The 57,671-nt window shown below is 42.2% G+C and carries 51 protein-coding genes (1 of these 51 running past the window's edge); 25 read left to right on the forward strand and 26 right to left on the reverse strand.

What is annotated here, in order from left to right; translation table 11 throughout:
- The first annotated feature begins 393 nt into the window (after positions 1 to 393).
- The gene (locus AC6UD8_RS00005; RefSeq protein ID WP_500698847.1) at positions 394 to 4,398 is read left to right on the forward strand and encodes a mucin-binding protein; all 4,005 of its coding nucleotides are present in this window, start codon (positions 394 to 396) and stop codon (positions 4,396 to 4,398) included.
- Positions 4,399 to 4,975: 577 nt separating this feature from the next.
- The gene (locus AC6UD8_RS00010) at positions 4,976 to 7,885 is read left to right on the forward strand and encodes a bacterial Ig-like domain-containing protein (RefSeq protein WP_500698848.1); all 2,910 of its coding nucleotides are present in this window, start codon (positions 4,976 to 4,978) and stop codon (positions 7,883 to 7,885) included.
- Between the two features lie 99 nt (positions 7,886 to 7,984).
- On the opposite strand, the gene AC6UD8_RS00015 is transcribed toward AC6UD8_RS00010, so the two are convergent.
- Positions 7,985 to 8,674, reverse strand: coding sequence for a hypothetical protein (locus AC6UD8_RS00015; RefSeq protein ID WP_500698849.1), 690 nt, complete (start codon positions 8,672 to 8,674; stop codon positions 7,985 to 7,987).
- Positions 8,667 to 9,296, reverse strand: a complete 630-nt coding sequence (locus AC6UD8_RS00020; RefSeq protein WP_500696321.1) for a hypothetical protein — start codon at positions 9,294 to 9,296, stop codon at positions 8,667 to 8,669. The genes AC6UD8_RS00015 and AC6UD8_RS00020 overlap by 8 nt, the downstream gene beginning before the upstream one ends.
- 178 nt (positions 9,297 to 9,474) lie before the next feature.
- Between AC6UD8_RS00020 and AC6UD8_RS00025 the strand changes: the two genes are divergently transcribed.
- Positions 9,475 to 9,981 (forward strand): type 1 glutamine amidotransferase domain-containing protein, encoded by a 507-nt coding sequence (locus AC6UD8_RS00025; RefSeq protein WP_500695500.1) that lies wholly within the window; start codon positions 9,475 to 9,477, stop codon positions 9,979 to 9,981.
- Positions 9,982 to 10,035: 54 nt separating this feature from the next.
- On the opposite strand, the gene pyrC is transcribed toward AC6UD8_RS00025, so the two are convergent.
- Entirely contained in the window at positions 10,036 to 11,310 is a 1,275-nt protein-coding gene (gene pyrC, locus AC6UD8_RS00030) for a dihydroorotase (RefSeq protein ID WP_500698850.1), read from the reverse strand.
- Positions 11,307 to 12,257, reverse strand: a complete 951-nt coding sequence (locus tag AC6UD8_RS00035) for an aspartate carbamoyltransferase catalytic subunit (protein WP_500698851.1) — start codon at positions 12,255 to 12,257, stop codon at positions 11,307 to 11,309. Before AC6UD8_RS00035 ends, pyrC begins: the two co-directional genes overlap by 4 nt.
- Positions 12,258 to 12,637: 380 nt before the next feature.
- Here AC6UD8_RS00035 and AC6UD8_RS00040 point away from each other — a divergent pair, with 380 nt between their 5' ends.
- Positions 12,638 to 13,579 carry a dihydroorotate oxidase gene (locus AC6UD8_RS00040; protein WP_500698852.1) on the forward strand — a complete coding sequence of 314 codons (942 nt, stop codon included), beginning with the start codon at positions 12,638 to 12,640 and terminating at the stop codon, positions 13,577 to 13,579.
- A gap of 88 nt (positions 13,580 to 13,667) precedes the next feature.
- Here AC6UD8_RS00040 and AC6UD8_RS00045 read toward each other — a convergent pair whose 3' ends face one another.
- Both AC6UD8_RS00045 and AC6UD8_RS00050 read right to left on the reverse strand, forming a co-directional pair.
- Positions 13,668 to 13,790 (reverse strand): hypothetical protein, encoded by a 123-nt coding sequence (locus AC6UD8_RS00045; protein ID WP_500693256.1) that lies wholly within the window; start codon positions 13,788 to 13,790, stop codon positions 13,668 to 13,670.
- A gap of 10 nt (positions 13,791 to 13,800) precedes the next feature.
- On the reverse strand, positions 13,801 to 14,376 hold the full coding sequence (locus tag AC6UD8_RS00050; protein WP_500693257.1) for a hypothetical protein: 576 nt from the start codon (positions 14,374 to 14,376) through the stop codon (positions 13,801 to 13,803).
- 122 nt (positions 14,377 to 14,498) lie between these two features.
- Here AC6UD8_RS00050 and AC6UD8_RS00055 point away from each other — a divergent pair, with 122 nt between their 5' ends.
- Positions 14,499 to 15,347, forward strand: coding sequence for a hypothetical protein (locus AC6UD8_RS00055; RefSeq protein WP_500698853.1), 849 nt, complete (start codon positions 14,499 to 14,501; stop codon positions 15,345 to 15,347).
- Positions 15,348 to 15,409: 62 nt separating this feature from the next.
- Here AC6UD8_RS00055 and AC6UD8_RS00060 read toward each other — a convergent pair whose 3' ends face one another.
- Together AC6UD8_RS00060 and AC6UD8_RS00065 are read right to left on the reverse strand one after the other, a co-directional pair.
- Entirely contained in the window at positions 15,410 to 15,562 is a 153-nt protein-coding gene (locus AC6UD8_RS00060; protein WP_500698854.1) for a hypothetical protein, read from the reverse strand.
- Positions 15,563 to 15,589: 27 nt separating this feature from the next.
- Positions 15,590 to 16,117, reverse strand: a complete 528-nt coding sequence (locus AC6UD8_RS00065; protein WP_500695492.1) for a DUF308 domain-containing protein — start codon at positions 16,115 to 16,117, stop codon at positions 15,590 to 15,592.
- Positions 16,118 to 16,364: 247 nt separating this feature from the next.
- Between AC6UD8_RS00065 and AC6UD8_RS00070 the strand changes: the two genes are divergently transcribed.
- Genes AC6UD8_RS00070 through AC6UD8_RS00085 form a run of 4 tightly spaced genes read left to right on the forward strand, consistent with a single transcriptional unit; the run spans position 16,365 to position 19,187 of the window.
- Positions 16,365 to 16,742, forward strand: coding sequence for a helix-turn-helix transcriptional regulator (locus AC6UD8_RS00070; RefSeq protein ID WP_500698855.1), 378 nt, complete (start codon positions 16,365 to 16,367; stop codon positions 16,740 to 16,742).
- Positions 16,743 to 16,762: 20 nt separating this feature from the next.
- A complete protein-coding gene (locus AC6UD8_RS00075; RefSeq protein ID WP_500698856.1) occupies positions 16,763 to 17,638 on the forward strand; it encodes an ABC transporter ATP-binding protein in 876 nt (291 codons plus the stop codon).
- A 1-nt stretch (position 17,639) separates the two neighbouring features.
- Positions 17,640 to 18,398: an ABC transporter permease gene (locus AC6UD8_RS00080; protein ID WP_500698857.1), complete on the forward strand. Its 759-nt coding sequence runs from the start codon at positions 17,640 to 17,642 to the stop codon at positions 18,396 to 18,398.
- 18 nt (positions 18,399 to 18,416) lie between these two features.
- Entirely contained in the window at positions 18,417 to 19,187 is a 771-nt protein-coding gene (locus AC6UD8_RS00085; protein ID WP_500698858.1) for an ABC transporter permease, read from the forward strand.
- An 82-nt stretch (positions 19,188 to 19,269) separates the two neighbouring features.
- Here the strand turns inward: AC6UD8_RS00085 and AC6UD8_RS00090 are convergent, their stop codons facing one another.
- Positions 19,270 to 19,911 carry an NAD(P)H-binding protein gene (locus AC6UD8_RS00090; protein WP_500698859.1) on the reverse strand — a complete coding sequence of 214 codons (642 nt, stop codon included), beginning with the start codon at positions 19,909 to 19,911 and terminating at the stop codon, positions 19,270 to 19,272.
- Between the two features lie 17 nt (positions 19,912 to 19,928).
- Complete coding sequence (locus tag AC6UD8_RS00095; RefSeq protein WP_500698860.1) at positions 19,929 to 21,128, reverse strand: MFS transporter; 1,200 nt, start codon at positions 21,126 to 21,128, stop codon at positions 19,929 to 19,931.
- Positions 21,129 to 21,355: 227 nt separating this feature from the next.
- On the opposite strand from AC6UD8_RS00095, the gene AC6UD8_RS00100 reads away from it, so the two are divergent.
- On the forward strand, positions 21,356 to 22,591 hold the full coding sequence (locus tag AC6UD8_RS00100) for an aminopeptidase (protein ID WP_500698861.1): 1,236 nt from the start codon (positions 21,356 to 21,358) through the stop codon (positions 22,589 to 22,591).
- Positions 22,591 to 23,472 carry a glycosyltransferase family 8 protein gene (locus AC6UD8_RS00105; protein WP_500698862.1) on the forward strand — a complete coding sequence of 294 codons (882 nt, stop codon included), beginning with the start codon at positions 22,591 to 22,593 and terminating at the stop codon, positions 23,470 to 23,472. Before AC6UD8_RS00100 ends, AC6UD8_RS00105 begins: the two co-directional genes overlap by 1 nt.
- Positions 23,473 to 23,542: 70 nt before the next feature.
- Here AC6UD8_RS00105 and AC6UD8_RS00110 read toward each other — a convergent pair whose 3' ends face one another.
- Together AC6UD8_RS00110 and AC6UD8_RS00115 are read right to left on the reverse strand one after the other, a co-directional pair.
- Complete coding sequence (locus tag AC6UD8_RS00110; RefSeq protein ID WP_500698863.1) at positions 23,543 to 24,463, reverse strand: prenyltransferase; 921 nt, start codon at positions 24,461 to 24,463, stop codon at positions 23,543 to 23,545.
- Positions 24,464 to 24,486: 23 nt separating this feature from the next.
- The gene (locus AC6UD8_RS00115) at positions 24,487 to 25,401 is read right to left on the reverse strand and encodes a prenyltransferase (RefSeq protein ID WP_500698864.1); all 915 of its coding nucleotides are present in this window, start codon (positions 25,399 to 25,401) and stop codon (positions 24,487 to 24,489) included.
- A 105-nt stretch (positions 25,402 to 25,506) separates the two neighbouring features.
- Between AC6UD8_RS00115 and AC6UD8_RS00120 the strand changes: the two genes are divergently transcribed.
- Positions 25,507 to 26,484, forward strand: coding sequence for a polyprenyl synthetase family protein (locus tag AC6UD8_RS00120; protein WP_500698865.1), 978 nt, complete (start codon positions 25,507 to 25,509; stop codon positions 26,482 to 26,484).
- Between the two features lie 8 nt (positions 26,485 to 26,492).
- Here the strand turns inward: AC6UD8_RS00120 and cydC are convergent, their stop codons facing one another.
- The 5 genes from cydC to AC6UD8_RS00145 are packed head-to-tail and all read right to left on the reverse strand — an operon-like array spanning position 26,493 to position 33,654.
- Entirely contained in the window at positions 26,493 to 28,232 is a 1,740-nt protein-coding gene (gene cydC / locus AC6UD8_RS00125) for a thiol reductant ABC exporter subunit CydC (protein WP_500698866.1), read from the reverse strand.
- On the reverse strand, positions 28,225 to 29,967 hold the full coding sequence (gene cydD / locus AC6UD8_RS00130) for a thiol reductant ABC exporter subunit CydD (RefSeq protein WP_500698867.1): 1,743 nt from the start codon (positions 29,965 to 29,967) through the stop codon (positions 28,225 to 28,227). Before cydD ends, cydC begins: the two co-directional genes overlap by 8 nt.
- Positions 29,968 to 29,987: 20 nt before the next feature.
- Complete coding sequence (gene cydB / locus AC6UD8_RS00135; protein WP_500693274.1) at positions 29,988 to 31,013, reverse strand: cytochrome d ubiquinol oxidase subunit II; 1,026 nt, start codon at positions 31,011 to 31,013, stop codon at positions 29,988 to 29,990.
- Entirely contained in the window at positions 31,010 to 32,449 is a 1,440-nt protein-coding gene (locus tag AC6UD8_RS00140) for a cytochrome ubiquinol oxidase subunit I (protein WP_500693275.1), read from the reverse strand. The genes cydB and AC6UD8_RS00140 overlap by 4 nt, the downstream gene beginning before the upstream one ends.
- A gap of 26 nt (positions 32,450 to 32,475) precedes the next feature.
- Positions 32,476 to 33,654 carry an NAD(P)/FAD-dependent oxidoreductase gene (locus tag AC6UD8_RS00145; RefSeq protein ID WP_500696342.1) on the reverse strand — a complete coding sequence of 393 codons (1,179 nt, stop codon included), beginning with the start codon at positions 33,652 to 33,654 and terminating at the stop codon, positions 32,476 to 32,478.
- Positions 33,655 to 33,915: 261 nt separating this feature from the next.
- On the opposite strand from AC6UD8_RS00145, the gene hdcA reads away from it, so the two are divergent.
- Complete coding sequence (hdcA, locus tag AC6UD8_RS00150) at positions 33,916 to 34,851, forward strand: histidine decarboxylase, pyruvoyl type (protein ID WP_500695478.1); 936 nt, start codon at positions 33,916 to 33,918, stop codon at positions 34,849 to 34,851.
- Between the two features lie 8 nt (positions 34,852 to 34,859).
- Here hdcA and AC6UD8_RS00155 read toward each other — a convergent pair whose 3' ends face one another.
- The gene (locus AC6UD8_RS00155; protein WP_500698868.1) at positions 34,860 to 35,528 is read right to left on the reverse strand and encodes an MmcQ protein; all 669 of its coding nucleotides are present in this window, start codon (positions 35,526 to 35,528) and stop codon (positions 34,860 to 34,862) included.
- A 46-nt stretch (positions 35,529 to 35,574) separates the two neighbouring features.
- On the opposite strand from AC6UD8_RS00155, the gene hdcB reads away from it, so the two are divergent.
- The 3 genes from hdcB to AC6UD8_RS00170 all read left to right on the forward strand — a co-directional run bounded on the left by hdcB (position 35,575) and on the right by AC6UD8_RS00170 (position 37,979).
- Positions 35,575 to 36,096, forward strand: a complete 522-nt coding sequence (gene hdcB / locus AC6UD8_RS00160) for a histidine decarboxylase maturation protein HdcB (RefSeq protein ID WP_500698869.1) — start codon at positions 35,575 to 35,577, stop codon at positions 36,094 to 36,096.
- An 11-nt stretch (positions 36,097 to 36,107) separates the two neighbouring features.
- On the forward strand, positions 36,108 to 36,653 hold the full coding sequence (locus AC6UD8_RS00165; protein ID WP_500698870.1) for a GNAT family N-acetyltransferase: 546 nt from the start codon (positions 36,108 to 36,110) through the stop codon (positions 36,651 to 36,653).
- 141 nt (positions 36,654 to 36,794) lie between these two features.
- Entirely contained in the window at positions 36,795 to 37,979 is a 1,185-nt protein-coding gene (locus AC6UD8_RS00170; RefSeq protein WP_500696346.1) for an aminotransferase-like domain-containing protein, read from the forward strand.
- Between the two features lie 43 nt (positions 37,980 to 38,022).
- Here AC6UD8_RS00170 and AC6UD8_RS00175 read toward each other — a convergent pair whose 3' ends face one another.
- Both AC6UD8_RS00175 and AC6UD8_RS00180 read right to left on the reverse strand, forming a co-directional pair.
- Complete coding sequence (locus tag AC6UD8_RS00175; RefSeq protein WP_500698872.1) at positions 38,023 to 40,071, reverse strand: LTA synthase family protein; 2,049 nt, start codon at positions 40,069 to 40,071, stop codon at positions 38,023 to 38,025.
- 134 nt (positions 40,072 to 40,205) lie between these two features.
- Positions 40,206 to 41,153 carry an NAD(P)H-dependent flavin oxidoreductase gene (locus AC6UD8_RS00180; RefSeq protein ID WP_500698875.1) on the reverse strand — a complete coding sequence of 316 codons (948 nt, stop codon included), beginning with the start codon at positions 41,151 to 41,153 and terminating at the stop codon, positions 40,206 to 40,208.
- Between the two features lie 226 nt (positions 41,154 to 41,379).
- On the opposite strand from AC6UD8_RS00180, the gene AC6UD8_RS00185 reads away from it, so the two are divergent.
- The gene (locus tag AC6UD8_RS00185; protein WP_500698877.1) at positions 41,380 to 42,291 is read left to right on the forward strand and encodes an alpha/beta hydrolase; all 912 of its coding nucleotides are present in this window, start codon (positions 41,380 to 41,382) and stop codon (positions 42,289 to 42,291) included.
- An 877-nt stretch (positions 42,292 to 43,168) separates the two neighbouring features.
- On the opposite strand, the gene AC6UD8_RS00190 is transcribed toward AC6UD8_RS00185, so the two are convergent.
- The 3 genes from AC6UD8_RS00190 to AC6UD8_RS00200 all read right to left on the reverse strand — a co-directional run bounded on the left by AC6UD8_RS00190 (position 43,169) and on the right by AC6UD8_RS00200 (position 46,809).
- Positions 43,169 to 44,167 carry a LacI family DNA-binding transcriptional regulator gene (locus tag AC6UD8_RS00190; RefSeq protein ID WP_500698879.1) on the reverse strand — a complete coding sequence of 333 codons (999 nt, stop codon included), beginning with the start codon at positions 44,165 to 44,167 and terminating at the stop codon, positions 43,169 to 43,171.
- A 1,144-nt stretch (positions 44,168 to 45,311) separates the two neighbouring features.
- Entirely contained in the window at positions 45,312 to 46,094 is a 783-nt protein-coding gene (locus AC6UD8_RS00195) for a hypothetical protein (protein WP_500698881.1), read from the reverse strand.
- Between the two features lie 145 nt (positions 46,095 to 46,239).
- A complete protein-coding gene (locus tag AC6UD8_RS00200; protein WP_500723536.1) occupies positions 46,240 to 46,809 on the reverse strand; it encodes a TetR/AcrR family transcriptional regulator in 570 nt (189 codons plus the stop codon).
- 400 nt (positions 46,810 to 47,209) lie between these two features.
- Here AC6UD8_RS00200 and AC6UD8_RS00205 point away from each other — a divergent pair, with 400 nt between their 5' ends.
- From AC6UD8_RS00205 to AC6UD8_RS00225, 5 genes are read left to right on the forward strand one after another with little or no spacing between them, the layout of a single operon-like run.
- Positions 47,210 to 48,457 carry a LysM peptidoglycan-binding domain-containing protein gene (locus tag AC6UD8_RS00205; protein ID WP_500698886.1) on the forward strand — a complete coding sequence of 416 codons (1,248 nt, stop codon included), beginning with the start codon at positions 47,210 to 47,212 and terminating at the stop codon, positions 48,455 to 48,457.
- 57 nt (positions 48,458 to 48,514) lie between these two features.
- Positions 48,515 to 49,084 carry a hypothetical protein gene (locus tag AC6UD8_RS00210; protein WP_500698887.1) on the forward strand — a complete coding sequence of 190 codons (570 nt, stop codon included), beginning with the start codon at positions 48,515 to 48,517 and terminating at the stop codon, positions 49,082 to 49,084.
- Positions 49,074 to 49,430, forward strand: a complete 357-nt coding sequence (locus tag AC6UD8_RS00215; protein WP_500698890.1) for a hypothetical protein — start codon at positions 49,074 to 49,076, stop codon at positions 49,428 to 49,430. The genes AC6UD8_RS00210 and AC6UD8_RS00215 overlap by 11 nt, the downstream gene beginning before the upstream one ends.
- Positions 49,420 to 50,043 carry a hypothetical protein gene (locus AC6UD8_RS00220; RefSeq protein ID WP_500698892.1) on the forward strand — a complete coding sequence of 208 codons (624 nt, stop codon included), beginning with the start codon at positions 49,420 to 49,422 and terminating at the stop codon, positions 50,041 to 50,043. The genes AC6UD8_RS00215 and AC6UD8_RS00220 overlap by 11 nt, the downstream gene beginning before the upstream one ends.
- A gap of 11 nt (positions 50,044 to 50,054) precedes the next feature.
- A complete protein-coding gene (locus AC6UD8_RS00225; protein WP_500698894.1) occupies positions 50,055 to 50,813 on the forward strand; it encodes a hypothetical protein in 759 nt (252 codons plus the stop codon).
- 52 nt (positions 50,814 to 50,865) lie between these two features.
- On the opposite strand, the gene guaA is transcribed toward AC6UD8_RS00225, so the two are convergent.
- Entirely contained in the window at positions 50,866 to 52,425 is a 1,560-nt protein-coding gene (gene guaA / locus AC6UD8_RS00230; protein ID WP_500696355.1) for a glutamine-hydrolyzing GMP synthase, read from the reverse strand.
- Between the two features lie 10 nt (positions 52,426 to 52,435).
- Positions 52,436 to 53,578, reverse strand: a complete 1,143-nt coding sequence (guaB, locus tag AC6UD8_RS00235; protein WP_500693290.1) for an IMP dehydrogenase — start codon at positions 53,576 to 53,578, stop codon at positions 52,436 to 52,438.
- Between the two features lie 234 nt (positions 53,579 to 53,812).
- On the opposite strand from guaB, the gene hisS reads away from it, so the two are divergent.
- From hisS to AC6UD8_RS00250, 3 genes are all read left to right on the forward strand, one after another.
- Positions 53,813 to 55,003, forward strand: a complete 1,191-nt coding sequence (gene hisS, locus AC6UD8_RS00240) for a histidine--tRNA ligase (protein WP_500698896.1) — start codon at positions 53,813 to 53,815, stop codon at positions 55,001 to 55,003.
- Positions 55,004 to 55,067: 64 nt separating this feature from the next.
- Positions 55,068 to 56,528: an amino acid permease gene (locus AC6UD8_RS00245; protein WP_500698899.1), complete on the forward strand. Its 1,461-nt coding sequence runs from the start codon at positions 55,068 to 55,070 to the stop codon at positions 56,526 to 56,528.
- A 170-nt stretch (positions 56,529 to 56,698) separates the two neighbouring features.
- Positions 56,699 to 57,352 (forward strand): VTT domain-containing protein, encoded by a 654-nt coding sequence (locus tag AC6UD8_RS00250; protein WP_500693293.1) that lies wholly within the window; start codon positions 56,699 to 56,701, stop codon positions 57,350 to 57,352.
- 28 nt (positions 57,353 to 57,380) lie between these two features.
- Here AC6UD8_RS00250 and xylB read toward each other — a convergent pair whose 3' ends face one another.
- On the reverse strand, positions 57,381 to 57,671 hold the 3' portion of the coding sequence (gene xylB / locus AC6UD8_RS00255) for a xylulokinase (protein WP_500699317.1). It continues 1,206 nt past the right edge of the window; 291 of the gene's 1,497 nt are visible here — the last part of the coding sequence; its start codon lies off the right edge, out of view; it ends in the stop codon at positions 57,381 to 57,383.

A 57,671-nucleotide genomic window follows, 5' to 3' on the forward strand; every position in this document is an offset into this window, starting at 1 on the left:
CTGTCACTTCTCAGTTTCTTTGGCTTAGGGAAATGGTTTAAAGACCGAAAAGAAACCAAGTAAGTTTGTGATTTAAAAATTAAGCGAGATTAATAAGTTTAAAGGCTAACATCCATTTTGGGTGTTAGCCTTTTTTATATATTTTTAATAATTAAAAAATTCAGCAATTTATTAAGAAATGAATAAATTGCTGAGAACGTGTTGGTACTAGCATAGGGTGATTTATATTTGAAAATTCACAACCTGAATTACCTAATTAATTGACGAGTTTGATAAACAGAATGATTGAGTTATCGTATTTTTTATGTATAATAAGTCTCCGTAATAATGAATAATAAGTATAGTTTGTGATTTATTATTTTGTAACCGCTAGGTACTAAGGAGTGTTTATTTATGTTTAGGGATTCAAAGAAACGTTTTAAGATGTATAAGTCTGGGAAACGTTGGATGGTTGCCGCTCTTGTCACCACTTTCACAATCGGTGGAATGACACTGGGAGCAAGCGCTGACACCACTTCAACGCAGGCCAATGAAGGAACTGTTCCGTCTGAACAAAAAGCAGACCAGACGAGTACGGCGACACAATCGGGAACCACATCATTTAATCAAAATGATGCAAACCCAAGTAGTTCAGACCAAGCTGTCAGTGCAACAGATGGTCAGACAAAGGATAACCAGAGTCAAACAGCTGATTCACAAAAGCAGGCGGATCAAGCAACTCAACCAGCGACTGATTCACAAACACAGGCTCAAAATGACCAGTCAAAACAGGATGATAGTAATCAAGAATCACAATCATCCACGAGTAATTCTAATCAAGCGAGTCAGGAGCAAAAAACTGAGCAATCATCACAAGATAGTAAAACTGACCAATCGAAGACTTACCAGTCAAGTGATGTAAAGAAGCAGGCTGATAATCAACCAAGTGCTACTTCTGATAATCAAAATCAGACCCAGGATTCATCAAATAAAAATGATGCAACAGCTAAGCTCGATTCACAAGCTGACCAGACAAAAACTGATGACCAGAAGAATCAAGGAACTGATACCCAAGCCAAACCGGATGATACTAATCGGACTAAAAACGATGACGCCAAAAATACCAATCAGCCTAATCCTGATGTTGTAAGAAATAATCAACAAATGAATGCCGATACCACTAGTGACAGTAGTACTTTACCAAAGGGCATCAACATCACGAGTGACGCATCTCCAGACAATACTAATTTTAACCAATTTGGGAGTATGTCAGTTCGAACCGACATTAATATTACCGATGCGGATGCTACCATCAAAGCTGGTGATAGAATCATCTTTAACATTGCCAACAGTACTGATCCTGGCAGTGATGGCATGATGAAAAAAGTTATTAATTGGAATAAAATTTCAATGACTGGTGGTTCAGAATATGGACACTTAGAGTTTGATGCCGCAAATGGTCAAGTTTATTACATTTTCGATAAAAACATTGAGTTTACTACTGGTTCGTTCTCATTTACTTTGAACATTCCCTTTCAAACGAGTCCAGATGTTCCCAATAATGTTGGAGTTGATTTCTCAACTGAATTTCAGCAGGGTAATTCCACTTATTTGATAAACAAATTTTACTATGGATACGTTGCTTCTAATAATGACCAACCATCACCTAACCGAGTTCAGGCGCCTAACCTAGGATCTGGAATCGGAAATAACTATGCTGGAGTTGCAGCACCATACGGGGGGCCAACTGCTAATAATCCGGTTTCAACTCCTACTTATGGTGATTCAATTTATGATCCGGCTAAGGGTGATCAACCTAGTTTTGCTAACGTGCTTTACCCAAATCAAGATCCTGACCCTAATCTAAATAATTTGACTGGCAGAACCTGGACCGTTGACATTCAGGGTGACGGAGCTTCTTTTGATTTAAATGGACTTCGTTTTGGAATTCCTAGTCCTGGAGTTTATTCACCTGGATGGGCCGGACAGTATGCTGGCCAGTGGATTACGTTAGATCAGTTAAGACAGGTTTTGCCTGGCGTTCAGGTTCAAGTTGACCAAATTGATGCAAACCATGCTAGATTATCAATTACTTTCCCAGATGGGGTAACCATTCAATACTTACAGTTTACTGGTAATTTTATTGCTCCAAATACTGGTGGCAGATATTCCGTTAACTTTGGTTATCATGATGATCAGGGAACTTCGAGAAATAATAGTATTCCCATGGGTTTTGTTTACCAAACTAATGACCAACAAGGTTTCTTCCCATCCATCACGGCCAGTGATAAGTCATTAAATGCTGACACCTTCAACATTGATAATTTGGACAGTTACCTGTTAGATGGTGTAAGTTCAAGTGATGTTCAAGACGGAACCAGCGATAAAGTTGAAATCTCCGATGATGCCGCTTTAAGAGAAGCCATTGCTAACAAGCAGGCTGGTGTCTATAACGTGACTTATAAGACAACCAATTCGAAAGGATTGACGAGTTATAAGACGGTGAGTGTCACAGTCGTTCTTAGTCAAGAAGTTACAGACTCAACCACTGGAACATTTACCATTCATTACGTTGATCAAAATGGTAATACCCTCCAACCAGATAAGGTCATTACCGCGCACTTCACCCGGACTGGTCAAAGAGACCCATTGACAAATAAGACTAGCTGGAATAAGTGGACAAGTACCGATAACACTTATGACATTCTATCACCAAGTGTTCCTAACAGAACTCCTAGTCAGGATTCAGTCAGTGGAACCATCAATCCTGACGAAAATGGTTCAACAAAAGTGGTTTACACTGATAATACTGAAGATTTAAAGGATAAAGCCACTGGGCAAGTAACCATTAACTATGTTGATCAAAATGGCAATCAGGTTGCCCCATCGAAGACAGTTACTGCCCACTTTACTCGGACTGGAACTAAGAATTTGGTAACTGGTAAAGTTACTTGGAACGATTGGACAAGTACTGATAACACTTACGACGTTGCATCGCCAAATGTTCCTAACAGAACTCCTAGTCAGAAATCAGTCAGCGGAACGATTAACCCAAATGATAACAGTGAAATAAATATTACTTATGCTGACGACACTACGGAAGTAAGTGAGCAAGCTACTGGTCAAACAACCATCAATTACATTGACAAAACTGGTGGCAACCAAGTGGCACCATCAAAGGTTATTACTGGTCATTTCACCCGGACTGGGACTAAGAATTTAGTAACGAATGATGTTACTTGGAATGATTGGACGAGTGATGATGCTCATTACAATGTTGATTCACCTAAGGTTTACAACATGGTACCCGATAAATATCAAGTTATTGGAAACGTTGTTCGTGGGGAAAATAATACAATTAATGTTTACTACACCCATGACACGGCTTCAGTAACTGGTAATGCAATTGGTCAAAGAACCATTCACTATGTTGATCAAAATGGTAACCAAGTGGCACCTTCAAAGACTATTTCCGTTAACTTCACTCGAAATGGGACGAAGGACTTTGCAACGGGTGAACTTACCTGGGGACCATGGATGAGCGATGGCAGTGATACTTACAACGTTGCCTCACCAGAAATTGCTAACATGACTCCTGATAAGGACTCAGTTAGCGGAACTATTACTCCAAATGAGTATGATTCAGTAAATGTTGTTTACACGCATAACACTGAAGCAGTATCAGATCAGACAACTGGTCAGGTTACCATTCACTATGTTGATAAGGATGGTAACCAAGTAGCTCCATCAAAGACGATTACGGCTAACTTCACTCGAACTGGAACCAAAGATTTGGCAACGGGTGAAGTCACATGGAACGATTGGACGAGTGATGACAATACTTATAGTGTTAAATCACCAAGTGTTGCTGACATGACTCCCGATCAAGCGGTCGTCAATGGAACCATCGGTCCAGATGAGATGGGAACAGAAAAAGTTATCTATTCTAAGGAACAGACAGGTGAAACTAGCCCAACGCCAAATCATCCGGAGGACCACAATGGTGGAAACCCAACGAAACCAGAGAATCCAACTAATGGAAACAATGGTGAAAGTGGGAACAACGTTGAACCAAACACACCAAACAACAATGGTGGAAATGGTATAATGACACCAAATGATCACAATGGCAATGCGGTTCCTGAAAGTAATGGAAGTTCAAATAAGAACAACTCGAATTCTTCAGAAACAACCGCCCCAGAATCCTCTACTTCAGAAAATAATACCCATGTTAAGTCACAAAAACATGGGACTAATGAAGCTAAGGAAAATGCAACCAACACTAATAAGAAGGGTGAGTTGCCACAAACTGGTCAAGAAGATAACGGTGTCCTAAGTGTCATTGGAATTATGTTACTTTCAATTCTTGGCATCTTTGGACTAGGAAAATGGTTTAAAGATAAAAAAGAAACCAAATAAGCTTTAAATTAAATTGAATGGTCGACATCTATGAAATGGATGTTGGCCATTTTTTTATGGCTAATTTATGAAAAGTTATTTAACAAAAGCCAGATTTAATCAAACTTTTAAAATTAATTTGGTGCGGGAATAAAAAAATTTTTGCAAATATTTTTGTGAATTTTACTCCCACAAAATCGGTCAAAAAAAGAATTGACAGTAGATAAATTGTGAACGATTGGATAAGACTCGTGTTATTTTAATCAATTAATTAAATAAGAAACGCTTTTTGGCAAGATTAGCTATAATTACCGGCAAATCAATGATAAATTGACTAATCATTCGTAAGAGGAAATTTAAATATCGGAAATTCGATAAAAATTACGGGTTGCTAGATTTCGCACGCTATTTTTACGTAGTAATTATTATTTTATAACCCCTCTCTGCTAGTACGTTTTACAAACATTGTGAAGCATATTAAAAGGTTGATTGCTGACATCATCGTGTTTACAATGTCAATTGTGAATATATAAACAGCAGTTTTACTATATATTCTGATAATTCACAAGATGTATTTTAGAACGAGAGGGGAAACCTTATGCAGAACAATACCAAGAAACATTACAAGATGTATAAAGCCGGAAAGCGGTGGATGGTCGCAGCCATTGTGACCGTCGCTACCGTCGGAGGATTGACGGTTGGCGCAAGCGCCGATACTAACGGTCAATCTAATAATAATAATCATAATATACAAATTATTAAAAAAGCAGCGTCCAGTCAACCAGTAAAGGGTGACCTAGTCACGACGTCTGCTCAATCGCAACCAGAAAATCAAAGTAAGTCGAATCGAGCCGTAACTCAAACGCAGGATAATGCGGCTCAAGCTAATACCAGTCAGACCACTGGTACAGCTCCAATGGTCAGTGCTCAACCAGGACAAACTGATTCATTTAAACCGACGACTAACACTGCGCAGGTGGACCAATCGTCATCGAAGAAAGGTAACGGTCAAACCGAAAGAGCAGCTCAAACAAATTCACAACCGACTAACAACCAAGCCACTGCTAGTCAGAACGATGCGCAAAGCAAAAATCAATCGACTCAACCAGAGCCAAATAACGGCCAACAAAACGCAACTGACCAAAAGACTGCCCCAGCACCCGCTAATCAAGCTAGTCAAAAAACTGATAATCAAGGTGCCAATTTTAATAAACAAGTAGTTGCTCCAGAAAAGCAAGCACCGAAAACCACTAATAACGTTCAGTTAAGTGACAAGGTTTATAACATAACGGCGGGTGCCATTGATGTTATGAAAGGTCAGCCAGTTCCGACTGATCCCGCTGACTACAGTATTACTGCTAGTGTAAATGGCACTCCATTAACGGTTACTTCCATCGATGTTTCAGATGTTAATAATGAGGTTCCTGGAACATACAAATATGGTTTCACCCTTTCTGATGGAAGTGTTTGGACCACTGGAATTGTCCAAGTGGTTAATTTTACCGCTAATAATCTTGTCGTCTATCAAGGAAATCCAACTAATATTGATTTTTCCGATCCAGATAGTTATGACGCAATTATGGGAAACCCAACATGGCCTAGCATGGCCATTTGGGGTGTCTATGGTGGTGTAGATGCCAACAAGCCAGGGACTTATCACGTCATAATAATGGGTACTAGTGATCCTAATGGTCCGCAACTCAATAGAACCGTCACCGTTGTTCCCATTCCCGCTGACGCGGTTACCGGTCACGATATCAGTATTCGAATTGGGCAAGCCGTTCCAGACGACGCTAAATCCTATGGTGCGACCGCTCTGAACCCAGATGGCAGTCCAGCAACAATTACTGGGATTGACACTTCCAAAGTCAATAACACTAAAGCGGGAGATTATCCGGTTGTTATCAGTGCGTCAAACGGTTTAACCAAGACGGTCTACGTTCACGTGCTCTTTAACCACACGAGTTTAAGTGCGCATAACCTGACCATCTATACTGGCGACCAGGTTCCAACCGACCCAGCTGCTTATGACGCTAAGGCAACTGATTATGATGGCAATCCGGCTAAAATCACTAAGATTGATGTGTCGAAGGTAAACAATGAGGTTCCTGGCGTTTATCCAGTTTGGATTCACGCTGACAATGGTGAGACACTAGGTGTCACCGTCACGGTCGTTAAGAGTCGGATTAGCATTGCCGCTCATGGAACCAGCATCAGAATTGGGAGACAGGTTCCAACGTGGCCAAGTGCATATGGTGCTAAAGCAACCTACAAGAATGGGAAACCCGCCAAAATTACCAAGATTGACGTTTCGAAGGTTAATAACCAAGTTCCTGGTGATTACCCGGTCACCATTACTTCAGATAACGGTGAAAGTATCACCGTGACCGTCACTGTCTTGAAGAATCACACGCGCTTAAGTGCTAACAACATCAAGATTTACGTTGGTCAAAAAGTTCCAACCGACCCAGCAGCTTATGATGCTCAAGCAACTGATTACGACGGCAATCCAGCTCAAATCACAAACATTGACGTATCCAAAGTAAACAATGAGGTTCCTGGCGTTTATCCGGTAACGATTACCGCCAACAATGGTGAAAAACTGGGTGTCACGGTTACAGTACTCCCTGACGAAGCAACGTTAGTGGGACACGGATTAACTATTTACGTTGGTGATCAGGTCCCAACTGACCCGCAAGCTTATGGTGCCAGTTCCACTAACACGGACGGTACAGAAGCAAGTATCACTAGCGTCGACACTTCCAAGGTTAATAATAAGGTTCCTGGTCAATATCCCGTTGTCATTACTTCATCAAATGGCAAGAAATTAGTAGTAACGGTGACCGTCTTAGCGGATAAGACGAGTCTTGAAGGTCACGGAATTACCATTCACGTTGGTGATCTAGTTCCTACCAATGCCGCTGCCTACGGTGCTAGAGCAACTAACGCTGATGGTACGGAAGCAACGATCACAAGCATTGACACCTCGAAAGTTAATAACCAAGTTCCTGGTCAATACAAAGTTATCATTACCGCTTCAAACGGGGACACATTGGTAGTAACGGTCACGGTTTTGGCTAAGAATGCACCAACTCCGAACCATCCAAGCAACAATGGTGGTAACGGCACTAACCTGATTACACCAAGTCATAACGGTGGAAACGGTAATGGTGGCAGTTCGGTAACTCCAAACCAACCAAGTGGCAATTCTGTCATGCCAGGTCAACCAACTAACAATGGTGGATCTGCGGTAGTTCCAAATAATGGCAGTCAGACCGGTACACCAGAAGCTTCAACGAAGCAGAACGGTAGTCAAGTAGTCGAACCGCAAAGCACGCAAGCCATTCACCAGGCTTTCAATTCTTCAGAAAAGAATGCTAAGCAGAATTCCAAGAACTTGCCACAAACTGGTGAGAACGACTCGTTAATTCTCGAGTTAATCGGTCTTGGCTTTATTGCTTCAGCAATGGCTTTGGCACTTCATGATTTAAAACATCGGGTCAAATAACTCGGTATCATGGTTAAATACGAGAAGTTTGAAAAATTTGTTTAATTAAAGTAAATTAGTTCAAAAAAATAGCCTTCAGGAATTTCCTGAAGGCTATTTTCATTGAGCCCACTTCGTCACTAGCGAGTGGCCCACGGTCACGATTGGTTGATAACTTAAGACTTGATTGGTCTTGGTGTTATACAGCACGTCACCCAGCTTGTCGACGTTGTCACCGCCGTTTTGGTTGTACTTGGTTGCGTACGTGACGATGACGCGAATCTTTTTAATCGTTTCGGGACTGTTGGGATTGTCGTACATCTGTAGCCCGACCATTTTACTCTTGATGCCCATGCTTTTGACCTTATCCTTGGTCTGCTTGTTTCCTTGTTTGCCAAAGACCTTTTGGTTGCTAGCGTAGTTTGGTCCGATGAGTCCAGCGTCTTTTAGGACTTGAGGACGTGCTAGGAATTGGTCGTCATTATCGTAGGTGTAGAAAATCTGGAAGAATTCGTTTAGGTTCTTGTAGGTCGTGTCGGCCATGTGTTGGTTTTGCAGAATACTGCCGACCTTTTGATTATCGGTGTTTAAAAGGCGATTCTTATAACGCTTGTTTAGGGAGTTAAACCGTTGGTTGTACGTTTTCTGCTCAGCAGAAAGGGTGGCTCGATTGGTTTTAACCTGGGTGTTAATGGTGTCATTATGAATCATCAGGGTGAAGATAGCGAGGAGCAAGACGACAATGATTACGAACATGATTGCTAGAACACTGACGTTTTTATTGAGGTGAAATTTGTTGTTTTTAGCCATTGATTTCTTGACCTCCTAACGCCACGAACGTGCTGGTCCATGAAGTCCCAACGAGGGTCGTCTTTCGTTTCTTAACGTTGTAGTTAACGACGTAATTCAAGACGTTTGGCTTCTTATTCTTCCTTGAGGCAAAGGTAATGGTGATCATCGAGTTGTAGGATTGAGACTGGCTGTCGTAACGAGCGTTGTTGACGGAGACGTCCTCAATCTTTTGGTTTAGGTATTTTTTATTGTGTCCCTTGGTACTTAGAACCGTTTTAGTAAAGGCTGGATCGAAACGATCCTTTTTAAACTGCTTACTAACGGCTTGACGCTGTTTGCTTGATTTGGCCATGTATGCCATCTTCATGGCCTTTTGGTAGACCTGGTCGTTATTTTTCTGAATGGATGTGATGTCGACTCCGGTCTGGTGCTGCTTTTGAACTTTTTGCGTGGTCTTTTTGGCGTTTAACGTATTGGTTTCCTGCCGGGTTGTCCTAATCTTAGTCATAAGTTGTTGGTTTTTAGCCTTGGCGTGATGAGTTGAGACTAACAGACATCCTATCAGGATCACTAAGACGAAGATGATGCAGGATGCGACCGTCACGCAAACTAGGTTGACGTCATGTTTGGACTTGTTCATAAAATACCCTCGAATTCTGGAAAATGTAGTTACGTTAATTATAGCGGCTTTAAGTGAGAAGTGTAAATCAAATTTCCGTTAAGTTTCATTGGTTCTAAAGTTGTGATAAATTTTTAAGCAAAATATTTTCCCTGAAATTTCATTCCATGTAAAATTACAGATAAGGAAGTGATAAGAAATGGCTAAAGTAGCTGTACTTGTAACTAATGACGTTGAAGATGTTGAATTGACTTCACCAGTCGAAGCATTGAAAAAAGCTGGTCACGATATTACGATCATCGATAAGAAGGCTGGCGAAGAAATCACTGGTAAACACGGACACAAGACCAAGGTTGACGCTGGAATTGCCGATGTTATGCCGGAAAGCTTTGATGCTTTGCTAGTTCCCGGTGGCTTTTCACCAGATCAACTGCGGGGTGACCCACGGTTTGTTAAATTTGCGAGAAGTTTCTTGTTAGCTGACAAGCCAACGTTTGCGATTTGTCATGGTCCCCAATTGTTCATGCAGACGGGACTGGTTAAAGGTCGCACGATGACCGCTTATAAGACCGTTCAGACCGACATTTACTACGCTGGTGCCATTGTGAAAGATGAGCCAGTGGTAAAGGATCATCACTTAATTACGAGTCGAACACCGGATGATTTGGATCAGTTCAACGCTGCCATTGTCGAAGACTTAATTTGAGCTCGCAATAGTAAAAATGCTTTACGTATTTAATTACGTAAAGCATTTTTTTAATTATGAGTGATAAACGATTTGGCCGTTAACAAAGGTCATGAGGTTTTGTGCATCGACTTGCTTGCCAATAAACGGCGAATTAATTCCCTTTGATTTCATGTTTTTGGTTGTAATTTGATGCGGCGCATTGAGATTCCAGACTGAGAAATTGGCGTGATTACCAACCTTGATTTGGTTTTCTTTTGAGAGCTTGAAGGAGGCGGTTGGCTTGCTACTCATCCATTCCATCAATTGACTGAGAGTGACTCGCCCAGTTTCAACCAGTCTGGTGTACAGCAGTGGAAAGGCTGTTTCGATGCCGGTAATCCCGAAAGCCGCATCGTTAAAAGAATTCCCCTTGTCAGAGACGGTGTGAGGGGCGTGGTCGGTCGCAATCATGTCGATGGTGCCGTCCAATAATCCATCTAGTAACGCTTGCCGGTCTTTTTTGGTTCTCAGTGGTGGATTCATCTTGTACATGGGGTCGTCACTGGTAATCATGGAATCGTCTAATAACAGGTGATGCGGGGAAACCTCAGCGGTGACGTGCACACCATCCGCTTTGGCCCGTCGAATCAGTTCCACGCTGCGCGCCGTTGAGACGTGACAGACGTGGTAATGAACACCGCTCATCCGTGCTAGTTCGAGGTCGCGAGCTAGTTGGCTGGTTTCCGTTACTTCAGGAATACCCTTTAGGCTAAGTTTTTGGGATGCTGATCCTTCATTAATGACGCCGCAGTTCATTAACGAGTGGTCTTCAACGTGGGCGGCCAGAGGCAATCCAGTTTGAGCGATTTCTTTCATGGCCTTGTACATGGTATGGGCGCTCTGAATTCCAATCCCATCGTTACTGAAGGCCACGGCTCCAGCCTGTTTCATTGCGGCAAAGTTCACGAGTTGGTCACCACGTTCGTTGTAGGTCACGGGGGCGAACTGTTTCACGTTGACAACGCCCTGTTGCAGGTTATGTTCAATCATTGATTTTAGTTTATCAGGAGTATTGGGGACGGGCATGACGTTTGGCATGGCACAAACGGTCGTGTAACCACCGTGAGCGGACGCTTCACTACCGGTTTTGACGGTTTCCTTTTCCGTTTGACCGGGGTCTCTGAAGTGAACGTGCACGTCCACCAAACCTGGCAGTACCACCTTATTCTTGGCGTTAATGACCCTGTCGGCTTGCGTCGGCTCAATTTGAAGTTTAATTTGTTTAATAACACCATCATCTAACAGTAAATCACACCGTTTGAGCGCTTGATTTTGAAATACTTGCCCGTTTTGAATTAAAATTTTCATCGTTCGTCAATTTCCTTAATGTCGGCCTGATTCACGATCCCCTTGTTGACCAAGACGTCGGTCAAAATGGCCATGCGCATGTACATCCCGTTCGTCATCTGTTTAAAGATTCGCGACTTGTCAGCTTCCACGAGGTCGGAATCAATCTCAATTCCCCGGTTGACGGGAGCGGGGTGCATGATGATGGCGTTATCCTTCATCGTTTGGTAGCGCTCCTTAGTTAAGCCAAATTGTTCGTGGTAACTGTTGGCGTCAAAGTCCGCCAGTTCTTTTCCGAGGCGTTCCTTTTGCACCCTGAGTAACATCACAATGTCGGAATTGTGGGCCAGTTCGTCAACGGTTAAATGTTTACCGTACTCCTCAAATTTCGGGTCGTACCACTGGTCGGGACCCGCAAACGACACGTGCGCTCCGAGTTTAGTTAAAAGTTCCATGTTGGAACGGGCCACTCGGGAGTGGTTTAAGTCGCCAATGATCCCGACGTTTAAATCCTTGAAGGTGCCAAATTCCTGGTAGATGGTCATCATGTCAAGAAGTGATTGGGATGGGTGCTGGCCGCTTCCGTCACCACCGTTAACGACGCTGATTTTCAGGTTGTCGTCCAGTAGTTGTCGGTAGTACTCGTTTTCGGGATGCCGAATGACCGCGATGTCAACGCCAATCGCCTGAAGCGTTTTGATGGTGTCGGAGAGGGTCTCACCCTTGGTGACCGAACTAGTATCAGCGTTAAACTGAAGGACCTGGATTCCGAGTCTGCGTTCTGCCATCTCAAAGCTGGTGTGTGTCCTGGTACTGTTCTCAAAGAAGAGGTTCATTGCGTAGGTGGGGCGGTTTAGTTGCACCGACTTGCCCTCTTTGAAGAGTTGCGCCAGTTTAATCTTATGTAAAACCTGTTTCTCGTCCATTTCAGAGACCGTCACTAAATCATGCTTGTATGAATATGCCATTTGATCCTCCTAGATTGTCACTTGGTTGAATTGCATAAATAAAGGGCCTACTACAAATTAACGTAGCACGCCCACTTTTTGACATGACCAGTTAACTTTTCAATCTCTCTGGATTGAATTAAAGTAGTCTCGATTTATTTGATAAATACTCTAACTAAATTGACGTAGAAAGTCAATTATTTTTTAGTCAAGTTTTCTCAGTTGACAATTAAGGGTGGGGATCGTTATTATGATGACAATCAATCTTTAATTGGTTCAGAGAATCCAAAAGATTATTCATCCTAATTAAACTAATCGCGGTCGCAACTATGACAAATGGGAACTTCTCTGAATGCCCAGTAATAGTTGTGACTTTTTATATACCAAAGGAGTTATTTACAATGGATCACATTTCAATTGCAGCACAGATCGGTAACGAGACGTTTGCCCATCCCTTTTTAAATGCCGCTGGAGTTTTTGACGAAACCGCCGAAGAGATGAATCAAATCCTGAAATCCGAAGCTGGTGGCGTGACGACCAAGAGTGCCACGTTAGAGCCACGTGAGGGGAACCCCAAGCCGCGCTATGCCGAAACAGAATTTGGCAGTATCAATTCCATGGGATTACCAAACAAGGGACTGACATACTATCTTGATTACATTGAACAGAATCAGATTAACAAACCAATCGATTTATCAATCTCGGGAACCTCCCTTGGTGACAACATCACAGCTCTAAGAAAGATTCAAGACAGTAGCTTTACCGGTCTCTGTGAGCTTAACTTGTCGTGTCCAAATGTGATTGGCAAGCCACAGATCGGTTACGACTTTGCGGCCGTTCACGCGGCCATGGAAGCCATTTTTAGTTTTTACACCAAGCCACTGGGCCTCAAGTTACCACCGTATTTTGACTTACAACAATACGACGCTATAAGTAAGATTTTGAACCAGTATCCCTTGACCTACATCAACACCATTAACAGTGTTGGTAACGGCTTAATTGTGGACGCTGACACCGAATCAGCAGTCATTTCCCCCAAGGGTGGTTTTGGCGGCATCGGTGGTTCATACGTCAAGCCCGTGGCACTGGCAAATGTACGAGCCTTCAGAAAGCGTTTGAAGCCGGAAATCAAGATTATCGGAACTGGTGGCGTTCGTACTGGAAAGGATGCCTTTGAGTTAATCCTGTGTGGTGCTGATGTGGTTGAGGTCGGAACGGCCCTTTTAAAGGAAGGCCCTGAAATCTTTTCACGTTTGGATTCTGAACTGACAGCTATCATGCTTCACAAGGGCTACCATCAGTTGTCTGATTTTCGGGGGAAGCTTAAGGAGCGGCAGGATTAGTTTGGTCCTAGAATGATTTTAAATACTGCTATTAACGAAAAGGTGACCACACGATCGAATCGCGTGATCACCTTTTTTAGTTTGAACCTTAAACTGCGTTTGAAATTTCACCAATTGGACCGGGAATTAACAGTACTAACGCCATGCAGACGAGTAGTACGATTACAAGTACAACAGCGATGGCAATAATAATCTTAGTTGACTTGGACATAAATCTCCTCCTAATCATTTTTGATTAGATCAGTCAAAAAGATGAGCTCCCATGAATTGAAACACACAATCTCGATCTTTTTGAGTTTGATCTTGTGTTCCTCATTTAAAATGGGGTCAAACGGATCGTCAACGGCTCGTGAAATCAGTGAGAAATTGGACGGTTCCCGATTTTTCATGTAGCCGATGCGGTCTTTTTTCTGGTTCTTCTTGTTAATTGTGACGACTTCAAAATTCACTTCACTCCGTGACAGATAATCAAGGACCTCCTGAAGTGGATTCTTAAAAGGAAGGTCTTCAATTGTTTTAATTTGTGGTGTATCCTTAAGCCCATATTCGGTCGCAAGGGTCCGATACTCGATCATCTGTTTTAAGTATGGAGTTCCCGTGTTAAAAACCGGAACTTCTTTCGTCAGATCGATTAATTCGTAGTTATCAAGACGACCTTCGAGGTCAATGGTCCTCATCAGCGCATACTTGTCGTTATGTTTTAAAATGTAACCAACGTCGAATTTATTTTTCCGTTCATTTTCAAAGTATTCCACCATCGTGGTGGGATTGAGTTCATCAATATCAATGTCTTCCATTTTATTCACCTCCTGGGCTCAATTTCATCATACCCAAACGCTCACGATAGTACAAACATTTAGAAAATTGAGTTTAATTGGGTGTAAAATAGATACCAGAAGAACTAATAAAGGGGAATTTCATGTTAAAAAAACTTGTCAAGACGCGTCAATTCAAAACGTTATCGCTGGAGTTCGTGGCGTATGCTTTCGTCATTTTAGACTTACTTTATTATGAAGCTTTTCACCTGTCGGCTGAGATTGGTCTAATCTTCATTTTTATGGCGGTTCCAATGGCCTTCTTCGAGTCAAAGGGGAAGGGTTATCAGTGGTCGTGGCTCGCGGCTTCGACCTTGATTTGTGGAGCAGCCGCTTCCGTAATGAATCGACCGTATTTTGTGTTAGCCGTGCTGTTCTTCACTGCCGTCTACGCCTTCATGATTTATCACCCGATTAGTCTGTATCCTAAGTTTTGGATGATGTTGATCTACTGGATGGTGTTCATCTTGGGATGCGACATCATCACGTGGACGGGACGCAAGATTAACATTGTGACCGAGAGTCATAAGCAGCTTTTGAGCGCTAATCTCGAGATTATTGGAATTACCCTGTTAGTGATGGTGATTTTGACAGGAATCGGCTACTTCTTGATTCATGGGCAGTTAGAACCCTTACTCGTCAAGAACAGCATCATGTTCTGGATTAACGTGGTGTTGAGCGTCCTGTTGGTCATTCAGTCGGCGGTCGTGGTTTTCTGGCTGAAATTTGGACCGTTTCACCTTCACCTTGGTCCGCATTCCGTCATTGGTGGTTTTACAATGGTCGGCGGTAGTTTGATTGCCCTGCTGATCTACATTGAACTGGTTTTTATTATCATTAATTCGATTTGGTCGAGTTACACGATGGGGAAGTGGCAGGTCGTAAGTAGCTTTGTTTACTTAGACTTAGTGCTCGTGTTTATCATGTTGCTATTGGGAAACTCATTAATTTAAATAAAATTGACAAAAGAAAATGGCTTCACGTATTTGAGTACGTGAGGCCATTTTTGGTTTGCTTAACCTTTGAGATACCAATCAATTAGTGATTGGTCATCTGAATCGGGATCGATAATAATTTGACCCATATCATTAGTTTTAGTTTTTTGAGCCAGATTTTTATTCAACAGATTATTCCAAAAATGTTGGATTTTTTTATCATTATTTTCCATATGAATCCCTTTTAATTAATACCTAATTTAAAATGCCATTACCAATAACTTAATTCCTTCAACGATGAAGTAGATGCCGATGAAGATAATAACAACGGCGTTTGAAAGGTATGGGGTAAACAAAAGGATAATTCCAATGATAATTCCGATGATACCAGCCGTTACGATTAACCAGTAGTAACGTTTGGCTGACTTCTGTTGTGCTTTGGTTGCCGAGTAGATACTTAGACCAGAGTCAACGATGAACCAGATCGCAAAGGCGATGGCGATGAGGTAGAAGCCAAATGAACGGCTGAATAACAGGATCAGACCAATGATGATATCGATAATTCCATTGATGATAATCAAGTATCCCGAAACATCAAAGTTCTTTTGCAGTTGATGATGAAGCACCAAGTGATACAGGCCAATGCAGAGTGCCACGATTCCTAAAATAACGGCTAGTGCCTGCAGTGTGGCAAATGGTTTGATGAAGACAAAGAGTCCAGCGGCAACAAAGATAATTCCCGCAATTAGGGCCCATCCATCAAAACCTTTTTCTTTTTCATTAAACATATAAAACGCTCCCTTTATTTAAAGCTATTACGTGGTCAATTATAACGTAGTTTGTGGGGAATGGTGAAAATAAAAAACTGATAAATGCACGTGGATAGTGTGTGGTTTGGGAACAGTTATGCACCTAACTATGCAAACATTAATTAACATAATTCCACTTTAGAAGTGCTATTCCTTATAAAGGAGTGCTTTATTATTCTTCTGTCTACGGTATATTTAAATTAATAAAACTTAAAGGAGTACATAAATGAAAATTATTTTTGCTCAGCAATTACAAAAATTACGAAAAGAAAAGGGAATTTCTCAAGAAGAGTTGGCAAATGATTTGTACGTGACCCGTCAAACAGTTTCGAAATGGGAACTTGGCGAAACTACTCCAAATTTAAATACAATTGAGAAAATTGCCAAAATTTTTCAAATTCCGGTAGAGGTGTTGTTATTTGGAGATAAACCAGATAATAATTCATCTAATCAAAATGGATACGATTCTCCTCAAAACGTTAACGAAAGATATCATCCGATTAATAATGTGTGGGAATTCTTAGCTAGATATTGGTGGATTGTTTTAATTTTGATTTTAGTAACTGGATTTGTGTTTACTGTCGCAGAAATGTTCCATAGTTAGGTTTATAGAGAGGAATTGGTATGCTTTCAGTAAAAGATATTAGTGTTTCTTTTGGAAAAAATCATGTTTTGAAAAATGTTTCGTTTGAAGTTAAATCTGGTGAAATTGTAGGTTTAATCGGTCCCAATGGAGCTGGTAAAAGTACGATTATGAAAACAATTTTAGGTCTTCTAAAGTTTAAAGGATCAGTTTCTTTAAATGGTCAAAGTGTCACCACCACTAACCATATTGCACTGAAAAAAGTGGGAGCGTTGGTTGAAAATCCAGCTATTTATCCATTTTTAACAGGGCTGGAGAACCTTAAATTATATAGTAAAGATTCAACGGATATGCATCATATTGTTTCGTTATTAGAGATGGATTCATACATTGACCAAAAATCTAAAAATTATTCTATTGGAATGAAACAAAAATTGGGGATTTCAATTGCTTTATTAAATAAACCTGATTTAGTTATTTTGGATGAGCCAATGAACGGTTTAGACATTGAAGCTACCATTGGCGTTAGAAAGATCATTAGGGAATATGCCCAAAATGGTACTGCCTTTTTAATTTCTAGTCATATCTTATCAGAATTACAAAAAGTCATGACGGATATTTTAATTTTAAAAAATGGCAAAATAATTTTAAGTAAGTCATTGCAAGAAATTTTTGAAACTAATGATCAAAAATACCGATTAATTACACGAAATATGAATAAGACAAAAGATATCTTAAAGAAATTCAAAATTGATTTTATTGATGAGAATGATTTTTATGTAATTAATCGAAACAATTTGGATAAAATTCAAGAAATTTTGGCTGATAATAGTATTTATCTTGAAGAGTTGACCCCTGATAATGGTAATTTGGAAAAAATTGTAGTCCAAATTCTGGAGAAAGAAGGGGTTCAATAGAATGATTGCCAGTTTACGACATGAATTTTATAAATTCATTCACCAAAGGTTACCTTTATATGGAATTGCGGTTTTGTTTGTTTTAATGCTTTACAGTGCCATAACGAGAAATAATGACAATTTAGTGGTTACGCAAGGTTTCGGTATGGGGCAATGGTCCATCGTGATTTTAATTGCGATTGCGTCTGATTTTATTGCTATTGAATACCGTAACCATACTATTAGTACTCTGTTTTATAAAACTTCTAATAAATTCAAGATTTATTTATCTAAGTTTATGATTGTGATGTTTTATGGAATAACTTTATTAGGACTTGGTTCCTTGTTAACTTTGATATTTACGTTCTTTTTAGCTAATCAAGAATTTTCCTGGTTTTCGCTTGTTAATGATCAACATACTGTTTTAATTTCCCTCTTATTGAATGTCGTTGGTTATCTATTGTATATGATTTTTGTGATTGCACTTGCTTTTCTTCTTATTGTTTTAACTCAAAATGAATCGTTTGTAATTGCGATGGGATTATTAATCGTGTTTTTAGGATCGAATATCTCAACCGCCATCATGAAAAGCATTCCGACTTCAGTCAATTTTATAAAATGGAATCCGTTGAATATGATTTATGTAATTAATCAATTATCTAATAAAAAGTACTTTCTATTTTCAAATTTAAGTAATGTTCAACTAATAATAGGCACACTTATTTATGGACTAGGATTTTTCGTTGTTGGATATTTTATTTTTAAGCATCGACGGATTTAAATTGGAGGGGATCTAGTTATGATACGTTGTTTACATCAGGAACTTTATAAAAGTATTCATCGAAAAATTGTTTATATTGCACCATTTTTAATTCCCGTTTATATGGTCATTGTTAAGATGGCTTCTGGTAATCAACAAAATAATTTGTTAGCTATGACAAATGACGATTCTAATCAGATTATTCCCTTAGTGTTAATCATTGTCTGTTCGACACTTTTTACGATGGAGTATCAGAATAATGCGATTTTAACGATCCTTTATAAAGCTCCGCAAAAAGCTGACGTTTATTTTGCTAAGGTACTGATTGCATGTAGTTATGCGATAATATTACATTTATTTTCAATAATTTGCTTTTTTATTTTCCAGTTAGTTCCGTTTACTTCTTTGTCGATAAATTGGTTAGATTTATATCAATATCACAGTCCGTTAATTATAAATATGATTATTTTTAATTTAGTGGATTTGGTTGCATCTTTATTGATAATTAGTTTGGTATTTATTGCATCGTGTATTATTAATTCAAATGCGGTAGTTATTACAACTAATATTCTCATCGTTTTGATTGGTCAATTCGTCTCAGGCAATTTAGTAGATAAAAGTAATTCATTTTCTAATATATTAAAATGGAATCCCTTTAATATGCTGAACTTGACTAATCAATATTATAACTATGGAACTTATCATTTAACAACTCTTTTGAGCAATGGTCAATTAGTGATTGGAACATTGGGATGGTCACTCACATTTTTAGTGTTAGGGTACATAATTTTTCAGAGAAAAAGTTTTTGATTAATATTTTTTCTAAATAACGAAAAATACCTTTAGATTGGATTGATAAAATCCATCTAAAGGTATTTATATTGTTTAATTTTTAATAAAATGAAGGCTTGGAAAGCTCCTCAGTACCAGGTTCAACCACACCAATGTCTTCACGTTGGTACTTGCTTGGGTCTTCAATGATACTGACGATTAACTTGGCAATGGCTTCCCGGGTGACTTGCGCACCCTTAAATGGCTTGCCAGCGGGAATAACTTCGTATTTTTCGTTGTTCTTGTCGTTATACAGCCAGGTCATCTTCAGGTAGGTGTAGTCAATGTCGGAGTCAAGCAGTTCTTTGTAGGCTTTCTTGGGATCAGCGTAGGTACTGCCAATCATCTCGTTGTTCCACTTCTTAAATGGTCCAACGACCGTATCGTCAACGTCCAGGAGACCAGCGACGATTAAACGTTTAACGTCTGCCTGATCCATGGCTTTGATAACGGAACTCATTGCCTCAGCGTGAGGAACATCCGAAAAGACAATGTCTTGACCTTTCATGACGTTGGCCAAAGTTTCATCATCATTGATGTCACCGTCAACGACAGTTTCTCGTTTGGGGTCACTGACAGTTAACCGACTTTTTGCGTTACGAGCTAATAGCGTCATGTCAACATTGGTGTCCTTTAATAACTTTTGAATTACGATGCTAGGAATTTGTCCTGCGGCACCTAAGATTAGTACTTTTTTTGCCATATGCAATTCCTCCGTTTCTATTCATCACTTTTGACGCCCTTAGTGTGACGCATTTTGTAACGAACTACAAATGTTATGAACGCCGAAAACAGTAAAATAATGGCGACAATCGTGTACGGATAGTGCGGGTTAATGTCCATTAGAACTCCAGAAAAAATGGGTCCGATGATGTTACCAACACTGGTTAGTGACATGTTTAAGCCGTTGATTAATCCCTGATTATTCTTGCCAAAACGAGTCAGCAGTGTCGTGATGGCAGGTCTTAACACGTCAAAAGCACAGAAGACGACTAGGGTGGCAATGATGACTTCGATTTTGCTGTGAGCAAACAGAATCCAGACGATACAGATGGAACTGAGGATGAAACAGTCACGGATGAGACCCAGTTCACCGCGCATTCGGACCAAGCGGTCGAAGAAGACGACCTGGAGGACGAGAGAAATCATCCCGTTGATGATTAGGACGACGGCAATGTTATCAAGGGTAAAGTGAAAGACCTGGTTCACATAGATCGTGTAGATGCTTTCAAAGCCCTGCAGGCCAAATGATGAGATTAAAATCATGGCAAAAAGGGCAATCATGGCCCCGTTTAAGATGGACTTCAGGCCCTTTTCGGTGATGTGGACTTCCTCCATGACGGGATTTTTTTGGTTGGTCTGTTTGATGTGCTTGGGAAGTCCCACCACGAAGAAGATGACGGCGATGATGCCAAGGACGCCTGCAAACCAGAACGGGGTCTTGTAACCAAACTTGGCGAGTGCACCACCAATCCCGGGACCGATGATTAAACCACCACTAAAAGCGGCCGATAGTAGGCCGATGACCTTGGCCCGTTGTTCTGAAGATGACAGGTCAGCGGCCATTGCCATGGACGTTGGCACCACCATGGCGGCCGAAATTCCACCAATTAGTCGGGAAATATCGAATAACAGCAGTGTGTTAGAGGCCGCAAACATCATTTCCGAGACGGAATAAAGAACGAGTCCTCCAGCCAGAATCGGTGCCCGACCAATCTTGTCAGAGATTCGACCGACAAACGGCGATCCGATGAACTGAGCTAGGGCGTACAGGGAAGTCATGGTTCCCATCTGAGCGGTGGTTAAATGATATTCGTTTTTAATGAAAGGTTCGACTGGAATTACCAGACTCATCCCTAAACAAATGATAAAGTTCGCAATAATCAGGATGAAAATTGCTCGTTTGGCAGCTTTTGACACGTCGTTCCCTCCCGTTTCGTTAAGTAATATCATCCATTTTAGCACGGTATTACGCGCTTACTCCAGTCCCTTTCTGAGAAATTGTGAAGTCAGATAAGTTGAAAGGCCGTGGTTTCGGACTTACATTCCGTAAGTTAAATTTTGATTGCAAAGCGTTACACTTATTAATTGTAATTGAAAATAAAAATCAATAGAATGGATGCAACGAGAGAAGAAGGGATGATTACATGAAGAGGGAAGAATTAGATCGTAATTTAAAAAAGTATGCGGAATTGATTGTCAAGGTCGGAGTAAACGTCCAACCTGGCCAGACGGTCGTTCTGTATATCTCTGATCATCACCAGGACTTAGCCCACATGATTGTGAAAGAAGCCTATAAAGCAGGGGCAGCCGATGTGATGGTGAAGTGGGACGATACCTTTGTTTCTAAGCAGTTCTTAGAACACGCTAGTGACGAACGGTTGGAAAACATTCCCCAGTACATGATTGATGAGGCCAACTACATCGTTGATAAGCATGCCGCTCGAATCTCAGTTTTGTCTGAGGACCCGGCTGCTTTTGCCCAAATTGATCCCAAACGAGTGGCCAAGAACACGGCTGCCATGGGGAAGGCCACGAACGCGGTCCGGGTTGCTACGCAGAATAACGACTTAACCTGGACGGTCGTAGGTGCCGCTGACACAGCCTGGGCGAAACAGGTTTTCCCTGACTTACCGGATGACGAAGCCGTTGACAAGTTGTGGCGCGAGATTTTCAAAACGGCTCGAGTTGATAACGACGATCCCATTCAGGCTTGGAAGGACCACAAAGACCAACTCCAAGAAAAAGCAGCTTGGTTAAATGAGGAACAGTTTGACACGTTGCAGTACCATTCCCCACGAACTGACATGGAGGTCGGATTGCCCAAGCACCACGTCTGGGTCGGGGCTGGCAGTACCAGTGTTGATGGCATTAAGTTCATGCCTAACATGCCAACCGAAGAGGTCTTCACCGCTCCTGACAAACGCCGGATTAACGGTCACGTCACTTCAACGAAACCGTTAAGCTATTCTGGCACTTTGATTGAAGATATGGAGTTCATGTTTAAGGACGGACAGGTCGTAAAGGCCATTGCCAAGAAGGGGCAAAAGACACTTGACCACCTCCTTGCCACTGATCCAGGAGTTCGTTCGCTCGGCGAAGTTTCACTGGTGCCGGATCCCAGTCCAATTTCACAATCAGGCATCATTTTCTACAACACCCTGTACGACGAAAATGCCAGTGATCACATGGCCCTGGGCGCTGCTTATCCATTCAGTGTTGTTGGAGGGACCGAGATGAGTCCGGAAGAACAAGACCAGGCTGGCTTAAATAGCAGTCAAGAACACGTTGATTTCATGATGGGTTCTGACGACATGAATATTGACGGCGTTAAAGCTGATGGGACGGTCGTTCCCGTCTTTCGTAACGGAGACTGGGCCTAGTGAAAAAACCAACTGAAGTGGCTCATCCGCTCACGGTTGCGTCCACCACTGACAACAACATGGCACTGCCACTAGCGATTAATTACACTTCTATCCTTTTAAACAATTCGGACGCGGATTTTGAGTTTTTTGTCGTCAACGATCATTTAAGTCCCAAAAATCAGAACTTAATTGCCACGCTCCCGAAGCTTTTTAGAAACTGTCTAACGGTGAAATTTTTAAAACCCCACGAGGACCGTTACCAGAAGGCCAACACGGACGCCCCAAACAGCATCATCAAGCGCAATACTTACTACCGCATTGATATTCCAGAAGAAATTGACCGTCCCAGGATTCTCTATCTTGACGCTGATATGATTTGTGTGGGAAACATTGATGAACTTTATCACGCTGATTTAAATGGGAAAGTAATTGGGGCCGTTGAAAATGCGGGGTACTTGGACCGTTTGCGTGAGATGGGGGTCAGTGAGAAAACTGGTCATTACTTTAACGCCGGCTTGTTACTAATTGATACCAAGAAATGGCGTAGCGCTGGTATTTCACAAAAAGCACGCGGACTTGCGAATGACCATCCGGGAATGTTGCGGTTTCAAGACCAGGATGCCTTAAATGCCATTTTTAACGGTGATTGGCAGGCATTACCCTCCAAGTACAACGTGCAAAGTAACCTTATTAAGGGCAAGTACCGCAAAAGTCAGACGACGGACGGGCAGCGTTCTCAAATTGAGGCGTTGGATCATCCCGTCATTGTGCACTACACAAACTTCGATAAGCCGTGGATTGTCAAGGTGGATCATCTGCATCCCTTGAGAAGTCTGTATGATGAGTACCAAAATAAATTACTGAATCAACTAGCGTGGTACGTTAGTAATCATCATTAGTTTTAGATCTAAAAAAGCACTTCAGAAAATTCTGAAGTGCTTTTAGTTTATTTAAAGAAGTGCTTTTGGTTTATTTAAATAGGTAGATGATGATGGTGCCAATCATGTACGTCAAAATGTATAACATAACGATCAGTGAAACGTTTTTAACGATGACGTTATAAATTTCTCCCTTGTTTTGATTGAAGTTGAACACTTTGACTTTGGTCCAAACGTAAGGATAAATTAGAATGGTCAGTAGGGCAAAGTAGGGAACAATGCCGACTGCCAAAGAAAGAATTGGAATGACGATGATTGAGAGCCAGTAGACCAAGTCAAACACCTTAATGGCGTTCTTTTTCCCGATGTAGTCGACTAGTGTATGACGGTTATTACCAATGTCTTGTTCGAGGTCACACGTGTCGTTTGCAAGTTGAATGATGAAGAAGAGGACAAACGGTAATAGCGTCACCAAAAAGGCGTCCAGCACACTCATAAGGGTGAAGTTCCATCGGTGGATGCTTCCCATGTACATGTAAATGAGTGGGACAAAGAACGGAATTAACGTGGCGACCGCTAACTCACAGAATGGGGTGGCGTCTAAGGGCTTTGGTCCTGCCGAGTACGCCAATCCCAATAGAAAACCAATCACACCAATTACCAGCGTGGGCCAGCCAGTAAAGTAACTCAGGATTAAACCAGCGATGATAATGAAAGCTGCAAAACCGTACAACCAGTGCCGAATCATCGTGAGACTCAGATGATTACTCCCGATGGTGCTCGTACTGTGCTTGTAGTCCGTCTTGTCGGTGGCGTGTTCGTAGTCTTCGAGGTTGTTCTGCATGTTTAAAAAGAGGTGCAGGGCGATGACAATCACGAAGGCACAGATGGCATACAGCCAGTTAAACGAGCCATAGTAATAATAAGAAAAACTAGCCGCAAGTATGAGCCAGGTCACGTCCAGCGGTGTTGTGTAAATCTCAGTTAGTTGATAAAAGTACTTCCAGGTCATGATTTACCTCCAGTGTAAATGAATTAAAGAAAGATTTTGATGATGGTTCCGATCATGTAAGTAATGATATACAACCCCATTAACATTGTCACCCCACCAACGATTTGATGATAGACTTCTTGCTTGTTCTGGTTGGTTTGAAAAACTTTAACTTTCTTCCAGGCCAGCGGATAAGCCAAAATAATTAAATTTGAAATGATTGGGACGTATCCAAAGAAGGATAAAATTGGTATGATTAAGATTGTCAACCAGAAAACAATTGTAAATAATTTAATTGCGTCTGATGGTCCGATGTAATACACCAGGGTGTAACGGTGATTTCCGATGTCTTCTCTTAGGTCACAGGTGTTGTTGGCGAGTTGGGTGATGTAGGCAAGCACAAACAGGAACATGGTGACCAAGAAGACGTCGACGATACTGTCCCAGGAAAAGCGAAAGCGATGAATGCTTCCTAGATAGACGTAGACCAGCGGGTCAAAAAACATGATGAGCATTCCGGTTGCGAGTTCACAAAATGGGGTGGAGTCCACTGGTCTCGGACCTGCCGAGTAGGCTAGTCCAAGGCCAAAGCCGATGATTCCAATGGTTAACGTGGGCCATCCAGTCAAGTATGCGAGCGTGAGTCCAAGGACGGCGACAATTATCCCCATTATTACGACCCATTTCCAGATCATCCGGGTACTTAGGTGGTACTTACCAATGATACTGGTGGCGTGTTTGTAGTCGGTCACGTCGGTTGCGTGTTCGTAGTCTTCCAGGTTGTTATGTAGGTTTAAAAACAGATGCATCAAGAACACGATGAAGAAGGCCCAGATGGCATACAGCCAGTTAAAGGAACCGTAAAAGTAGTACGAAAAGCTGGCACAGAACAGTAGGATTAAGACGTCGACTGGTGTGGTGTACATCTCGGTTAGTTGATAAAAGTATTTCCACTTCATTGTTTTGCCTCCGAAAGTCATTGTTAATGTTATTATTATTAAGGATAATGCTGTTATTATAGTACCATGAAAATATCGTAAGGTTACCATAAAAAAGGAAAAGACATGAAAACAACCATTTGGAATAAATTTCCTGAAATTGAATCTGAACTGGTTCAAGTTCAATCACTCATAAGTAAAGAGATTCAGGTTCCTGAGGCCGAGTTTAAACGGGGAATCGAAGAACTAATTAACGGAAACGGCAAGATGCTAAGGGCGGCGCTCCTGTTAATCGCGGGTAACTTTGGCACGGAAGCAGTTGAGCGAGAGAAACTCCTCCAGGCCGCCGCTTCAATTGAGGTCATTCATTTGGCTTCTTTGGTCCACGATGACGTCATTGACCAATCGGACCTAAGACGGGGAGAAGATACGTTAAACGCTCAATTTGGCCAGCGCGAAGCCATCTACCTGGGTGATTACCTGTTCACGAAATACTTTGAAATGCTTTTGGACTACGCACCGAGTTTTGATAATTTGCGTTACAACGTTGAAAGCATGAAGGACGTCTTGTTTGGCGAGTTGGCCCAAGACGAAAGTAAGTATGATTTAGACCGAAGTGAACAGGACTACTTTGATTCAATTCAGGGAAAGACGGCGGAACTCTTCAAAGTGGCAATGGGGGAGGGCGCCATTCTTTCAATGGCTGACAATAACACCGTCCAAATTGCTGAGCAGATTGGTTTGAACTTTGGGATGGCGTTTCAGATTCGAGACGACCTCCTGGACTTTGAGCCAGACGTTGAAACCGAAAAGCCCACCCTGCACGATGCCAGTGAGGGAGTGTATACCTTGCCCGTCATTGAAACTTTCAAGACCGCTGACGGTCCGAAGTTAAAAAAAATCCTAAAAAAAGATCAGCTTAAAAAAGCTGATCTAAAAGAAATTGCTAAAATTGTGAGTGACAGTGGCGGAATGCAAGTGGCGCGTCAGATTTATACGCAGTACTTAGACGACGCTTTTGACCTAATTGCGCAGTTACCACAATCTGAGAGTACCGCTGTCCTTAAAACCATCATTTCGGAATTGTTTCAGTATTCTAAATAACCGAATAATTACTTACCAACGTCCATTGCGTACAGTCTACGATAACGGGCGTTATTTTTATACAATGCTTGCGGATTTCCTTCCATTTTGATGACGCCGTTTTCAAGGAAGATGACCTCATTCATTTCGTCTAAGCCTTGAAGGTGATGGGTAACCCAAATCATGGTTTTGTCTTTTAAAACTCGACTGATGGTGTTAATCAGGTTATTTTCGGTAATCGGGTCCAGTCCCACCGTGGGTTCATCGAGTAGGACAATTGGATTGTCCTGCAAGAGGATGCGGGCGAGCGCAATTCGTTGCCGTTGTCCGCCAGAGAACCTGATTCCGTTTTCCTTGACGTTCGTTTCATAGCCGTCTGGTAGTGATTCAATGTAATCAGACAATCCTACGGCCTTGATGGCCCTTTTGACGTCTTCGTCAGTAGCGGTTTCGTTTCCGATTCGAACGTTGTTTAAGACCGACGTGTCAAATAGAAACGGACTCTGATCCAGCACACTGAACCACTTGTAACTGTCAGATTCAAACTTGTAGGCATCAATGTTGTTGATTAAGACGTGTCCAGTCGTTGGCGTAAGTGCTCCGGTTAAAAGCTGTAAGAGGGTCGTCTTTCCAACTCCGCTGGGTCCGATGATTGCTAACTTGTGGTGTTTATCAATCTTAAACGAGACGTCTTTGATGATGTCACTTGGATCATCTTGGTAGTGAAAAGTCACGTGATCGAGTTTAATGGAATTAAAGTCAGATGGGGCGGGCAACTTTTCGTCTGAGACGTACGGTTTCTTCTCTTCGTCTGAAAGTTGATTCAAGTGGACCACCGAATCACTGTACATTGGCCACTCTTCTAAGGCTTGAGAGACTGGGACGAAGGCATCCATCAGTGGGAAGATTCCCATGACGAAGGCGGCCGCGTAGTTAACGAGTTCCTGTGACCCCTTGAAGTACAAGTTAGACCAAAGCAGGGTCCCGATGATGACGATTGCGAAGACCACTTTAATGAGAAATTCACGATTCCACTCAAATAAGTGGGTCTGATCGTTAGACTTGGCAATCTTCGGGTCGTTTTTTCTGACATGATTAAGAAAGCCTCTTTCCCTTCCAGAAATCATCCAGTCCGCGATTCCAAGGGTTGAATCCGTCAGATTTTCATAAGACTGGTGGAGAAGCGACTTCTGGTATTCCTTAGAAGCCCCCCGCATGGCCTCAGAGGCAAGTGGAACAAAGAACAAGATGATGGTAAACGCAACGAACATGAAGATGGCGTAGGGCCAGCTAATGATGCCTAAGGCTACAATGATGATGATACCCGTGATGTAGGCCACAAGGGTTGGAAAAATGGTTCTCAGGTACAGATTTTCAAGGTGGTCAATGTCGTCGGCTAGGACGCCCAGTAAATCACCGGTCTGAAATTTCTCACTCAAAAAAAGAGCGGATGATTCCAGGGTAGTGTAGAGCCGTTTTCGAAGGGCGGACGTGACCTTTAAGACCCAGTTATGACTGTTTAGTCGCTCTAAGTACTTAAAGACTGGTCGGCCAATTCCGAAGGCCCGTGTTAAGATGACCGGAACGTAAACGATCAGGATGTTGTAGGGATGAGTGGCCGAACGACTAATCAAGTAGCCGGCAACGAACATCAATCCAATCCCACACCCAAAGGTCAAGACTCCGAGAAAGAAGACCCAGAATAACAGGACCTTGTACTTGGTCAGGTACGGTTTAATCCACGTATCGTTTTTAAGTAGTTTACGCATTGTTTCCACCTCGAATCTCACTAATCAATTGCTTGTAGGCCCCGTTTTGGTTGGATAATTCAGTTTGAGTTCCCTGTTCAACGATTTTGCCGTCTTCCATGACTAGAATGTAGTCCATTTCGTTCATCCAATGAAGTCTGTGGGTCGCAAAGATGACGAGGTGGTCTTTGAAGATCGGAACCATGGTTTGTTTCAGTTGATATTCGGTTTCAATGTCCAAATGGGCGGTTGGTTCATCTAACAGGAGAATGGTTCGCTCGGTATCAAGCAAGGTTCGAGCCAGGGCAATCCGTTGGGCCTGACCACCACTAATGCCTCTCCCACCTTCACCAATCTTGGTGTTCGCCTTATCTGGGAGACTGGCAACAAACTTGGATAGTCCCGCTTTTTCGATGGCCGAGTCAATGGCGTAAGCTTTAGCATCGGGTTTATAAAAGGCGACGTTTTGGGCAATGCTTCCGGCAAAGATGTATGGATCCTGGGGGATGTAACTGATGTGCTTCTGCCATTCCGATTGAGCGAGACTGTCAACTGCTTGACCGTCAACGTTGAATGGGAGATGACCGTTTTCGTTGGTTGGAGACAGCCAGCCTCCAAGGAGGTTTAAAAGCGTGGACTTCCCTGAACCAGATCGACCCACGATTCCGATGTTAACGAATCCGTTCAGATTGAAATTGGCATCGGCGATGTTGTCCTCTTTTTGGTCGTAACTGAAGTTTAAGTCGCTGACCTTTAAGGTACTGTCCTTAGTCCAGTTGTGAAAGTTGGTTAGTTTAATTTTGCTGGTTGGACTTGGTAAATCCAGAATCTTGTTAATGTCAATCAGGGCATTTTTGCCGTCCAAAGTGGCATGGTAGTCATTTCCGTAATCTCTGACCGGTAAAAAGTAGTCCGGGCAGAGAATTAGGATGATTAGGGCTGGAAGCAAGGTCACCGTTCCATTAATTAATTTCACACCTAATAAGACGGCCACGATGGCAATTGACATGGTCGTAAAGAAGTCGAGGGCAAACGTCGATAGTAAAGCGACTCTTAACACGCTCATCGTGCTCTTTCGGTAATTTTCACTAACCCGATAGATGTTGTCTCCGTAGGATTTACTGAGGCCAAAGAGTTTGAGGGTCTTAAGCCCCCGCATGCTGTCGATGAAGTTATTGGACATCTCTTTAAAGCCAGAATACTGGCGGTCAGATTTAGCCTGAGCGGCGAGTCCTAGAATAATCATGAACAAGATGATTACCGGAAAGACCAGTAGCATCACGACCGCTGAGAGCCAGTTAACGAAGAAACAGTACAAAAGGATGATCCATGGAATGATCGCCAGGTTAATGGTCTTCTGCAAGATGAGGTTAAGGTAGTTTTCGACCTTATCAATCCCTTCAAGTGCTAGGGTTACCATGTGACCTGATCCGATGTTTGAGACCATGGCGGGTCCTAGTTCGAATTCTTTTTGTAGGAGTTGTTCTTTTAACTGACTACTAGCCTTACTGGCAAATTTATCGGTAATTTGATTTTCAATTCTTGTGATCAGGTATCTTAATGCGAAAGCAACAAAAAAAGATAGCACAGGTATGGTTAACGCTGCTATCTTTTTTTGTTCCCAAGTAAGCACCATTGCCTGTGAGAGAAAAAGGGCTTCTAGAATGATAGCGACCGATTGAACGACTGCTAGAATACTTAGCTTGGCAATTAATTTTTTGACCCCAGGAATTGATAGAAGTTGTTTATCAAACATGTTTTATCAATCCTTAATTTTTAATATCCAGAATTGGCATCTTCCATATCTTTAAGCGAAATGCGATGCCATTGTGAGACGTAACTCCAGGTAAAGTAGATCGCGATGAGCGGTAGGAGGATACATGCCACGATGGTCATTACAACTAACGTATATGGTGATGAAGAAGCATTTGCGATTGAAATCGTGTGAACTGGATCATTGGCACCCAATACGTTAGGGAATAAACCAATAAAGATCAGGATTACTAGTAAGGCGAGGGTACTGGTACTTGCAAGATAAGCTTGTACTTCATGACCAGAGCCGCTAGCAATTTGACCCCAAATAGTTGTAGCAACGATTAATGCTAATACTACTACAGTTGAGACCAAATGTGTCTCGAAAAAGTTGGTTTGGAAATATAAAGCAATCACAACTAGAATTTCCACTGGGTATGCCAACCAGTACAGGTTGGATGCCATTGCTGAGGCGTGGTATCGAATTAAGCCCGCCGTGTGCAAGGAAATGTAGTGAAGGCCTTGGTAGAGACATAATGCAGTTACCGTGATTCCACCAAGAATTGAAAGTGGGTTAACAACGTCGAAGAAGGTGACGTAGATGTTACCCTGACCGTCCATTGGCAAACTTTGAATCATGTCGGTAAAAAGCATTCCGAACAGGAAGGGGATGAAGACACTTCCGAAGAAGTTGGCCCACATCCATCGATTTCGGCCCTTTTTGGTCTCTGCGTTTTCGGAGAATTCAAACGAGACACCCCGAAAAATTAGAGCCACCAGGATAAAGAATAGCAGGAGATAGAATCCGGAGAACAACGAGGCGTACCACATTGGCATCGCCGCAAACATTGAACCACCAGCGGCAACCAAAAAGACTTCGTTTCCACTCCAGTGGGGTCCAATCGTTCGAAGTACCAAAGCTGCTTCGTCGTAATTACTAGCCAGCAGTCTTGTTGACATTCCGGCTCCAAAATCAGCTCCATCGAGAATTAAGAACAGTGCGAACAGTAATCCGATTAAGAAATACCATAAAAGTTGTAATAAACTCATTTCTCAAAAGCCTCCTTTGAAAATGGATCTTCGGTATCGTAGCTCTCGTGATCGCCGACACCTTCAGGCCCCTTGTAAAGTGATTTTCGTGCGTAAATAAACATGAAGACACCCAAAGTGGCAAATAAGAAGAAGTAAATAATAATGGTAAAGAGCACGGAAGCCGCCGTCGTACTTGGCGAAACCGCTTTGGCAATTGGCAGTAATCCGTAGACAACCCATGGGTCACGACCTCTTTCGGTAACCAGCCAACCACAGGTGTTAATAATGAATGGTCCAAAGGTTCCAACCGTCAGCAGTAGTGTCAACCACCACTGCTTCCCAATTGTATTCTTCTTTTTCCGTGAGAACCACAGTCCACAGATGGCTAAGAAAGCTAGTGTCATTGCACCAAATACCATGATTCTAAATGAGTAGAACAAGGTGTTTACTGGTGGGTAGTAGTTCATATCTTTGCCAAACTGACTATTCCACTTCTTGTGTAATTTTGCATTAGTTTCATTCATACCAGTAACCGATCCACTTAGCTTGTGGTAGGTCAAGATGTCCATCATGTATGGAATCTCAATCTTGAAACTAGCACGGTGTTCGTTAGTATGAGCGAATTCAACGGCCGTCCAAGCAGCTGGACTTTTAACGTTTTCAAATTCACCTTCAGCGGCGGCGAATTTCATTGGTTGTTGATGGCTTAAGTAAAGCATCTGTTGGTCTCCACTAAGGAAGCTACCGCAGACAGCAATCAAACCAACGACTAAACCAATTCGCATTGATTTTCTGAAGAAGTCGGGCCACTTCTTTCTAAAGATCATCCAAGCCGATGCACCAGCAACGATGAAACCACCGGTAACACAGGCTCCGAAGATAACGTGGGGAAATTCGTACCAGAGTTGTTGGTTGGTCAGGATGGCGCTAAAACTAGTCATTAAAGCGTGACCGGTCTTAGGGTCAATCCGGTAACCAACTGGATGTTGCATGAAACTGTTGGCTGATAGAATCCAAAGTGCTGAAATGGCTGAACCAAAGAAGACCAACCAAATCATCAGGGCGTGCCAAGCGGGTTTTAATTTGTCCCAGGTGAACATCCAAACCCCGATAAACGTTGATTCCAAGAAGAAGGCCAACAGAGCTTCGATGGCTAACGGCGCCCCGAAGATGTCACCCATAAATCTTGAGTAATCAGACCAGTTCATCCCGAACTGGAATTCTTGAATCAAACCAGTTACAACTCCGACCGCGAAACTAAGTAAGAAAATCTTACTCCAAAATCTCGTCATCGTCTTATAGACTGGTTTTTTGGTCACCGCATAGAAGGTTTCCATGATTGCAACGATCAATGCCAATCCAATTGACATTGGGACGAAGAAGAAATGGAAAATCGTGGTTTCAGCGAACTGAATCCGCGCTAGCGGCAAAACACTTAAACCTAAATTAAGCATTGTGAATAGTTCCTCCTTAAATCAATTTAACTTTCTAACATGGTCCGAATGTTTCCGAGTTCAAGTCCGTTCTTCTTGAAGATCATGTTCTTAAAGATTGGGACAATCCATCCCTTTAACTTAAAGGTCATGCCGAACATGTAAATTTCGGCAATTCCACTGTATGGGCCAAGTGAACAAACGGTTCCCATTGATTTGTAGTCGAACTTAATGGCAGGTTTACCATTTAGTTTATTTAAGAAATCATTAACGGCAACGTCCGCTTCGTAGATGGAAATTTGACCAGTCGTTGGAAACATCCGACCGGACTTGTCATCTTTAACGGCTGAGACGTCACCAATGATGTACTGGTTAGGAAAGTCGTCTAAGCTCATGTTCGTGTTAACGGCGACCCGGTTTCGTTTCTCGTTTGGATACTGTGAATCGGGAATAACGTCAGATCCCTTTACTCCAGCGGTCCAGAAGACTAAGTGAGATGGGATGAATTTATCATCTTTACCATAGTAAGCACCATCTGCCGTAATCTTTGACACCGTGTCACCCATGATGAACTTAACGCCCTTCTTTTCAAGGAAGTGTTGCGCGTAGTCACCGAGTTTTTTGTTAAACATTGGCAAAAAGCCCGGAGCGATACAGGTAATTTTGAACTCTTCTTTTTTGAAACCATACTTTTTGGCCCATTTTGGCACCATGTGCACGAGATCCCCTAAAAGTTCGATGCCAGTAAAACCACCGCCGACCACCACGATGTTCAAGAGCTTAGCATCCTTAAACTCATCGTAGGCATCCAAGGTGGTTTGAATCTTCTTGTAGTCAGCGACTGAGTTATCAATGTCACTGATCTGAAGCCCAAATTCGTCTGCACCCGGGGTGCCAAACGTTTCGGGTTCGAATCCAAGCGCATTGAACAGGTAGTCGTAACTTAAATCACCGTTGTTTTTCGTTTGGACCGTGTTATCTTTACCATTTACTTTAATAACTTCATCCTCTATGAAATGAATCTTAGGATTGATCATGTCGGTAATTCTAAACATGAGTCGCTCTGGTGCTTCATCTCCTGATGCGACCTTGTAGAGGCCGGTCGAGTCATAATGATAAGCATTTTTATTAACCAAGGTAATGTCTAGATTGGCCTTACTCTTAGCTAAAAGCTTGCAAGCCCTTAATCCAGCGAATCCACCGCCTAATATTAAGACTTTTTTCATTATTAGGATCTCCTTTCAATACACACCTATTATTGTGTAAATCTTAACATTATTTTAACGCTAATGCTGACATTGTGTCACTCTTTTTATGAGGAAATTTTAATAAAATATTTATTGATTGATAAGAAAGGGAGATAAAATCGTTTTAGTACCGTCATTTGGGCATTAATAAGTGATGTTCCTTGCAAGTGATTTTGAGTTAGGCGATTATGAACGTAGTCTCAAAAGCAAAATAAATTTTCCGCTTATAGGAGGCAAAAAATGGCTAAAATTGACAAAGTTTTAAATCAAGAGGGGATTGATCGTATTGCGATTAGTCCCTATCAAAAATATTCGCGGGGTTACATGGAGCCAGGGAATCTCGGAACAGGCTATGTTACTGGCCTAAAAGTTGACGCTGGGACCCGCGAAAAGACGGACGATGGCGTCTTGGATGGAATCGTGTCTTACGACCGAGCCGAGTGTAAGAACGCCTACATCGGCCAGATTAACATGATGACGGCGTCCAGCTTTACGGGCGTTCAGGGCCACATTCTGGGATATGATCTCCTGAGAAATCCAGAAGTCGATCGGGCACAACCGTTGTTTAAGGTGACCCAGTGGGATGGTTCGAAACTACCAATTTACGATGGGAAACCACTGCAGGATTCGCTGGTAGAATTCTTTGGAACGGCTGACAATCGTCGGCACTATCCAGCTCCGGGGAGTTTCATTATTTGTGCTAACAAGGGCGTCACTGCCGAACGACCAATTGAAGACCGCCCGCTAAAACCGGGTGAAAGTTACGGCGTTTGGTCCGCCATTGCCATTTCAATTGCGAAGGATCCCGTTCATAATTCCTCCATGTTCATTGAGGATGCTGGAACCTGGAACACTCCCAACGAGGACGACCTCGGCGAATTCTTGGCCAGAAGAAGAGAAGCCATCGCGCGTTCGATTGCCCAGTGTGGTCAAGATGCGGGCACTTCGTTTGCCAGTTCGTGGATTGGCTTTGCCCACGTCATGATGAAACCGGGTGAGATTGGTAACGCGATTACCGTTGGACCCTACTTTTCGATTCCAGTTGATGCGGTTCCTGGCGGTTCGATTTTGACTCCAGACGTTGACATGAACATTATGGAGAACCTGAGTTTACCAAAATGGCTTGAAAAGATGAATTACCAGTCAATTGTCGCAGACCAAAATATTCAGTATTAATGTTGCGGTTATTTGAGAATCCGACTTAAAGATTGAGGAACGTGGCGCGGACCTCTGACGGCTTTGACACCGTGCTTTTTTAGGACGGCCACGTTAAATTCATTGGGATTAAATCTGCTAAGTAAATGAAGTAACATAACGTAGTGCATGGTGATGTTTTCATCGTGGTAGTAGTGCGGTTGATTCACCTTGATGGCCACACATTTATACGTGATGGCGGCAACTGGTGCCGTCACGTAGATGTAAACTAAATCATCAACATGAATGTGAGTGGTTTGTTTCCACATGATGGTGCCGTTTTTGGCGAAGTCTTTTTCTAAGTCAAAGTATTTCGGATTGGCTGGGATGAGCCACTTTGTTTCCGTGTTGTCTGGAACGTAGTTGAAACATTGCTGCGCAATGTTTTTCAAGATGTCAGTGTATCTCTGCTTGATGGTGCTGGCGAAACCGCCCTCTGGGTTGTCAACCCGAAAGTTAGTGTATTCGGCGTGGTAATCATCATCGATGATTTTGCCAGTTACCTTTCCGTTTTGCTTAACGGTAATGGTGACCGAAAAGTTGGTTTGTGGGAGGTGAGTGGTGTACGTTAAGACGTGATTTTGTTTCCTAAAACCAAACCGAATCAATTTAGAAATATCAGGTTTGAGATTGGTAAAGAGTTGTTCTTCGATTTTCATGATTTACTCCTTATTTATGTATGTATATAAGAGAAAGGTAATAAAAATGCACACTGGCTTAAATCAGTTTCATGGATTAAAAGCGGTGATTGGCTCAGAGTTTGACCAATATTTAACGGACCGTTTGGCAAAGAAACGGGTCAGAGGCTTACTGGTTAATCAGAAAGATTCCGAGACGACCGTCCTGGTCACCACCGGGAACGAGTTGATAATTTTTATAAACGCAGCGGGTACTTTCTCAAACCGTTGCTATCCTCAATCCACGATTGAAAGGATGACGTTTGTAAGCGGCGTTCCGGATGGTGCTTTGAAGTTTCAGATTAAAAAGCAAAAGTTTAACTACCAAAACATTGTGGATGGCCGTGTCTACGATTTTACGCAGTCCGTTTTAAAACGAAAGCTGACGGCTGCCAAATACGACCATACGATTCGTGGTGAAAGTAATTACCTCACAAACGTTGACCACGGAAAAGAAGTGGACCGCTTGCGAGTCGCCAGGCAGACCGGCCAACTGAGTCAGAATGAATACGACGATTTAAACGGCTCAATTTCAAAAGCCGGAAAGTAGGAAGTGATGAAATGAGGACGGAACGTGTTGACAGTGAGATTGAGTTACGCCTTCCTGACCAGCCAGAAGACGTAAAATTGGTCTATCAGTTAGTAAAAGACTCACGTACAACCCTTTCAAAGTGGTTGCCATGGGCGGATGCGATGCAATCAGTTGCCCAGGAGCAGCAATTTTTACACCAAACTTTAACTCATTATCGGTTAGGAAAGTCAGTTAACTTATTAATTATTTATCAGGATCAAATTGCCGGGATGATCAGTTTTAATTCGTTTGATCATGACCAAAAAAGCACGGAGATTGGCTATTGGCTGGGTAACCAGTTTACCGAGAAGGGGATCGTTTACCGGGCGCTTAACTTCATGATTGGCTTAGGTTTTCGTGATTATCAGTTGAATCAGATCCATGTTAAAGTGGCCGTTGATAATAAGCGGAGTAATGCTGTTACAAAACGTGCTGGATTTCGGCTGGAACGGGTCATTACCAATGGAATTGTCATTAACGGCGTAGGCCATGACGAAAATGATTGGGTGAAAAATCGCAACGAATCTAAAGTTTGAGACACCGCACACATTAGGTCATTTAGATACGTGATAGCGACGCATTCAAGCTGAATGTACTATACTAATAGTGTAATGCTTTAATTACAGTGAACTTTTAAATAATAACTACCAAATGTTTAGTACGGTGAGGCGATTAAAATGGAATTTAGATACGCAAGTGGCGTGCCAGCTCATGTTAGTACGGTAACTTCAGATCTTTTTAAAGCGGCTTCTGATCCCAAGGTGATTTCATTAGGTGGTGGAATGCCAGCTCCCGAGTTGTTTCCGGTTTCAGAGATCCAAAAGGCCGCAAACCAGGTTTTTGAACAGTATGGGCAAACGGTTCTGCAGTACTCGCAGTCGCTTGGTTACGAAAAACTAAGACAGCAGATTGTGGCCATTATGAAAGAACGCCACGTTAATACAACGGTTGCTAACGTTGGCATCGTGACGGGGTCGGAACAGGCCATTGACATTGTTTCCAGGATGTTGATTAATCCTGGTGACGTGGTTTTGACCGAGGATCCAACCTACCTCTCAGCCATCGACGTTTTTAAGTCCTATGGTGCCAGAATCGTTGGCATTCCCATGGACGAGGACGGGATGGAGACAGATGCCTTAGAACAGTTAATCAAAAAGTATCCGCAAGCCAAATTTATCTACACGATTCCTAACTTTCAGAATCCAACCGGACGGACCATGACGGAAGAGCGGCGGAAGAAGTTAGTTCAGATTGGTAAAGAGGCTGGGATTCCAATTCTGGAAGACGACCCATACGGTGCCATTCGTTACGCTGGCAAATACTTACCGCCACTCAAGCACTTTGACCATGACGGTGGGGTAATCTATCTGAGCTCTTTTTCCAAGATTTTAGCACCAGGACTCCGTTTGGGGTGGATCGATGCACCGTTAAACTTTATGGACAAGTTCATCTTGTTTAAACAAAATGCCGATTTACATACGGATAACTTAACCCAGTACATCGTGTCCCAGTACTTAGATGACGTGGATATTAACGACCACATCAAGAAGATTACCGATACCTACGAGCATCGGGCTAATCTGATGATGGACCGCATTGATAAGTACTTCCCAAAGAACGTGCGCCACAGTCATCCTGAAGGTGGGATGTTCATCTGGGTTGAAGTTCCCGGAGTGAACACGGAGGAACTGTATCAGACTTGTTTAAAAAACAACGTGGTGTTTGTTCCTGGGTCCTCCTTTTACGCGGGTAAGGTAAAACCAGGGACCTTCCGCTTAAACTTTTCCAACATGAATGACGATGAGATCGATGAAGGAATTAAACGGATGGCAACGGCCATTTCACAGGTATTAAATAAATAAAAGACTAAAATAGCACCTAACTCATGTGAGTTAAGTGCTATTGTTATTTGTCTAGGGAAGCTAGACTTGTTGACTTTTGGCCCAACTGCTTTTCGAGGCTTTTTTCGCGCTTCAATTCATGATTGTAGTGGTAATCTTTTGGATTAACTGGCTTAAAGCCCTTGGGATGATAGAAACGAAGAAGATTTTCTTTATTCAACTTGTCCGACAGTTCCAGTTCGTGGTTGACCTGGTGCTGATTCTGATTGATTTGGTTTTGCTGCTTCTGATCTGGATGAAGCTGACGTTTGGTCTGATTATCATAAACCGTGCCGTTCGTGGAGGTGTACTTGGGTGAGACCCAGTCACGGTTTCTAAACGTCACCACCTGGTCGTGTTGCTTGGAGAAGAGGTCGGTTCCAAACTGAACGTATGGTTTGGAATTAATTCCGAGAAGATGGAGAACCGTTGGTAACACGTCGATCTCACCGCCGTACGTGTGGTGGATTTTCCCACCGGTGGTTCCTGGCATGTTGATCATAAACGGAACTTTTTGGATTTGGCTGTGGTCAAAAGTGTTCCAATCGTTTGGTTTGACGCCTAAAAGCGGTGCCAGACTACGTTCATCCTGGTCCATTAAGCCATAGTGGTCACCGTAGATGATGATCATTGAGTTTTTGTCGAGACCCGTCTGATGCAGGTAGTCATAAAATTCTTTGACGGACTGGTCGAGGTAGTGGGCGGTGACAAAGTAGTTATTGACCTCCGGATTGTCAGTGTTGGTGGTCTTAAAGTGCATCTGCTTTTGGTCTTTTTGGTCCAGAACGTATGGCAAATGATTAGTGACCGTCAAGTACTTGACGTAAAAGGGCTGTTGAAGGTTCTCTAAGTACTTGTTGGAATCTTGAAACAGATACTTGTCCTTTAAGCCCATGCCTTCGGTCCGATCGCCCTTCATGTTGTAATCTTTGGAACTGAAGAAGTACTGGAAGCCGAGCCGTTTGTAAGTGTTGTTACGGTTGTAGAAATTAGCGTCGTTACCGTGGAAAACGGCGGACGTGTAGTTTTGCTGTTGCTTCAAAATGGCGGGAGCCGCCTGAAAGGTATTGTCGTTTCCATATTGAGAGAACAAGGAGCCCTCCGGCAAACCGTATGTGCTGGTTTCAAGCATGTTTTCGGCATCGGCCGTTCGTCCCTGTCCCACTTGGTGGTAGAAGTTATCAAACGAGTCAGTTGACTGACTATGGTAGATTTTATTCAGGAAAGGCGTCACTTCCTTGCCATTGACCTTTTTGTCGATCAAGAATTGCTGGAGACTTTCAAGGTGAATGACGATCACGTTTTTTCCGCGCGCTTTCCCGTACATTTCTGGATTAGGGGCAGCGTAGTGTTTTTTCGTAAAGCCTAAAATGTCATTTAGATCTGATTTCTTAGCGGTCGAACGCGCGATGTTGGTCTGAATGGACTTGGTCCAGTCGTAGACGGTGTAGTTGTCGATTCCGATGTATTTCACAATGTCATTCTGCTTGCTTTGCGTACTTGACTGGGCGAACAGGTTGGGATTATCGATGTGGGTAAGAAAAAGGTTGAGAAACAAAAAGATAATTCCGACCAGGGTGGTTAGTAAGCTAAACCTAAGCTTCAAAGGCTTTTTGTCGATTTTAATAACGCGAAATGCCAGTAACAGAATAATCACGATCAGGTCTATCCAGTATAAGGCGTCCCATTTGTTGATAAGGGCGGTCGCACTGGTAATTAACCCACCGTTTAAATTGGAATGACCGGTCGTCATCGTGTCCGCAGTCATAAAGCCCAGAAATCCTCGGAAATAGACGATGTTTATGTACAATAAGACGGTGTTTAAGAAGTCAATGAAGATGATAAAGGGATAAAAGAGCTTGGCGGGCTTGAAATACAACGCCAGACTCAACGTGATGATGATTGCGGCCAGTGGATTGATTAGTAAGATGATGTGCTGCATGCGACTCGCTGGAATGAGGTAAAAGACGTGGTAGTAAGCGTAGACGGTCTTGAACCAGAACAGAGCCACTAGTAACAAGAAGAACCCGATGCGGGTATTAAAGATGTTGAGAATTTTCTTAATGATTTTCAAATTGAACGTTCCTTTGTAAGAATTTATGTAATTTATCACATAGGAAACATCTTATCACATTAAGAATTAGCAAAGCAGAATAAAAAAGCTTCAAATGGCTGATAGACACGCCACTTGAAGCTTTTTATTAAGATTTATTTTTGAAAATCCTGCATCATTTCATCCACCACACCTTGAACACTCTTGACGTCGTGAATGTTGTTGATACCAACGTCAGTGGAAATCACACCGTCATCAAGTTTGCCGTCAAGCATGGCAGGACGAACGCCACCGGCCTTGCGGGTTTGTTCATAGGTGTCTTTGACGCCATTTTGAAACTCCTTGGCCCACTTATCAGCTAGCGGATTCTTGATTGAACGTTGGTTAGGAGATACTAATACTACGTCATCGACTGTCGAGTTGATGATTTTTTCTTTAGCAGCATCTGAAGTCCGGTTTTCGTCAGTCACAATGAACCGAGTTCCAACGTAGACTCCCTGAGCACCCAGTGCAAAGGCAGCGCGTACACCACGAACGTCCGTAATACCACCAGCGCCAACGACTGGAATGGAGACGGCATCCACAATGCGTGGAATGGTGGTAAACGTCCCAAGGCCGGTCGTTGGAATGATCCCACCTTCATCGTAACCAGTGGCAATCAGGATGTCGACGCCTAATTCTTCAGCTCTTTGAGCGCCCTTAACGGACGGATTGAGTTCGCGAAAGATTAGGGTACTACCGGATTCCTTGATTTCTTTAAAAAGTTTTGGATTGATGACACCAGAAATGATGAAGATGTTAACCCCAGCGTCAAAAGCAGCTCTAAAGGTCTTATCTGGGTAATCAAACTCATCTTCACTTCCGACAATCATGTTGACAGCAAAGGGATTGTCGGTGAGCTGTTTGGCCTCTTTAATCTGCTTTTTTAACGTTTCCGTGGCATCTTGAGTGGGATTAGTCTTGCCAGCGTTTGGGCCAAACGTCCCGAGACCACCAGCATTTGAGACCGCGGCGACAAACTTAGCGTCAGTTAGCCAGTTGAGTGACGCCTGAATGATTGGATACTTAATTCCAAGCATTTTAGTTATTGGACTTGTTTTCAATTTAATTACTCCCTACTTATTATTAGTTAGTTATGTATTTACATTTTAGTTGAAAGTTAGCTTGAAGCAAACTAAAACGATTTGTGATTAATATAATGACATTCAAATTAATCTGTAACTCGTCTGAAGCTGGCTAGTTACCGGTACCACGCGACGCTTAAAAATTAATCATGATTTGAATCGCTCTGCCCGTATAATGGCAAGTGTTGCAAAAAGGAGCGAAATTATGAAAAAAGGAAAGCTGAAGCGCTGGCACAAAGTTACAATTGCCATCGTAATTACCGTGATTATTTTAATCTTTGTGGGAACCTACTTCCTGTTTAACTTCGCGTTTAAACGGGGTGGATACAGCACGCAGGTCGGCGAAAAGGTTAACACCACTTGGATTAAAGAACAAAAGCCCCAGATTTGGCACCAAACGAACAAGGGTGGCCTAAAACTCATGGCCTACTACTTACCAGCTAAGCAAGCGACGAATAAGACCATGATCGTAATCCACGGTTACGGAAGTACTGGGCACAAGATGAATAACTACATTAGAATGTTTCATGATGATGGTTATAATGTGTTAGCACCAGATGACGAATCATTTGGACGTAGTCAGGGTGAGTACGCTGGTTATGGGTGGAAAGATCGGTCTGACATTGTGACATGGATGAACATGATTAACCAGAAAATACCGAATGGACGACTTGGCATGTTTGGGATCAGTATGGGAGCGGCTGCCGTTCTCTTTACCTTGCCGAAGGTCCCGCACAACGTTGACTTTGCGATTACCGACTGTGGTTATAACAGTATTTATGACGAGTTGAAATATGAACTGGGAACGTTGTTTCATTTGCCGACCTTCCCAATCCTGCCCATTGCCCGCATCTACGGTGATATTTTTGCTAAGTACGATTTCTACGATGCCGACACGAAGCAGACGTTAGCGCATAATCAAATTCCACTATTCATCATTCATGGCAATGCTGATAAGTTTGTTCCCGTAAAGGATGCCTATATCAATTATAAAAACGACCACGGTCCTAAGAAATTGTGGATTGTGAACCATGCAACCCACGCTGATTCTTTGAACAAAGAGGGACAGGTCTACGTTAATAAGACCAGGGCGTTCGCTGAAGAGTATTTTAAATAAACAAAAAAACTAGCAAATTATATTTATAAATAATTTGCTAGTTTTGATTCAGAAGCTAAGGGCATAACACTAGTGACTAATAATTTAATGTTTTTTTCCATGATTCTCTTTCGCTCTATTTAAGAACCTATTTAGTTTTATTCCTAAGTGGATACACAAGTATAATACTAAGATAATTAGTAAAACTAGAAGTACTGTTAACAACAAAGTACCAATCATAAAGAATAAATCAAACCAATTTATCATTTAATTTCCTCCCTTAAATAGAATAATCTAAGTATTACCAAAAATCCAAAAGAAAAAACCCTGGCCTCGCTGAAGAAGTCAGAGCAATTAGGAAGATTCGGCTAGTCAAGTTGACAGTATAGTAGTTTGTGGATGCCTGACGCTTGTGAGTTATCGAGGTTTAAAAAGTATCTATATTAGTTAGGGAGTCCGATAAAAATGTTTCTTAACTAGTCGATGAGAGGAGTATATCACCAAAATAATAAAAAGAGACTAATTATGATTTTGAAATAATCATTAAACAAGAGTTAGGATAGCGGAAGTGATTGGCGCGGATGAGCTTGGCGCTGGTCTAAAGTTTTTTGAGCCAAAATTAGGCTTAAGATAAGTTTCGTAAACGATTAACTAAACGTGATGGGTGGCGTTTTGGCAGTAAATCTTTCATTATTACTTTGAGTGGGGTTTAAACGACCTCTGGTAAGGCATTTTGCCGTGTTATTCTTTAGTCGCTCCAAAAAAGATACTTTCACAATGCTTCCTACTTCTGGAGCACACATAGCTTCAAACTCCAAAAAATGCTGCTTCTCAGAAGTGGCACTTTTTATTTATTAGACAAAAACCGGCTAAGCATGGACTTAGTCGGTTACAGATATTATTCAAATTTGGCGTGGACCATGTAGCGTTTTTTACTTGGGTCCACTTTTTTGTTTAAGATGTCGTACATGAGTTGCGCGGCGTATTTTCCCATGGTGTACGCGTCTGTCCTGATACACTTCGTTTTTGGCTGAATTAGGTTGACGATGTTGGAACTCACAAAACCAGTGATGTTTGGAACCTTGTCGCGGTCAATAATGTTGTTACGCAACAACCGGGGCAAAAAGCTTAGCAACCACTTTTCCGTTAGGCAGAAAATCAGACTGTTGGGTTGCTTTTTTAATTGGCGGACGATTTCATGATAGGCACGGTGAAGTGACGTTTTGGAATAACCGGGCTTGACGATTGTAATATCAGGTTCGGGGTAGACGTATTTAATCCCAGCAACACGCTCTCTGACGACCTTCATCTCGCTTTCAGCGTTAGTAACCAAGATTAACTTGGAAAGCCCCAGGTTGTTTTTAAAATAGGCGGCGGCTTTCTGAGAAATCGCAAAGTTGTTAATGACGATGTTATAAAAAAAGCCATCGTTAATGGATTTATCGGTCAAAATAACGGGGAAACGCGGTTTTAAAAGTTCGGCAATGTCCTTGATGTGACTGTTGACCGGATGAATGATGGCGCCCCTGATGAGGCTAGTATCTAAGGCTAGAAAGAGGTCGCGTTCGTTTTTGTACTTACTGGCGGAATTAATCAGCAAGGGGATGTACTTGTAAATGGACAGTTGGTCCTGGATTCCTTCAAACATCCTGATTGAAAAGGGATCCTCGATGTCTGACACTCCTACCGCAATGATGCTCCCACTGTCATTTTGGCGGCTTAAGCCACGCGCCATTGAGTTAGGAACGTACCCGAGGTGTTTGATTGATCGTTTAATGCGATTCGCCGTGTTCTTGGACATCGAGTTAAGATGGTTGTTTAAGAACCGTGACACGGTGGCCGTTGAAACTTTGGCGTGTTTGGCAACTTCTCTAATGGTGACTCGTTTTTTGTTCATTTCTCATTTCCTCAAATTTTATTTCATAACTGCTAACTGCATGGAATTATCATATCTAATAAAATTATAAAAAGCAAAACAATATCAATTAAGATTGAAATTAAGGTTATTGTTGTTATAAAATTGAGAAAACGGTTAACCGAGCATGCCTGTATGAGGATTAATGAGAAACATGTTTATTTTAAAAAATAAACATGAAATCAATTGAAGGGCTGGTATGACAGGCAACGGGACCATTATTTTTAACCGTTCTTAAAGATTAGTGGAATTGTTTACAGTTTGAATAACGTGTATCGCTTGTGGAAGGGTCAAGAAGTTTGAGTGACTTTAGCTGTAATTGGCCAACTTAATTTAAACAATTTGCGCAAACGCTTAACCACTTAGTCAATCAGATTTTTACGTCATAAAAGACCGTTATTTATGAAATAACTTGTGGGATTAAAGATTGAGAGGGTGATTTCATCTCTATAATTAAAGATAAATCAAGTTTCGTTTGCGGGAGTTTTGAATGTGAGAAAAGTTTTTCATATTAATCAAAAATAACTAATAACAACAGCTTAGATTGTCGTATGTATACATGTCAGGCCACAAGTATTGAGGGATATAAACATAAATAAATACTAAACACATAATGATAAAAAGATCCTGGCGGTTTCTTTAATATCAAATGAGTTAATTTTCGGGTGGGCCATTTCGGAATTAATACTTGTGGAAGATGTGTATCAATCACAAATAATCGGGCATTTATGGCCTGATTGTTTTAATAGTAGGATTGCTGTCACTAATTAGTTTGGTAGCGATTGTTGGAGTTTTTTCGTTTTGCGCGGGGTGGTGGGGAATTCATTGTTTAAGCAGGTTTCACGGCCAATAACACTCCCAGTAACAGGTGGGATCTGCGAGACATTTGAGCGAATTGACGGGTTAGTCAATGGTGCTGGTATGCAAAAGAAGAAACGAAAGTAGTCAGAAGCAAATTAAGTCACGATTACGTAGTTCTACTATTGAATAGTGGTATCTAACGAAATAAGTCGAAAACTAATAAGTCACATTATATGTAAGACACTCTAACGTTAGGTATCCAAAAAAGGACTCCCAAGTCGAAAGATTTGGGAGTTCCTTTTTTAGTTATCTTAATTTTTAATTATTAGTGTCTAAAATGATGTGCTTTTCTTACGCGATACCAGACAAAAGCGCCAATTCCGACAATTAGAATAACAATGATGCCACCGATCATCCATCCGGTGTGATCTTTCTTGGTGGATTGCTGTTTCCGCTTGTCCTTTTTAGCTTTTTGGTTCTTGTCATTATGTTGCTTGTTTTTCTGCTTTTGCTGGTCTTTTTTGGTTTTATTTTGATTATTGCGATTTTTAGTCGTTTGTTCTTTATTTTGTTGCTTAGTTTTATTTTCTTGATTAGGTTCGTTACCGTTAGCGGTTTGTCCTTGGTTATTACTTGTTTGAGAATTACCGTTTTTATTTATCGCTGCGTTTCCGCCACTTGAACCGTTGTTCTGTCCGTTTGCCGTTGTTCCGTTTGAAGGAGACGTTGCGTTTCCACCTTGATAATTTCCACTCTGTTGTGGCTTATTGAGTGGGTGGTACGCAATGGTGACTGTCATTGACTGACCAGCAGCTGGATAGGTGTTACCACCGTTATCAGCTCGGTTGCTTCCGGCAACGTAGCCGGGAATGTTTGGAACGTCGTTTGATAGGTCAAGCATACTGTTAGGAGCACCATAGATAACTTTACTGGCACGAATTGGTTGACCAGTTAAAGCATTGACGTACTGGACGACAACTTGACCTTGCGCAGTACCTGCCGCGACATTTGAGTCAGCGTAAACCATGTTTGGATGGGTTACAAACAGTCCACCGGCAAACATGGTAGTACCGACTAGCAGTGAAAGAGCGATTTTCTTGATATTCATAATAACCATCCTCGTTATGTATTTTGATATAAAATCCAAGGATAAGTATACATCAAAATGGAGGGGTAACTAGTACAGTTATTAAAAGAACCATTTCCAATTTTAGTGGAAATGGTTCTTTTTTAGTCATAAGCTACTTACCTTTTTAAATCATTAAAGTTATGGGGGTATTCACAAAGAAAAGAAAGGTCACTTTAAAGTGCTCTGGGTCTTCTGGAATGGGTTGGGTCATCCAAATTTCAATGATGGAGAGATACATATTGACGCAAAATTCACATGAAAGACCGCTGGAAATGTTTTTGGCAGTTTGGGACTGCTTGTTAAAAATGTTCTTCATCGCCCATTCCTTGTAACGTTTCTTTAAAAATTCCGTCCAGTGTCCGCGAAGGTTGGGATTATATAGGATTTTAAGAATCTCTCGCTTGTCGTATAGCGCCGGTAATAAATAGTTGGCGATTAACTCAAAGGGAGATTGGCTAGTGTTGCTGGGGGGGGGGGTGCTCATATCCTTTAAACCACTGATAATTGGATCATCCACTTCACATTCAATGTAGACCAAGATGTCATCAATACTTCCGAAGTTATTATAGAAGGTTCCTCTGGATAAATCGGCTTTTTGGATTACATCAGTTACGCTGATTTTGTAAAGTGGTTCTGAGACGGATAATTCTAGAAAAGATTGTGCGATTAAGTGTTTGGTGTTTAAAGCAATCACGATACCGACTCCTCAAATATTAAGATTTAGTTAAGAATATTATTGTTAAATAATATACATTCTGTCTAAATGATAATCACTTTTGCGGCAAACATTCAAGGTAAAAAGCCAATTATGGCAATACTTAGACACTCTGTTCAAAAAAATGAAGTTTGTAAAAATTAAAACAAGTTGTTAATTTTTAATAAAGCCACTCGTGCCTTTTTGTAATTTTTTCTAAAACGGAGTGGGAAATACAAAAGGGGGGATGTTTTATGTTAATTAACGATTCTAATTTTAAGGTGAAGGTAGATGATGAAAAGTTAATGGGATAGCGTAGTTCCCTGTTGTATTTGAATAAGCGCGTTAATTCAAGAGTTACTTTGCTGTTTAGAAACTGGTTTTGAAAGGAAGATTAACGATGGAATTTAATAAAAAGAACGTTCTTAAAGGACTATTACTTAGTTCATTAGCACTAGGAGTATTTGTAACAGCTAACACCGCTTCAACGAATGCCTCAACCACGACGACTGACAACCAAGTTAGTTCATCAAAAATTAGTAACAAAAAGGTTATTACCATTCAATGGGGTGATACGGTATCTGGTTACGCTCAAGAGTACAACAGTACTGTAAAGGACATTGCCGACGCCAACCATTTACAAAATGCTAACCTGATTTACGCTGGGTCAAAGATTGTGATTCCAGTGAACTCCCGTAAACCTGGCGAAAGTATTTATTCCGGTTGGAACAACCTTCAAAATGGGGCTGGAAACGTCCAAGCTCAACCAGTTGTTGGAGCTAGTCAGAAAGCCGCAGTTAAGGGCCAAAATTCCGCAGCAACTGCTCAAACTCCTGCCAAAATTGCTGGTCAAACCACTGGTAATGGAGCGGTAGCTAGTTCAAAAACAGCTGGTAAGACGGGTTCTAACACACAAGTTCCAACTCAGTCACAAAAGAATAACGGAACAAGTCAAAGTACCCCAACCACTCCAACTTACAACAATGGTTCAGTAACACCATCACAAAATGGCGAAAGTACCAGCAATGGCAATCAAACTACCCCCTCAAATAACGGTGGTCAGGTAGCACCATCAAAGGACGGAAACACTACTCCAGTTCCATCAACTAATAATGGTAGTTCAACTACACCGTCACAAAACGGAGGTTCCACTAGTAATGGTGGAAGCACAACTCCATCCAATCCATCTAATAACGGTGGAAACACTAACAATGGCGGCCAAGTAACTCCACCTGCTAACAACAACGGTAGTGGAAGTACTGGCAATGGTGGTTCAACTACGCCTACTAATCCATCTAACAACGGTGGCTCAACAAATAATGGAAGCAATACACCAAAACCAGCTTTCACTCCTGATGAAGCTGGTGTCAGAGCAGCCTTACAAGCTAAGGTAGCTTCATTTGGCAAACCACAAGTTGATCCAAATCCAAATGCTGGTCATTTATCTATTAACGGGAGTGTCGATGGAGATGTATCCATGATTACATCCGATCAACAGTTAGCTGATTTGTTGTGGGATAACAGTAATGCATCATTGATCCAAAATTCCTTGAGTTTTATCACGGCATTAAACTTACAAAATGTTTCCGTTAATGTTGTAAATGGTAAAGTCCACGCATCATTCACATTGGCAGTTTCTGAATCATAATTTCAATAATTAATTTTCCACAAAAAAATACTACAATTTTGGGAGTTTAAAAATATTATGGAAAATCACAATCATTTTTGCCCGTATTGTGGCAAGCCCATTGAAGGTGATCCTGACTTTTGTCCAAACTGTGGGCGTAAACTGACGAGTTCAAACAGTTCCGGTAATCAGAGAAATCAAACTAAGGGAGAACGTACCTTTCAGAATGCTTCTCAGTCAGTGAATCATGCTTTTGAAAATGTTTCTAAAAAAATGAGTCAAAAAACGGGGCACGAGATTAAAGCTAGTTGGGTTAGTATTGCTGCCATCGTTGCTGTGGTCGTCGTGATATTTGGCGTTGGATTTGGAATCTACCATGATCAACGGACTCATCTGAGTGGAACATACACGCATAGTACCAATCTACTAATTACTAATGTTAAAAGTGACATGACTTTTCATCGAAATGGATTTGTTGATGGAGACAGTGGTAATACAGGAACATATAAAATTAATGGTAATAATCTTGAATTAACTGAAAGAGATGGAACCAAACCAAGCAAAACCACCAAAACGGTTGCGACTCTTTCAAATAATCGAAAATCTTTTAAATTGATGGGAGTGCAGTATACCAAAGATGAAAAATGATAAAAAACAAGCTAATCATCACAGTGGGTTGACCTGGATTGTGATGTCGATTTTAGTACTATTGCTACTTGGGATTGGAGTGTATACCAATTATCGAAACCATATTGGTGGCATGTATTCCGCTGAGGGCAAAAATGTACCGGCCAAAATGAAGCCGAGTTTTACGTTTAAAGGGAATTACTTTACTCAAATGGGAAATAAAAAGGGTTCTTATGAAATTAAGAACAATCAAATTAAGTTGACCGAAAAGAATGGGAAACACAAAGCCAAAGCGGCTGGACAAATATCACATGATAGAAAGTCATTTAAGTTGATGGGAGTGGAGTATACCAAAGATGAAAACTAAAAAAGTTATGTTAGTGGGCATTACCGCCTTGAGCGTTCTAACCCTTGCTGGATGTGGTACTTCTAAAAACGACAGTCCTAAAAAGGAATCGTCGAGTGCTTCTAGCGTGGTTAAACACAAGAAAGAGAGTGCGCCTAAAAGGGCAACTACCAGTAAGTCTGATACTAAGACTGCAGCCCCTAAAGTGGCGGCAATGAACCTTAGTCAGATACAGTCCGGTGATTACAGTAGCATTGCCGGTCAGTGGAAAGAAGTCGGTCACATTGAAAATAATGTGGGTGGCTCGGGAACACAAGGACCAACTGTTCAACCTAGTGGAACGGACAACTTGAGTGTTACTAAAGATGAAATTTCAAATAGTGACATTAAGATGAACGCTAATTCGTTAACCGACAATAGTGGGTCACATTCATTAACTTATAAGGAAAATAACGGTTCGTTAGTGGCTTCGCTTCAAGACGAAGACACACCAATTAACTGGTCGGTCAGTTTCTTTCCAAAGGGAACCACAACTTCTTACACGTCTAACGGCAAACCAAATGACACTGATATGATTGTGGTTTGGACTAGTAATAACAATCACACGGTGGTTTATGGACGGAGTGGCAACTAAGGAAGAGAGAAATGAACAATAAAATAAAAATACCCGGCAAATATAAATTATTTGAATTCACCGGACTTCCAGATTTTGCGCATTCTGAAAAGGGCGAGGAAATTACTAGGAATTATGTTCAAACTGAATCACAAGACGGCACTTACTTGGTGCTTTTAAACTTCGGTAAATGGATAATGATTGTTTTAGGTTTCTTCTTTTTGGTGGCAGATGGTTTGGGAATTCTGTTCTGGATTCTAGCTTTTTTGATGCGTAAAAAAGGGCTTTTTCCTAACATGGTTAGAAAAAACTTAGCCAATGCTAGAAAGACTTATTTGGATTATTACTATCAATATATGGATAAATTGATTAATAATTTAGTGGATCAATTAGGATTGAATGACAGTTTTTGGCGTAGCTTTAAAACTGATAATCAGGCCATTATTTATTACGATAAGGGATTTATGTATTTTGAATTGGATAAAGACCTGCTAGTAATCTATAACAAAGATAACATCAAAGAAGTCAGCCGTGAACGGGTTCATACTGGTTCGCAGACCACTTCTAACTCTGGCACGGTTGGTGGAGCAATCCCACTACAAATTAAAAATATTAACTTTGCGGTCGGAGGTGCTAGTACGACCACCAATGGAACGACGAGTGATGTCTATGAATGGCACTTTGATATTTTGACTAATTTTGCATTTTATCCGAAAGTTTCATTTGTATTGCCAGATTCTCAAGCAATTGAAGACTTCATTGGCAAGGCGTATGCGGTGTTGAGACCGTAATCAGTAAAAAAGATCCTCACTTTTAGTGAGGATCTTTTTTGTATATTTATGTTTATTGATACTCAATGGTTGCCGGTGGCTTCCCGGTAATATCGTAAAGTACGCGGTTAATCCCGGGAACTTCATCGACGATTCGTGATGAGACTTTACTCAAGACGTCCCACGGAATTTCCGCAAATTCAGCGGTCATCCCATCAACGGAATTAACGGCACGAATGTTGATGGCTTCATCATAGGTTCGTTCATCACCCATGACACCAACGGTCCGAATCCCAGGTAAAGCAGTGAAATACTGCCAAACCTTCTTGTCCAGACCGGCCTTTTTGAACTCGTCACGCAGAATGGCGTCAGAATCTCTGACCTTCTTTAATCGTTCGGGAGTCACGTCACCGATAATGCGAATGGCAAGACCGGGACCGGGGAAGGGTTGCCGCCAAACCATCTCGTCTGGCATTCCCAGTTTTTCACCGATTTCTCTGACCTCATCCTTGAAGAGTTTGTTTAATGGTTCAATTAACTTGAACTTGAGGTCTTTAGGTAGTCCACCAACGTTATGGTGAGACTTAATCGTTTGGGCGGTATCCGTTCCGGATTCAATCACATCAGTGTATAAAGTACCCTGTGCCAAGAAATCAACGTCCTTGAATTTGCGGGCTTCCTTTGAGAAGGTGTCGACGAATTCTTTCCCGATGATTTTACGTTTCTTTTCGGGATCGGTGACGCCTTTTAGTTTGGATAAGAATTCGTCACTAGCATCGACAAAGTCAATGTTTAAGCCAAATTCATCGCCCAAAGTGTGTAAGACCTGTTGGGCTTCATTCTTTCGTAACAGACCGTGGTCAACGAAGACTGAGATGAGTTGGTCCCCAATTGCCCGATGTAAGAGAACGGCGACCACACTGGAATCTACTCCACCAGAGAGACCCAGTAAGACGCGTTTGTCGCCAACTTCTTCCTTAATGTTTGTAATGGCATCTTCAATGAAGTCGTCCATTGACCAGTTGTCCCTAGCGTGGGCAATGTCAAAGACGAAGTTGTGCAGCATTTGGTTCCCCTGTTTGGTGAGGTTAACTTCGGGATGGAATTGGACGGCATAGATGTCTTTATCAGGATCTTCCATGGCAGAAATGGCACACTGTTCGCTAGTGGCGGTTACTTTGAAACCGTCTGGCACTTTGGTCACAAAGTCCCCGTGACTCATTAAAACGGTTTGATCGGTATCCAGTCCCTTAAAAGTACCAGAATCATTACTAGTGACCTTGATTTCGGCAGGACCGTACTGACTGTCGTCAGCGGTGGTGGTCTGACCACCCTTTAGGTCGTGGGCCAATAGTTGCATGCCGTAACAGATTCCTAAAATCGGAATGCCCATGTTTAAAATCTCAGGGTCGACGTTGAGGGCGTCTTTGCCGTTGACACTGTTGGGGCCACCAGAAAAAATGATGCCCTTTGGTGCGATTTCTCTTACTTCTTTGGCAGTGATGGTGTGTGGTTTTAGTTCTGAATAAACGCCCATGTCACGAATGCGACGGGTGATTAATTGGTTGTATTGACTCCCAAAGTCGAGAACTAAAATCTCATCATAATCACGTTTTTTTGTACCAGTTGCCATCAAATTCCTCCTATTTATCGATTGAATAGTTTGGTGCGGATTTGGTGATTTGCACATCGTGGGGATGTGATTCGCGTAGTCCTGCATTAGTAATTCTAACAAATTGAGCGTTATTAATTAAGTCGGAAATGGTATGAGATCCGGTGTATCCCATTCCAGAACGAAGGCCACCCGCAATCTGAAAGAGAACGGTTGAGACGTCACCCTTGTATGGGGTTTGACCCTCAATTCCTTCTGGAACGAGTTTCTTTTCTTCTTTGACCTTGCCTTGAAAGTATCGGTCAGAAGAACCATTTTCCATGGCTGCTAGTGAACCCATGCCACGGTATGCTTTGTACTTCTTGCCGTCAGCACCCGTATAAACGTCTCCAGGAGCTTCCGTTGTACCAGCTAGCATACTTCCTAGCATAACGGCGCTTCCGCCCGCTGCGAGCGCCTTAACGATGTCTCCGGTGTACTGCATCCCACCGTCAACGATGATTTGTTTGCCGTAATCGGCGGCAACTTGGGCGGCGTCAAAGGCAGCGGTGATTTGGGGAACTCCTACACCAGCCACGATTCGGGTGGTACAGATGGAACCGGGTCCAATGCCGACTTTGGCAATGTCAACACCAGCGTCAAAGAGGGCTTTGGCACCAGCACCGGTCGCAATGTTTCCGGCAATCAAAGTCTTGTCTGGAAACTTGTTTCTGATTTCAGCGATTTTCTCTAATACACCCTTGGAATGACCATGGGCGGTATCGATGATGACGGCGTCTGCCCCGGCATCAAATAATAATTGAGTTCGATCGAAGGTATCGTTAGTTACCCCAACGGCCCCCGCTACTAATAGATGACCATTGTCATCAACTGCAGCGTTGGCACCGGTAACTTCAGCATTTTTAACCGTTTTAACTTCAGCTGCTTGCTTTTTAGCGCTCATGTTTTTGTGAACTACGCCGAGTCCACCGTTTTGAGCCATCGCAATCGCTAAAGGTGCCTCTGTGACAGTGTCCATACTTGCGCTTAGAACGGGTAAGTTTAACTTTAAGTTTTTGCCTAAGGTCGTTCTTAAGTCAACTTGGTTTGGTAACACGTCACTTGCTGCAGGAATTAAGAGAACATCGTCAAATGTTAATCCTTGTTTCCCGAATTTATAATTCCAATCCTTCATCGTACTCCTCCTATTGTTCAGTTTTATATAAATTGTTAATAGAATACCATAAAAAACGTTGTAACATCAATGACAACTCGAACAATTTTTCTTTGGTTAACTTTAATCATATGTAGTTGGCGCTTGACTGATTTATAAAGACGGACAAGACAGAGTAATTCAATAATGGTAAAATCTACGTATATCTATTTGACAGAATTTTAATTAAACAATTAATAGAAAGATGGGAATATTATGGATGACAAATTTAAGAAAGTGCGAGGGATGTCAGACATTTTGCCTGATGAGACCAGTGTTTGGCAACGAATCGAAGATACGGCGCGGGACGTTTTCGCTCGATACGACTTTCATGAGATGCGCACTCCGCTAGTTGAGAAAACCCCCGTCTTTACCAGAACTTCTGGTGATAGTTCGGATATCGTCACCAAGCAAATGTACAGTTTCCAGGATAAAAGTGGACGAGACATCTCACTACGACCAGAGGGAACCGCTGGAGTAGTCCGTTCCTTCGTTGAAAACAAGCTGTTTGGACCAGAACATCCCAAGCCCGTTAAGGTTTTCTACATGGGAGCCATGTTTAGATACGAACGTCCTGGTGCGACTCATAATCGGGAGTTCCATCAGATTGGGTGTGAATCAATCGGAGCTACCAGTCCCCAGATTGACGCTGAAACGATTGCGTTAGCCCTGGACATCTTCAAGGGCGTCGACATTAACGACTTAAAGGTTGAAATTAACACGTTAGGTGATGAAGAGAGTCGGAAACGTTACCATGACGTTCTAGTAGCCTACTTCTCAAAGTATGAGGACCAATTAAGTGAAGACTCCAAACGGCGCTTAAAACAGAATCCGCTCCGGATTTTAGACAGTAAGGACAAGGGGGACCAGCAGTTGGTCGCTGACGCTCCGAAATTAGAAGACAGTTTAACAGATGAATCCAAACAATACTTTAATGATGTTTTATCGGCCCTTGATGCTTTAGACATTCCGTACACCATTGATGATCGGTTGGTTCGCGGGCTTGATTATTACACCGATACGGTGTTTGAAATCATGGCCAAGGATCCGAGCTTCGGAGACGATTACACCACGATCTGTGCCGGTGGCCGATACAATCACATGGTGGAAGAGTTCGGGGGACCTGAAAATACCGGAGGCGTTGGCTTTGCCTTTGGTGAGGAACGGTTGGCAACCATCGTGAACTCTAACGATGACAGTGATTCGATTGACTACTTCATTGCGACCGACGTGAAAGATAAGGAAGCTGACGTTAAGAATCAGATTCTTGATAAGGCCCTAAAAACCGCTGAAGACTTGCGTAACGACGGGAATTCTGTTGAAGTCAACTTTCAGAGTCGAAGCATGAAGAGTCAGATTAAAGAAGCCAAGAAATTAAACAGTAAAAACATTATGCGAATGGATTAATTATCAAGAGGAGGGCGAATAATATCGCCTTTTTCTTTTAATTCAAGATGAAAGAAGTGAGGATTTGAGTAGTAAAAAAGAAAGGGTCGGAACTATTGGTCTGACCGCGTTTGTACTATCAGCGATGGTTGGTGGTGGAATCTACGATTTGCCCCAAAACATGGCACTCCATGCCGGTGCAATTGCCCAAATCATCGCTTGGGTGCTATCGGGATTAATTATCTGGTTTATTGTGCGTTCGTTTATGACCCTATCGGAGGTTCGACCACAGTACACCACTGGTTTGTATCACTATGCCCACGCTGGGTTTGGCAACTTTACCGCCTTCTTTGTAAGTTGGGGGTACTGGATCTGCCAGTCATTCGCCGTTGCCGCGTATTCGGTCTTACTGATGTCAACGTTAAATGCCTTCTGGCCCGGAACGTTTACCGGTGGCAATAACTGGATCTCAATTATTGGCGGAACCATCGTGTTGTGGCTGATGACCTACCTAATTTTAAAGGGAATCCGGGTTACCAGCCACGTCGATATCTTTGGGACGATCTGCATGCTGACGATTGTGGCCATCTTCATCATTACGATGATTGTGGTCTTCAACTGGCACGCTTTTTCCACTAACATGTTTGCGTCTCAGACGTTACCAAAGGTTAATGACAAGGCCATGGGGAGTTTGTTTTCCCAAGTCCGAAATGCCATGATGACCACAATGTGGGTCTTTTCTGGGGTTGAAGGAGCCGTGGTTCTGTCAAGTAACGCCAAGAGTCAAAAGGATGTGCGTCAGGCCACTAAATATGGCTTCTTAATTTGTTTGGTACTGTATGCGCTGGTTTCAATTTTGCCACTAGGCTTACGCAGTTACGGGCAACTGGCGAACCTGCAGAGTCCGTCAACTGGGGCCTTGATGCAGATTGTTTTGGGACCACTGGGACGATTAATCATTACCTTTGGCGTCATTGTTGCCGTCTTATCCAGTTGGTTGACGTGGGTCTTAGTTCTGTCTGAGATGCCACGAGCTGCCTCCATGGACGGGACCTTCCCGAAGTTCTTTAGAAAGATGGGCAAGAACAACGTTCCGATTCACTCGCTGTTCATGACGGTTATCGTCATTCAATTAATCATTATCTTTACCTATTTTGCGGGGCGGGCCTTTAATTTCACGCTGACGATCGTGGGAACGATGACGGTGCCACCGTACCTGATTTCGATGATGTACCTGTTCAAGATTAGTCGCAATGAGAAAACGTTCAATCCTGAAGGGCACAAGCTATCCGTTTCTAGAAAGAGTGCCTATTTGGTTTCAGCGCTCGCAATTTTAGGAACCATCTTCATGGGATACGCCGCCGGATTGGAATACCTGACGATTGCCTTCGTGATCTACGCTTTGGGAATCCCACTGTTTATGTACGCGAGAAAACAGTACGCACCGGGTCAACCAATCTTTGGTAAGTACGAACGTTACTTTGCCATTGCCATTTTGGTGGTAGCGGTCATCGGGGTCATCTTACTGATTCAACCGAAATTGTAATTAAATTTGGAAAAATTAAAAGACGATTGAACTTTCAGATAGTTCAGTCGTCTTTTTGATATTCATTAATTTTAGTTTAAATAGAAGCCGATAGGTGCTCCGTGGCTATTCTTGCTAGCGGCATTTTGGTAAAATTAGAAAATAAATAAATTTAAGTGGGGATTAATTATATGAGTTTTTTAGTCGATTTTGTGCTTCACATTGACCACCACCTAGTCACACTCGTCAACATGTTTGGCAATTGGACCTATCTGATCCTGTTTGCGGTTATCTTCATCGAAACCGGCGCCGTGATCATGCCATTTCTGCCGGGTGATTCACTGTTGTTTGCGGCCGCTGCCTTGGCCGCAGCGAGTACCAATGATTTAAACGTTTGGATTTTTGTGATTTTGTTCTTTCTGGCGTCCGCCTTGGGGGACTCACTAGATTTCTTCTTGGGAAGAAAAGTTGGCCTAGCCATTACTGACAATAGGCATTTGAGCCGGTTCATTAAGCCCAAGGATTTTGAGAAAGCTCATCAGTTCTTTGATAAGTATGGTTCATGGGCCATCCTACTTGGTCGCTTCATGCCAATTGTGCGGACGTTTGTTCCGTTCGTCGCTGCCAGCAGTGACTACAGTTACCAAAAGTTCGTGAAGTATGACATTACCGCATGTGTGGCATGGGTCGCACTATGTTGTGGTGGCGGATACTTTTTTGGCAACATTCCGTTCGTTAAGGAACACTTTTCGGCCGTGATTTTATCAATTATCTTGATTACGTTACTTCCGGCTCTGATCGGATTAATTAAAACCCGTTTCACTAGTAAAAAGGACGCAGCCTAGGCTGCGTCCTTTTATTTTGGGGGTTGAATTAACGTAAATCCTGTAATTCATGACTAATTTTTTTCGTTTGGGGATAAATTTGTTGATAGATTTTAAAAATCTTAGCGTATTTATCAGCGTTAGCGGCAATTGGTTCGTAGGTCTTACCGAACTTGATGAACTGATCGGCACAGGCGGGAAAGCCGGTGAACCAACCAAGTCCGACAGCCGCAATCATGGCTGCTCCAATGCCAGGTCCCTGTTCGTTTGCGAGGGTGATGACGGGTTTGTCGAAGATGTCCGCCTGCATTTGGGTCCAGACGGAACTTTTAGCGCCGCC

It is taken from the genome of Fructilactobacillus sp. X1R3C1, assembly GCF_059901545.1.

Bases quoted from the DNA above. Each gene is read 5' to 3' on its own strand.
- AC6UD8_RS00110 (WP_500698863.1), bottom strand. From the start codon at position 24,463: ATGACCTGGAAGTACTTTTATCAACTAACTGAGATTTACACAACACCG.
- pyrC (WP_500698850.1), bottom strand. From the start codon at position 11,310: ATGAAAATTTTAATTCAAAACGGGCAAGTATTTCAAAATCAAGCGCTC.
- AC6UD8_RS00205 (WP_500698886.1), top strand. From the start codon at position 47,210: ATGGAATTTAATAAAAAGAACGTTCTTAAAGGACTATTACTTAGTTCA.
- cydD (WP_500698867.1), bottom strand. From the start codon at position 29,967: ATGTTTGATAAACAACTTCTATCAATTCCTGGGGTCAAAAAATTAATT.
- AC6UD8_RS00140 (WP_500693275.1), bottom strand. From the start codon at position 32,449: ATGCTTAATTTAGGTTTAAGTGTTTTGCCGCTAGCGCGGATTCAGTTC.
- AC6UD8_RS00170 (WP_500696346.1), top strand. From the start codon at position 36,795: ATGGAATTTAGATACGCAAGTGGCGTGCCAGCTCATGTTAGTACGGTA.
- AC6UD8_RS00075 (WP_500698856.1), top strand. From the start codon at position 16,763: ATGCTTTCAGTAAAAGATATTAGTGTTTCTTTTGGAAAAAATCATGTT.
- AC6UD8_RS00020 (WP_500696321.1), bottom strand. From the start codon at position 9,296: ATGAACAAGTCCAAACATGACGTCAACCTAGTTTGCGTGACGGTCGCA.
- AC6UD8_RS00210 (WP_500698887.1), top strand. From the start codon at position 48,515: ATGGAAAATCACAATCATTTTTGCCCGTATTGTGGCAAGCCCATTGAA.
- cydB (WP_500693274.1), bottom strand. From the start codon at position 31,013: ATGAGTTTATTACAACTTTTATGGTATTTCTTAATCGGATTACTGTTC.
- AC6UD8_RS00250 (WP_500693293.1), top strand. From the start codon at position 56,699: ATGAGTTTTTTAGTCGATTTTGTGCTTCACATTGACCACCACCTAGTC.
- AC6UD8_RS00065 (WP_500695492.1), bottom strand. From the start codon at position 16,117: ATGTTTAATGAAAAAGAAAAAGGTTTTGATGGATGGGCCCTAATTGCG.
- AC6UD8_RS00100 (WP_500698861.1), top strand. From the start codon at position 21,356: ATGAAGAGGGAAGAATTAGATCGTAATTTAAAAAAGTATGCGGAATTG.
- AC6UD8_RS00055 (WP_500698853.1), top strand. From the start codon at position 14,499: ATGTTAAAAAAACTTGTCAAGACGCGTCAATTCAAAACGTTATCGCTG.
- AC6UD8_RS00145 (WP_500696342.1), bottom strand. From the start codon at position 33,654: ATGAAAAAAGTCTTAATATTAGGCGGTGGATTCGCTGGATTAAGGGCT.
- AC6UD8_RS00060 (WP_500698854.1), bottom strand. From the start codon at position 15,562: ATGGAAAATAATGATAAAAAAATCCAACATTTTTGGAATAATCTGTTG.
- hdcB (WP_500698869.1), top strand. From the start codon at position 35,575: ATGCACACTGGCTTAAATCAGTTTCATGGATTAAAAGCGGTGATTGGC.
- AC6UD8_RS00120 (WP_500698865.1), top strand. From the start codon at position 25,507: ATGAAAACAACCATTTGGAATAAATTTCCTGAAATTGAATCTGAACTG.
- AC6UD8_RS00225 (WP_500698894.1), top strand. From the start codon at position 50,055: ATGAACAATAAAATAAAAATACCCGGCAAATATAAATTATTTGAATTC.
- AC6UD8_RS00085 (WP_500698858.1), top strand. From the start codon at position 18,417: ATGATACGTTGTTTACATCAGGAACTTTATAAAAGTATTCATCGAAAA.
- AC6UD8_RS00220 (WP_500698892.1), top strand. From the start codon at position 49,420: ATGAAAACTAAAAAAGTTATGTTAGTGGGCATTACCGCCTTGAGCGTT.
- AC6UD8_RS00155 (WP_500698868.1), bottom strand. From the start codon at position 35,528: ATGAAAATCGAAGAACAACTCTTTACCAATCTCAAACCTGATATTTCT.
- cydC (WP_500698866.1), bottom strand. From the start codon at position 28,232: ATGCGTAAACTACTTAAAAACGATACGTGGATTAAACCGTACCTGACC.
- AC6UD8_RS00090 (WP_500698859.1), bottom strand. From the start codon at position 19,911: ATGGCAAAAAAAGTACTAATCTTAGGTGCCGCAGGACAAATTCCTAGC.
- AC6UD8_RS00005 (WP_500698847.1), top strand. From the start codon at position 394: ATGTTTAGGGATTCAAAGAAACGTTTTAAGATGTATAAGTCTGGGAAA.
- AC6UD8_RS00185 (WP_500698877.1), top strand. From the start codon at position 41,380: ATGAAAAAAGGAAAGCTGAAGCGCTGGCACAAAGTTACAATTGCCATC.
- AC6UD8_RS00115 (WP_500698864.1), bottom strand. From the start codon at position 25,401: ATGAAGTGGAAATACTTTTATCAACTAACCGAGATGTACACCACACCA.
- AC6UD8_RS00165 (WP_500698870.1), top strand. From the start codon at position 36,108: ATGAGGACGGAACGTGTTGACAGTGAGATTGAGTTACGCCTTCCTGAC.
- AC6UD8_RS00035 (WP_500698851.1), bottom strand. From the start codon at position 12,257: ATGGCATATTCATACAAGCATGATTTAGTGACGGTCTCTGAAATGGAC.
- hisS (WP_500698896.1), top strand. From the start codon at position 53,813: ATGGATGACAAATTTAAGAAAGTGCGAGGGATGTCAGACATTTTGCCT.
- AC6UD8_RS00025 (WP_500695500.1), top strand. From the start codon at position 9,475: ATGGCTAAAGTAGCTGTACTTGTAACTAATGACGTTGAAGATGTTGAA.
- AC6UD8_RS00050 (WP_500693257.1), bottom strand. From the start codon at position 14,376: ATGGAAGACATTGATATTGATGAACTCAATCCCACCACGATGGTGGAA.
- AC6UD8_RS00080 (WP_500698857.1), top strand. From the start codon at position 17,640: ATGATTGCCAGTTTACGACATGAATTTTATAAATTCATTCACCAAAGG.
- AC6UD8_RS00040 (WP_500698852.1), top strand. From the start codon at position 12,638: ATGGATCACATTTCAATTGCAGCACAGATCGGTAACGAGACGTTTGCC.
- guaA (WP_500696355.1), bottom strand. From the start codon at position 52,425: ATGGCAACTGGTACAAAAAAACGTGATTATGATGAGATTTTAGTTCTC.
- AC6UD8_RS00215 (WP_500698890.1), top strand. From the start codon at position 49,074: ATGAAAAATGATAAAAAACAAGCTAATCATCACAGTGGGTTGACCTGG.
- AC6UD8_RS00195 (WP_500698881.1), bottom strand. From the start codon at position 46,094: ATGAATATCAAGAAAATCGCTCTTTCACTGCTAGTCGGTACTACCATG.
- AC6UD8_RS00045 (WP_500693256.1), bottom strand. From the start codon at position 13,790: ATGTCCAAGTCAACTAAGATTATTATTGCCATCGCTGTTGTACTTGTA.
- guaB (WP_500693290.1), bottom strand. From the start codon at position 53,578: ATGAAGGATTGGAATTATAAATTCGGGAAACAAGGATTAACATTTGAC.
- AC6UD8_RS00015 (WP_500698849.1), bottom strand. From the start codon at position 8,674: ATGGCTAAAAACAACAAATTTCACCTCAATAAAAACGTCAGTGTTCTA.
- AC6UD8_RS00010 (WP_500698848.1), top strand. From the start codon at position 4,976: ATGCAGAACAATACCAAGAAACATTACAAGATGTATAAAGCCGGAAAG.
- AC6UD8_RS00190 (WP_500698879.1), bottom strand. From the start codon at position 44,167: ATGAACAAAAAACGAGTCACCATTAGAGAAGTTGCCAAACACGCCAAA.
- hdcA (WP_500695478.1), top strand. From the start codon at position 33,916: ATGGCTAAAATTGACAAAGTTTTAAATCAAGAGGGGATTGATCGTATT.
- AC6UD8_RS00070 (WP_500698855.1), top strand. From the start codon at position 16,365: ATGAAAATTATTTTTGCTCAGCAATTACAAAAATTACGAAAAGAAAAG.